Here is a 57,671-nt window from a genome sequence, read left to right on the forward strand (position 1 = left end):
TTTTGCGGACTTGTTTCATAGGCTAAAATTAAGATTATTTCTTAACTTAATGTGATGGCTAAGTTAGCATGTCCAGTACATTGATATGAAATGCTAATTTTTTTGAAAGACTAATTTCGAAAAGTTTCTCAAAGAAATTTCTGTGATACACATGCATTGCAATCAAATTAATTTTATGCAAATCGATAAAATTTAAAATAATTCCTTCTACATCTTCTCCTTTAATGGAGTGAAATGTAACTCCATTATTTTCTACTAATACCTTCCAATCTTCTCTACTGTCCTCTTTAACTTCATGATGCGGAGACTCGACACGCAGGCAATCAATATGTGCTTGAAATATTTTGGACAAAGACAGAACTCTTACAAAAGACCCTGTGTCCTCCAATTTATATTGTGTAATGAACAGTATTTTTTCAATAGGATGATATGTACAATGCTCCGGTATTGCCAAAACTAATGCTTTGACATCATTCATTACTTTTGTGGCTATCGTACCGAAAAAAGTTTCCTTTATACCAGTGGCGCCTTTAGTACCCATAACTACGAAATCAAAATTTTCATTCTCGGTTATTTTTTTAATTTCGGGAACCAAATTTCCCAAAATCAAAACATGGCTTATTTTGATATGACCTAAATTATTTGCTTCCGCAATTTTTCTTAAAAGTGGCACTTCATCTTTATAATTTTCAAAATTACTGAGTTCTGTAACCTCATAAATTTCATGTAAATACTTAGAAACATTAACATAATTGGCTTGTGAAAATTGGTACACATGCATTGTAACTATTTCAGCATTAATAGATTCTGCCAATTTCAATGCATAGATAAACGCATTTTTAGACACTTCCGAAAAGTCGGTAGGAAATAAGATTTTCTTCATACTATAGTTAATTTATTGCAAATTAATTATTTATATAAATTTACAAAACAAAAAACAAAATAGTATGATAATTATCACTTTGGCTAATTTTTAACAAAAAATAACCTTAATGGTTTACTACAAGAGACTTGTAGCCATGTCAAATTTACTTACTTTTACACCAAATTGACTTTAAATATGATACCTCACGATTCCATAGTGGCACTGGCAACTCCTTCGGGAGCGGGTGCTATAGCCGTAATTCGGATTTCCGGACAAGATGCCATTGCTATTGGAAATTCTATTTTTAAATCCATCAAAAACAAAGAATTAACAACCCAAAAAACGCATACGTTACATTTAGGGCATATAATGGATGGTTCCAAAACTTTGGATGAAGTCCTGGTCTCCATTTTTAAAGGACCAAATTCCTATACTGGCGAAAACACGATCGAAATTTCCTGTCACGGTTCTACTTATATACAACAACAAATTATTCAATTATTGCTTCGAAAAGGCTGTCGAATGGCAGATCCTGGCGAATTTACGTTGAGAGCATTTCTAAACGGAAAACTGGATTTGTCCCAAGCAGAAGCTGTTGCCGATTTAATTTCATCAGATAATGAAGCTTCACACCAAATTGCAATGCAGCAAATGCGTGGCGGTTTCTCTAATGAAATAGCAAAATTAAGAGAAGAACTCTTGAATTTTGCATCACTAATCGAACTCGAATTGGACTTTGCCGAAGAAGATGTAGAATTTGCTGACCGAACCCAATTTCATGAATTACTGAACCGAATCGAATTTGTCCTAAAACGATTAATCGATTCATTTGCCGTAGGAAATGTGATTAAAAACGGAATTCCTGTAGCTATTGTGGGCGAACCCAATGTAGGTAAATCGACACTTTTGAATGCTTTATTGAATGAAGAGCGCGCCATTGTTTCGGAAATTGCGGGAACGACACGTGATACCATTGAAGATGAGTTAGTGATTGGCGGCATTGGTTTTCGATTCATTGATACGGCTGGAATTCGGGAAACGGAAGATGTGGTAGAAAGCATCGGGATTCGTAAGACTTTTGAAAAAATTGAACAAGCGCAAGTTGTCGTTTTTCTATTTGACAGTTCCGAGTTTAAAGTTTCTGGTTTAAAGTTAAAAGTGGAACTGGAAAAAATTAAAAACCAGTTTCCGTTGAAACCTCTTGTAATCATTGGTAACAAAGCCGATAAATTAGAAGAAAGTGAAATAGGAAATTTGAAATCAGAAATTCCTGAAATCTTACTGATTTCTGCAAAAGAGAAACTAGGCGTTGAGGATTTAAAAAATCAATTACTTTCATTTGTCAATACCGGAGCATTACGAAATAATGAAACAATTGTAACGAATACCAGACATTACGATTCCTTATTAAAAGCGTTAGATGAAATACAAAAAGTAAAATTTGGTCTTGAAACGAACTTGTCCTCCGATTTGATGGCATTAGATATTAAGGAAGCTTTGTACCAATTTGGAATGATTACGGGACAAGTAACTAATGACGAATTGTTAGGGAATATTTTTGCTAATTTCTGCATCGGGAAATAAAAGCACTTTCTTTAACTTTACTTTGCTTTCTATTAGTTGACTCCCATTGATTTAGCAGTGTTTTAGTTTTCTTCTATTAAGTTTAATTCATACATTTGTTACACTTCAAAAACTACCTGTTAATCAAATTTAATGAATGCGGTGAATAAGTTGCTTATTCACCGCATTTTTGCGGAGATTACTAAAACATCCCTACCCTACTTTCCAACAACTCCAAATACTTCTCTTTCATTCTATCAGTAAGAAAAGAAATTTCAAGCAGCTCCTTCCATTCAGGAGTTGCTTTTTTCATTTGTTCGAGAATACTTGCTATAATTTTTTCGTTGAGTTGTAATCTTTCCTTGCCGTAGTAATCTATAAAATCAGTTGCTCTTAAATTACTTTTTTTTCCTTTCAAAGTTAGAGCAATTTCTTCGTCAGGATTTTTAATCGCTATTGTAGAATTTAGAAAATCATAAATAGGTGTCAGTGTTGTTTTTCCATTTTTGGTAATTAGCGAAAAATTTTTCAAATGCATGTCTTCATTTCCGGTCAGATAGCAAAAAAGAATTCTTTTAAAAAAATCAGCTTTTTCAATTGCGGGAAATGAACAATATTCATCAAGTACAGGAATCAATTTTTCCATCGTAAAACGATACTTTGTGTCTCTTGTATTCCCAGTCAATTGAGCAAAATCTTCTGTTGCGAACTTATTTCCTTTACCGTAGCGGTCAAAACGTTTAATGAAATAAGACAAACTACCATCTTTGCCATATAGCATCCCGTGAAATGGCACTTCTAAACCAAACACTTTCGCCATTCGCATAGTTACATCTTCATTTTCCGGTAATTGTGGAAATAAATCATTTTGTGGCTTAATAATGTACGTTCCAAATTGGTCCACAATTTTAAATTCTTGATCCACTATTGAAATAGCCGCACTAAGCTTTGGTTGCACTCCCTGAATGGATAGCTTTTTAGCTCTATTTGCGGCTTCCTGACGAAGTTCAACAGCTGTATAAGGTAAATCATTTAAATAAGCCAGCTTAGGAGCTATCATGCGTAATCCTTTTTTACTGTACTTATCTGTACCACACAAGTCATACGTAATAGGACATCTATTCATCTTCCATCAATTTAACCGTTACTGCTCCCACTAAATCATTTCCCGTTGCTATCAGTTGAGAGAAGTAATCTTTTTTGTCAATTTTGACAATACGTAGTAATCCCTCTAACATTACACCTTCAGGTAATAGCCCTTCAAAAAACGGTGGAAAAAATGTATAGCTATATTTTTTCTGAGTTGTAGGCATAGTCAATGAAACCGCTTCGCCATCATAATTTTCATCGTACTCAAAATGATAGTCGTTAGCAGCAATTTCCGTTAAAATTCCAGCTCTTTTTCCGTGTGCAAATACAATTGCTCTTCTCATAATTATTTATTTAAAGGACTTTTGAATTCTACTTTAATATTTAGCACTCGGAGTACTGCAAAAAGATTATTCAAACGAACTGTCTCTTTATTTTTTTCAATATCAAAAACAGTGGTCTTGCCTACTCCAGCTAAGTCGGCTAGTTCAAGCTGTGTAAGTCCTGCTTTTTTTCGATGGTCTTTAATTAAAGCACCTAAATCAAAATCATTCATTATATACTGTTTTAGCGGTAAAAATATACAATTTAATAACACGCACGGCTTAAATCATTAAAAAATTTATCATTTTACTGTTATAGCAGTAAAATCATTATTAGGACGTGACATAGCATCTAATTAAAGAAACAAAAGGACGAATTACTGTTAAGGCGGTAAAATTAACTAAAATATAAATGATAAATTTGTATCAGTGTTAGACTTGAATGAAAAGCAACTTAGCTTTGTATATAACAAAATTGAAGAAAAGTTGTCAAAAGCTAAGCGATTCATTTCAATATTTTTTCCATCACAGAAAGAACGTTTTTTATCATAAAAACAAAGTATAGAACTCAGCAGTTTTTGAATGAATAAAAAATACAAATTGTTTTTACTAACACTAAAGATAGTTACTTGATCAAAATCAGGACTCCTTTTGTACACCTCTACCCTTCTAACCCCTTATAAATATAGATAAAATATCTACCATTGAATACATTAGTATGTACATAGCTATAAATGACACCACTATCATAATCGTCAATTTTTTGTACATAGTTAAACTTGATTCTTGTGTATGCTCTTCTGTTGTGTGTTTCATTTTCATAATTTTTGATTTAAAATTAATTTATTTGTTCAATAGTAACTCCATCTCTAAAATTTGTTTTTTGAGTGATTCTACACTTTTCATTTTTTTAAATTCTGCTATAGATAAAGCTTTTTTACCTGCTTCAATTGCACTTGGATAGTCTTTTAATTCCGTTGCTATTTTTTGTCTCAAATTAGGATAATAAAAATTATCTGGATCCAATTTCGCGGCTTCTAAAAGCCAAGCCACTGCTTGTTTGTAATCTCTGTTTGTACTGTAATAATAGTTTGCTGCTTGAAATAATAAATTAGCATCAAGGGTTTTTTCTTTAATGATGTTTTTATCTATTACTGTTAAAATAGTTTCATCTGCTTTACTTTTTAATGGAATTTTAATCATCAAATTTTCCCATATTATTTTTAGAAACCCCTCTCCTTTGCTGTTAATATCATTTATTTCGATTGTAAATGTTTCATAGAAATTAGATATGCTTTCTACAGGAACTGTTAAACGAAAAACATCTTTTTTGGCATCATATCCAGTTTCGCCGTGTAATGTTGTATCTGCATTTACAATTATTGTCCACTCCTTTTTAGAAGGTATTGTGAATATTGAGTAGCTACCCATTTTTAAAGTAGTATTTCCAAATACAATATCTTCGTTAGTAGTTATTAAAGTGCAATCACTAGCGCCAGTTCGCCAAAGTTTTTCAAAAGGCACTAATTCACCAAATATTTTTCTGCCTCTTGCTAGTGGTCTGCTGTAAGAAACTTTAATCATTGTGCTACCCAATTCTTGTTCAAATGATGCAGATGGACTTGCCGAAGTTAGTTTTATTTGAACTTTTTCTTGTGCCGAAATTACTAATGCTTGTAAAATAAAGAAATGTATTAGAATTATTTTTCTCATAGTTTTTGATTTTAAATTGATTTTATGGTTTGTTTTATTATGTTAAATTATTTTTTTATTTTCTTCCAGATTATTCTAACGGTAGGCGAAGAGATATACCAAAGTAAAAAACCACTTAAAACAGTTATTAACCCTAACAATGAAAATAGTCGCAAAACAATATTATTCATATTATCTCGACCTTCATAATCCATGGTATGGGTCATCCATAAAAAGTCAAACCATCGCCAATTTCTATGTCTAATCGTCTGAAAACCTCCGTCATTGACTGAAATATAAACTTTTAAATTATCCGGTTCTTGGTATGAAATAACGTAGGCAGGTAGTAAATGCTCTCTATATTCATGGTGTTTCCCTACTTCTTTAATGAGTTGTATTTCTTTTACTTTTAAACCCGATATAATGTATTTATCTGCAATTGACAATGCTTCTTTTTTAGAGATCCCATTTTTTAATTTTCCAGTTTTCGCATTATAAAGCATCTTCTCATTCACCCAATAAAAAGGTTGATTATTTATTTTCCTTAATTCGATAGATTGAATTGCTATCGAAGGATGAAGAAGTGAAGGACTAATTAAACCTGAAAACGACTCAGCAACAATTCCTTTTTTATGAAATTGCATTCCATGAATGTCATCAATGTTTGACCAACTAAAATATAGTCCACTAATAGTCCACATTAAGAATTGAAGACCCAAAAATATCCCTAAATATCGGTGAGACTTCCTAATCCATTTTGCTTTTTTTCCTTTAATCATTTATCTTGTTATTTATTTATTTATTTTTGAAATTGTTAAATAAACTGAACCAACCTTGAAAATCGCATTAAACTTGCAATTATATAAAACAACATATATTTGAATATTTAGTGCTTAATTTTCTATTCCATTACACCAGTTTCGGACCAATAACTTATTGTAAGTAAGTCGAAAGTTTAAAAGTCGTAAAGTCAAAAGAATTAACTTTAAGTAAAACAGCTTTAAATCAGATTGTTACATAATTTTATCCTGATTTTAAAATACGACATTATACCATGGTTATTACTTATACGGTAAATTATAAAAAAAACAATGATTCTGTAAAATTAAATGCAAAAAATATCACTTTTTTATGAAACCTTTTTTTTATGGAATTTTGATTCGACTGTAGATCCGCTTTTAGATCGGATACTTTTGCCTTAAATGCAATCAAAAAAACCAAAAATTGTATATGAAAACTCTTTTAGTTGCAACTTATTCTTTAAATGATCTGCGAGATTACGATTAAAACAATCGCTATTAAAGCTAGAAAAAGTCCAGCAAAATTCATTTTAGTTAGTTTTTCCTTAAAAATAAAAATCCCAACAAGACTTCCCATTACTATTACACCCATGTTCATACCGGCAAAAACCGTTGAAGGATTTTCAGCGAAAGCCTTATGCGCTTTTAGATAGAAGAGTATGTTTCCAAAGTTGAAAATACCTACCATACCACCAAAAATAATATTTTTGAAGTTTAATGAGACTTTAGTTATCATCACGTTATAAATAACAGCGCCAATCATAATAAACAACGCAATTCCAAAAACTACAAATAATGACGTTGTATATGGTAAAGTGGTGTGAAGGGCAATTTGCTTGAAAAGGATGTCTATAATTCCAAATCCTAATAGCACCACCGCAGGATAGATCCATTTATTTTTTGTGTTTTCAGAAGGTTTAGCAAGGATTAGCAACAGCGCTGGAAATGCTGCCAAAAGCGCCGCTATTTTTAGGATAGTAAAATCCTCTTTGAAGACCAGCCAAGCCGCTAAAATAGGAATAAACAAAGATAGCCTTTGAGCAGCATCCGTTTTTACAATCCCTACTTGTTTGATTGAAGCCGCCAAAAAAAGGAAGATTGCTGGCAACAAAACCCCAAGAGAAACATAAATTCCCCAAGGTGCTAAAGTGCCAATATTGGTAAGATTTGGACTGAAGAAAAAATAACAAAGAATAAGCGCAAATACATAATTCCAAGCAACAATTTGAATAGGACTGACTTCATATCCGCGAACCATTTTAAACAACACTCCCACAGTGACACTGCAAATAATACTTAAAACAAGAAATAGCATAGCGAATTTTTAGAGGGTAAAACTACCATTTATTGTCTTTCCTTTTGCTCTTTTATGAAAGTATTGAAAGTAATATTTCCAGAACAAGAATAGTACGCATCCGGTTTCAGTAGTACAAAAGGAGAATTTAGCCATCAAATTATGGCAATCTTAAATCCTTCCTTGTTCTTTGAGTTTCCAATACCGCAATAAACCATTTACAGACATCCAGCTTGGATTAGCAAACTCATAGGTTTGAATTTCTTCCGCATCGAGTCCTTTGTCCAAAAACTGCTTTCGGGTGTATTCCATAAATTGAGGAACTATACTTTCTGGCGGAGTTTGATTGTCATAAAAAGGTTTGATAAAACTAGCCCAATCATCCAGAACTATTTCTAATCCTGATAGTAATTCATCCGGATTTTTTTGAAAATCAAAATGTGTTAAATACAAGGCTCTGGGCTTTAAATCTTTTAATTTTCTAAGGGATTGTTTCCATAATTCAATATTAATATCCGGTGGAGGACAAGGAGGAACAACGGGACCATCTCCTATTTTTACTCCGGCCACATCCCCAGTGAATATCACATCCTCAATTTGATACGAATTATGATGCACGGCATGACCCGGTGTATACCATACTTTTATTTGAATATCTCCCAAGTCTACAACATCACCGTCCGTAACCCCAATCAATTGTTGCTCTGGGATAGATTCCATTGTCCCCCAAAGAAGCTCCATCTTATCGGTATAGATCATTTTGGCCGAATTCCATAATTTTTCTGGATTAGCTAAATGTGGAATTCCAATGGGGTGTACGTATATTTTAGCGCCATTTTGTGCCAATTTCCAAGCTGCTCCGGCATGGTCAAAATGAATGTGCGTCAGGAATACATGCTGAATATCTTTGATCTCATACCCTATCTTCTGGATTCCTTTTTCAAGATACTCCCAAGTAGATTCCGGTCCGGTTTCGATAAGTATCGGACCTTTTTCGGTTTCAATTAAAAAAGCACCAATAGAATGTTTTTCGGATTGAAAGTGTAAATCAATAGTATGAATTTTATACATAGCTTGGTTTATTTATTATGGGACAAGATAGCACATATTTATTTTAAAATCTCTACTGATCAGTATAGTTTTATTTTAAGATACTTTTTCAAGTACAATAAAAAAAAGTGTAATTCACACCAAACATTTACTACTGGTCATCAAGATATCTATTGATTTCAGCTACTTTTACAGAATGGATTCTTTTACTCAAATTGCTTTAGGAATTGCCATTGCCGAAGTATGCGCAGGCAAAAAGCTCAAAAATAAAACAATTTTATATGGTTCAATTCTGGGCACAATTCCCGATTTAGATATTGTAGTGGGATTGTTTTTAAATCCTGTAGATGCCATCCTGATTCACCGCGGCATCAGTCATTCTCTTTTTCTTTTTCTATTTTTATCGCCTGTTTTGGGTTGGATTATTTCAAAAATAGAAAGAGATAAAATCAACTTTTTTCAGGCAACTCGTATGGCGTTTTGGTGTTTGTTTACCCATGTGTTATTGGACATGTTCACTTCTTGGGGTACACAAATTTTATGGCCTTTAGACTATAGATTTGCGTTAAAAACCATTTTTGTAATTGACCCGTTGTACACCATTCCACTAATTATTACATTGATTGTGACTTGGAAAACAAAAAACGCAGTACTTCGCAAAAAATATATAATTAGAGGATTATCCATCAGTAGTGCGTATCTCCTTTTGTCCTGTTTTATAAAAGTATATGCCTTGAACCAATTTGAAAAAGCATTAACAAAACAAAAAATTCAGTATTCTGAAATCATCGTAAAACCCACCGCTTTCAACCTCATTTTGTGGAATGCTAACGTAGCCACAGCAAACAATTACGCATTAGGCGACTACTCTCTTTTTGACACGCAACCCATTTTATTTACTGCTTATAGCAAAAATAAATTTCTAGAATCGCAGCTAAAAGGAAATTCAGATTTTGAAAAACTAAAAAAAGCGAGCGAAGGCTGGTATATTATTTCTAAAAAAAATCAATCTTTATATTTCAATGATTTGCGCTTTGGACTGTTAAATGACGATTCAAAAAACCCTCAATTTGCTTTCAGCTATCAATTTATTGCAAGCAAAACGGAACTAAAAGCGGTTGAAGTTCCTAAAGACAAAAGGGACGGAAAGCGATTACTTCAAAAAATAGTTACGCGGATAAAGGGAAACTGAGTATTTTTTTTTTAGAAATATTAATCACTCTTCAACCATCCCGTAATACTCATTCTGGTATTTTGGGTGACCAAAACTTCATGAACTAATTCGTCACTCTTAAAGAAAACTGTTTTACCTTGAGTTGGGGCTATTTTTTGATTGTTATTAGCTTGATGAATCAGCAACTCACCACCGTCACTTTCTTGCCAATTGCTGTTCAGATAACTGATCATAGAGTATTTTCGGCTGGGATTATTCTTGAATTGATCCAAATGTTTGAGATAAAAATCGCCCGATTCATACAACGAATAATGAAATTCATATCCCGTTATTCCAGCATAACAACTTTCATTCAAATAAATAATAAAAGCTTCTATTTGAGCAAAAAACTCATTTTCGAATGCGTTGTTGTGTTTTTTATCCAACCAATAAATGGAATCGCTTCGTATTGCACCATCATAAGAAACCTTTTCTGCGTTACCAATTCCTGCTTCCGTCAACAGACTATTTTGGTTTAAAACAATCAAATTTTGTTTTAGATTATTAGCTAAATCGGTACTCAAAAAATGTTCGGATATGCCTACCTTATTTTCAATATAAGTAGCAATCAAGGCTTCAAAGCTATTTTCCATGTCTTTCTTTTTGACTGCTTAGACGGTCAATGAGGCAAGGTAGACTAATAAAAATCAGTAACGCCGATAAAGAAATAAATAAATGGGACGCTTACTTTATTCTCTAGAAAAAAACGCCAAAAATAGATCAATTTTCAAACAAAAAAGTCATTTAAGGAACTACACAATAGTGATTCCTTAAATGACTTATAGTGTAAAAAACGTATGTTATTTACAATTTACTAATAAAGCTTCCGTAAATATCCTTGAACTGATACCCTTTAGAAAAACGGTCTTTGCTTAGTTTTTTATATTCAACCAATCCCCAAAGAATAAATTCCTTCATGAAAAATTTATCTTCTTTTTCCAGTTGCGGTTGGTGTTTTTTGATTAAAATTTCAAGAGGAACAATACTTCCTAATATTCTTTCGTATTCTTCATCAGAACAATCGTCTGATAATTCGAAACCACTTTCGGCAAAAAACCATTCGATGATATCCGTGTAGGCATTTTTGACACCTTCTTTCTCTAATTTTTCGATTTTTGGAAAATATGCAGGGAAAAAAGTATGGATCGCATCGCCCAATAAATGTTGTGCTACAGCGGCGGCTCCCTCCTGCTCTCCTTCGTAAACCAATTCGACTTTTCCGGTAATAGCAGGAATAATTCCCATAAAATCAGACAATCGCAACGTTGTTTTATCTACTCCGGATTTCAAAGCCCTTCTTTCTGCAGTACTTAATAAGTTCTCAAAAGCGGTAATACTCAATCTGGCACTCACCCCACTTTTGTTATCAATATATTCGCTTTCTCTTGCTTCAAAACTGATTTGTTCTAATAAATCTCTCGCTAACGAAGGCACGTAAACCATATTATTTTGTGTGGCGTCCAGCTTTGCTTCCTGCTCTGTAATGGTTCTGGCAATTTTAATGGTTTCCGGGTAATGTGTCAGGATTTGAGAACCTATCCTGTCTTTTAATGGGGTTACAATACTCCCACGATTCGTGTAATCTTCTGGATTTGCTGTAAATACAAATTGCAGATCAAGGGGCATTCTCAATTTGAATCCACGAATCTGGATATCGCCTTCCTGCAAAATATTAAATAGTGCTACTTGGATTCTCGCCTGTAAATCCGGTAATTCGTTGATAACGAAAATACAACGATTCGCTCTTGGAATCATCCCAAAATGGATCACACGATCATCCGCATAGGACAGTTTTAAATTTGCTGCTTTAATTGGATCGACATCTCCAATCAAATCTGCAACGGTTACATCCGGCGTAGCTAATTTTTCGAAAAAACGGTCGCTTCGGTGTAGCCAGGAAATGGGAGTTGCATCGCCTTTAGTTTCAATAATATCTTTGGCAAAACGAGAAATGGGCTGCAACGGATCGTCATTAATCTCGGAACCTGTCACAAACGGAATGTATTCGTCCAACAATTCGATCATTTTGCGCGCCAATCGGGTTTTGGCTTGACCACGAAGCCCTAATAAATTGATGTTGTGACGCGACAAAATAGCACGTTCTAGTTCCGGAATTACGGTATCTTCAAAACCGTGAACACCTTCAAAAGTTGGTTGTCCTGATTTAATTTTATTTCTTAAGTTCGTACGCAACTCATCTTTGATGTTTATACTTTTGTAACCTGATTTTTTTAATTCTCCGAGAGTTTTTATATTTTCTATTTTCATATTGCTTTTAAAATTGTTATTATTGTTAACTGTCAATTTGTTCTTGACTGCGCTCGAACTGACAACTGAGACTGTGACTAATTACTATTTTATTCTCTTTTTACGATTGGTTTCATAATCCTCAAAAATCATTTCACCCAGTCCTTTTAATCCGGTATAAAATGCTTTTCCTTGATTTGATTCGGTGAATTTATTGACGAATTTTTGCAAATACGGATCATTCGCAATCATAAATGTGGTGATTGGAATGTGTAGTTTTCGGGCTTGCTGCGCCTGATTGTAGCATTTATCCACAATATATTCGTCGAGTCCGTTACTGTTCATATAATAGGAACCGTCTTTTTCGCGGACGCAACTTGGCTTCCCATCGGTAATCATGAAAATTTGCTTGTTGGTGTTTCGTTTCCTGCGCAGGATATCCATGGCTAGTTGTAAACCGGCAACTGTATTGGTGTGGTAAGGACCCACTTTTAAATACGGTAGATCCCGAATTGCAATGGTCCAAGCGTCGTTTCCAAAAACCAGAATATCTAAAGTATCTTTTGGATAACGTGTCGTAATCAATTCAGCAAGAGCCATTGCTACTTTCTTGGCGGGAGTAATTCTATCTTCACCGTACAAAATCATACTGTGGCTGATGTCGATCATCAAAACAGTACTCATCTGTGATTTATATTGCGTTTCTTCGACAACTAAATCATTTTCGGTCAACATAAAATCTGCTACTCCGTTATTGATTTGGGCATTGCGTAAACTTTCGGTCAAGGAAATTCGTTCGAGTCCGTCACCAAAATGAAATTCCCGAAATTCCCCGGTATGTTCGTCACCGTTTCCGGAATGTTTAGTCTTGTGATTGCCGCTTCCGGAGCGTTTCAGATTACCAAAAATATTGTCCAAGGCTTGTTGCCGAATGGCACGCTCCGTCTTGGCAGTAATACCAATTCCAGCAGTTCCATCCTCTTTAAGTTCATCGCGGATGTATCCTTTTTTCTTTAAATCTTCAATAAAATCATCAATACTGTAGTGTTCATCAGTGAGTTTATATTCTTTGTCCAATTCCCGTAACCAGTCGATTGCTTCATCAAAATCTCCTGAAGTATGTGTAATTAATTCTTTGAAAATACCAAAGAGCTTATCAAACGGAGACTGAAAGGGGGCTTCGTATTGCTTGAAATAAAAACCTTTTTTAGTGTCATTTTTCATAGCCAATAAAATTACACCAATAAAAAATGTATGCTATACAAACATTTATTAATTTTTAGTTAAAAACGATAAAATCCAAAAAAAGCTACCTAAAAAAATTGTCCGTCCACATAAAACCAACATCCATTTTCAAGTTTGAAAGTAGAAAATTCATGATGAATTTGTTTATGAAGTTTGGTGTCTAAAAAATGAGCTTTGAATTCTACCGTGTTCTCTGTGGATTCTATAATTTCCAATTGCTGCCATTTATTTGAGGTGGCCCAATTTAGAATTTCAAATTTAGAATACTGCTTTCTCACCGTAATATGGGTCGTGGCTAACAAATAATCTACTTGATGCGTTGCATAAGCTGAATATCTGGAACGCATTAAAGACTCCGCAGTAGTCGCTTTTTTTACTCCATTAATAATGGGTTCACAACAATCCTGGAAATTTTTATCAAAACCGCAATAACATTTATTTTTGATCATTCTTTGATAAAATTCGTCTAAATGGATTCGGTTGCCTGTCCATTTAACCCTACTATTTTTTGATGCAACTGGTTCAACAAGACTTGATAGCGGCTTATCTCCATTAGGTCTTCATCCTCTTCGGCAAAATCCAGGAGTTCATCTAATTGCTCGCTAACTTCTGCTAATTTAGTATTGGCTTCCCGGGCATTTTTTTTAGCAATAAAATCTATTATTTGCTGAACGCCACTTTTTACTTCGCTAAATTTATTTTTTTCCATGATGTAGTTACATTATTTTTCTGAAGCCTTATCTTCATTAAATTTTTTAGTGATTTGCTTTAGTTTTTCCTTGCGCAGCATTTCAGCTTGTTTTAATTTATCCTGCGCTTTGTGCAACTTATCGTTGTGTTTTTTAATATTTCTTTCGTTATTTCTACTCATGCTCTTGCGCTCTAAATTATCAAATGTTGAATCAATTTTTCGATTCAAAAACTACTGCAAAGTTCGGTTTAATTATTGAAATTAAAATTGTTTTTAGTTTGATAGTGCTTCTTTTAATTGTCAACAGGCTACTTTACGCTTTAAATTTTCAAATGGGCTTTGAAATATCTTCTCCGTAGTGTACTTTTTTTTTGCGAAAATCATTTTTTTTGATATCAAAGATTATGAGGCAAATACTGTAAATACACTAAAAAATATATAAAACACAAAAATTGATACTGCAACTAAATCCAAAAAAAAAATATACTTTAATCTTTATTTTTTATATATTTATTTTTTTAATGATATTGCCCCAAAAACCTACTAAAAATACTACATAATGTCTAAAAAAAAACATAATAAATTCATCCGATGGTTTATAGACAAGCCCAGGACAATGGGCTTCATGACATTTCTCATTTTAAGTTGTCTCACTGGTTTCATCGTTTGGCAGCAATACCAACTAATAAAAGAAGATGAACAACGCGAAATGAATACTATTCTTCATTTTGTTCGTCAAAACATTCATCAATCGCTTAAAAACTGTTACACTTCAACGTTAACATTAGCACTGACCATCAATGACAAAGGTGTTCCTGAAAATTTTGATTCCGTAAGTAAAAAACTGATTGAAACAAATACCAACATCAGTGCAATTTTGCTGATTCCTAATGGAATAATTAAGTACATCTATCCTTTAAAAGGAAATGAAGCATCCTTAGAATTAAATGTTTTAACAGCACCCCATCAAAAAAAGGAATCTTTAAAATCTATAAAAACCCAAAAAATGTATTTTGACGGGCCTTTGAAATTAAAACAAGGCGGAATGGGAATTATAGGACGGTTTCCAGTATTTGAAAACAATAAATTTTGGGGATTTTCAGCCATTATCATTACATTAGAAACTTTTTTAGAAACTTCAGGGATAACAGATATTGATGATTCTAAATATTACTTCCAGTTTTCAAAATTTGATAATGAAAAAGAAATTTTCTATTTGCCCATTAGAACTGAATTTTCAAAAAATTATACTATTTCAACTTCTATTCCGGATGGCAACTGGAAATTATATCTGATATCAAAACACGAGAATTACCTCTATCCTCAAATTTTAATTCCTGGAATTATTGGTGTGTTTTTTGCTGCGCTTTTTGGTGTTTTACTATTTATAGTGCTGAAAATACCAAAAGAATTGCTGTCTCTTGTAAATACTCAGGCCATAAAATTATTGAATTCTGAAATAAAATTTGAAGCCATATTTGATCAGGCACCTGTAGGAATAGCGCACATAAATTCCTTAACCGGTAATTTTATTGAAATCAATAACCAATATTGCCAATTATTAGGATATTCTGAAAAGGAAATGAAACACTTAAATTTCCAATCAGTAACGCACCCCGATGATTTAGAACAAGATTTAATAAAACTTGAAAAACTCCGGAATGGTGAAATTACTGAGTATTCAGTGGAAAAACGGTATTTTACAAAATCTGGTACTATTCTTTGGGTCAATCTTACGGTATCAGCACTCTATAAAAAAAATAAAATAGCATCCACTAATATCGCTATTATAGAGGATATTTCAATAAAAAAAGAAGCGGAGCAATTAATCAAAAAAAGTGAAGACCGGTTCAAAAGCCTTTTTCTGGACTCTCCATTACCTCTTAGAGAAGAGGATTTTTTAGATGTTAAAAAATATCTGGAGGAATTAAATTTGTTTGGAGAAAACAAAGAAAAGGTAACAGAATATTTCAACAATAATCCCGCAGTTGTTGACAAATGTCATTCTTTAATTAAAGTTATCAATGTTAACAAAGCTAACTTGTTGCTTTATAAGGTTTCCTCATTAGAGGAATTAATAAGTATTAAAGGAGAATTGTTTAATATGAAGTCCAGAGAAGATTTCATAAAAAATTTGGTCTCAATTACTCAATATAACAAACAATTTATTATTGAAACCGTAATAAAAGATTCAGAAGGCAAATTACGGGACATTAACTTAAGATGGAATGTTATTCGTGGTTATGAAAAAACATTTGAACGAATCATTGTTTCCACACAAGACATTACTGATCGTAAATACTCTGAAAAAATAATTATAGATTCCCAACAAAGAATTAAATCGCTGATCAATACCATTGACGGAATTGTTTGGGAATGCGGTGTTACTGATCTTACTTTTAAATTCATTAGTCAGAAAGTTGAAAACATATTAGGTTATACCCCTGAAGAATGGCTTAAAAGCCCTACTTTTTGGAGTGACCATCTCTATTTAGAAGATAGTGAATGGGTTCAGAATTATTGTACTATACAAATAAATGACAAGGCAGACCTTGATTTTGAGTATCGGATGGTTGCCAAAAATGGGGATGTAGTTTGGCTGCGTGACATCGCAAATGTTGTCATTGAAAATGGTAAAGTAGCAAGATTACAAGGCATTATGATTGATATTACTAAAACAAAAGAAGCTGAAAAAGAGTTGAAATCATCCTTTACTCTTGTTACGGAACAAAATAAAAGATTGCTGAATTTTTCCTATATCGTTTCTCATAACTTAAGATCACATACTAGCAATATTACTTCAATTATAGGATTAATCACCTCCTCAGAATCCGAAGAAGAAAGAGCAGAAATGATGGAGCTTTTAAAAACAGTCTCTAGTTCGCTGAACGAAACCATGTTACACCTGAATGAAGTCGTAAACATAAGCACAAATATTGGTTTAGTATCCGAACCTTTGAACCTAAAACAGTACATTCAGATAACACAAAATGTACTTTCGGAACAAATTATGGCCCATGAAGTCACTATTATTTCAGCCATTTCAGATCAAATAATGATAAATTATAATCCGGCTTATCTGGAAAGCATACTTTATAATATTATTTCAAATTCTATTCGTTACAGACATCCCTCGCGAAAACCCATCATAAAAATTACTTTGGTTATAGAAAACGAGATGAAAGTCCTTCAAATTTCGGATAACGGCATTGGGATTGATCTGGTTAAAAATGCCGATAAAATTTTTGGAATGTACAAGACCTTTACCCCTAATTCTGATTCAAAAGGAATTGGATTGTTTATTACTAAAAATAAAATTGATGCTATGGGAGGAAATATCACCGTGGAAAGTGAACCCGATATTGGAACAACATTTAAAATCTATATTCAATGACAAAAAAAGCAATCTGGATAGTCGATGATGATGCCATTTACCAAATTATCGTAAATAAAATAATTCAAAGGTCCGAAATATTTTCGAGGGTTTCATCATTCAAAAATGGAAAAGAAGCAATTGACCATCTTCATATTGCTGTAGAAAATAATGCTGCACTTCCGGATATCATTTTATTGGATATTAATATGCCAATAATGGACGGCTGGGAATTTATGGAAGAAATGGGACTTATAAAACCTTTATTTGATAAACAAATCATTGTGTATATCGTGAGTTCCTCCATTGCAGTTGAAGATAAAAACAAATCTAAATCATATGAAAATATTCTGGGATACCTGTCTAAACCTATCACTACTAATGATTTATTATTGATTTCTTTATGTGATTAAAAACACGAAGCAGTCTATTAAGTAAGTCGAAAGTTTAAAAGTCGTAAAGTCAAAAGAATTAACTTTAAGTAAAACGACTTTAAATCAGATTGTTACATAATTTTATCCTGATTTTAAAACACGACATTATACCATGGTTATTACTTAAAAGGCGAAAAATCAATATTTTTCAGATGATTCCGTGGCTGGCATCAAATAAATTCTTTTTTTATTTCCTCTAACGTTTTAGTGGTAAAAATTAATTGATTGATAATTTTCTCTCTCAAAAGATCAATATCGTCGCAATCAAAATAGTTAGCCCACGAAGTCAGATTGAATAAATTCCGGATCTGCTTGATGCGTTTAGTGGTTTCAAAACTGGTTCTCAAGATCGCTTTTTTATCATACTTTGGATTATTTCTGTGTTGGTAATTGACTGTTTTCTTTAGATAATTTGCTTCTAAATAATAGAGTTCTTCTATAGCATTATCTGGATAAAAACGATCCCAAGAAGCATAACCCAATTTAATTTTAGAAATTGTTTCTGGTTCTAAAGGTTCTAATCGCCATTTGCTATTAGCTAATCGTCCCCAATGATTGGACAACCGATACATTCCCGTTTTAGTATAATAATATTTACTGCCCGATTTGCTGTCATACTGAATTTTCAATCCATTTATAGCATCAATAGAAATTTCATCAAATACGCAGAAAGTATTTTTGAAAGAATTAGGGTTGGGACGAAAAATTTTATCCATGATGCAAAGGTAATCAGAAAATCAGGGCAAACACAACAGTTATTTGATTCCTATTCCAGGTGCTTGAATGACAGGTCAAACGCATTAAAATCACAATTTTGCATTCTTTTATAGATGCTCCAATAAAAAACAATACATTAGTGAAATTAAATTTTATCAAAAAATTGTTGTTAAAAACACCTCAAACCGATCTCTTTATGAAAAAAACAGTACTATCGTTGCTCTTAGTTGGATTTTTTACGACAATGCATGCCCAACCATCAAAAACACCAGCAGCTACTCCTGCTCCAAAAGAAGAATATTCAGCTGCAAATCTTATTTTCAATCCGGATTCGCAGGTCATAACAGAACACAGCACAACTATCAAAGGTCAAAAAGTGCCTTACAAAGCCACCACTGGGACGATGCCGGTTTGGGATGAGGATGGAAAAGCAATTGCCGGATTATTTTACACGTATTATGAGCGTTCTGATGTAAAAGATCGTGCTGCCCGCCCTTTAGTCATCTCCTTTAATGGCGGTCCAGGTTCCGCTTCGGTTTGGATGCAGATTGCCTATACGGGTCCCACTTTAATTAATATTGATGATGAAGGCTATCCGTTACAGCCTTATGGAATCAAGGAAAATCCATATTCGATATTGGATGTTGCCGATATTGTTTTTGTAAATCCTGTTAATACCGCCTATTCAAGAGCGACAAGTAAAGAAATACCAACCACTAAATTCTTTGGTGTAAATGCCGACATTAAATACCTTGCTGATTGGATTAATGGATTTGTATCCCGAACCAATCGTTGGGCTTCACCCAAATATCTCATTGGTGAAAGTTATGGTACTACGCGTGTTTCCGGATTGGCACTAGAATTACAAAACAGTGAATGGATGTATTTGAACGGCGTTATTTTAGTATCGCCAACTGAATTGGGAATCACTCGTGGAGTCGCTTCTGAAGCTGCACTGAAACTGCCTTATTTTGCTGCTACGGCTTGGTTCCATAAAAAATTACCTGCTGATTTACAGAACAAAGATTTAACGGATATGCTGCCTGAAGTAGAAGAATTTACCATAAATGAACTGCTTCCCGCAATGAGCAAAGGAGGCGCATTGGACGATCAAAAAAGAAAAGAAATGGCATCCAAAATTGCGCGCTATTCCGGACTTTCGGAAAAAGTGGTTTTACAAAATAATTTAGATGTTCCCTATGATTATTTCTGGAAAGAATTGTTGCGCGATCAAGGATTTACCGTAGGAAGATTAGATTCTCGTTACAAAGGAATTGACCGTAAAACCGCTGGTGACAGTCCTGATTTTAATGCCGAACTTACTTCTTGGCTCCACTCCTTTACTCCTGCCATCAATATGTACTTGCGCAATAATTTGAATTACAAAACCGATTTCAAATACAATATGTTTGGTTCTGTGCGGCCTTGGGATGATTCCAATGATAAAACCGGAGAAAACCTGCGTCAAGCCATGGCTCAAAATCCGTATTTGCATGTAATGGTTCAGTCCGGCTATTATGACGGGGCTTGTGATTATTTCAATTCAAAATACAACATGTGGCAAATGGATCCAAGCGGAAGACTAAAAGATCGAATGTCCTGGAAAGGTTACAGAAGTGGACACATGATGTATTTGAGAAAAGTAGATTTAGAAACTGCCAACGAGGATATCAGACAATTTATAAAACAATCCTTGCCGAAAGCCGGAGAGTCGGCAAAATATTAGTGGATAAAAAATTTCTAAAAAGGCTGTTCAAAATAATTTTGAACAGCCTTTTTTATTTTTTACATATACATTGGCTAATATAAAATACGTAACGGCATTTATGGGTAAAACAAAACCTATTTTTGTGACGTGAAAAAATCAGTTTCAATTATTGGAGGAGGACCCGCAGCACTTATACTGGCTGCATTATTGGATTGTGAGAAATTCAAGGTTACAGTCTACGAAAAAAACAAAACACTGGGAAGGAAATTTTTGGTGGCCGGAAAAGGGGGATTTAACCTCACCCATTCGGAACCCATTGCTGAATTGATTGCACGCTATACACCACCTCATTTTTTAGAAAAAGCATTGCTTGATTTTGATAATGAAGACTTTAGACAGTGGATAGATACCATCGGTATCCCAACCTATATTGGCAGTAGCAAACGAGTATATCCTAAAAGTGGCATCAAACCCATAACAGTACTCAACGCAATTCTGGATGTTTTGACTAAGCAAGGTGTCGCTATTCAATACCAACACACTTGGACGGGCTGGAGGAACAAAGATGACATCGTTTTCAATACAGATACAGCAATAAAATCCGACTATACCATTTTTGCCCTGGGCGGTGGTAGCTGGAAGATCACCGGTTCTGATGGTGCCTGGCTAGATTTATTTGAAAGGAAAAATATTCCTATCGTTGCTTTTCAATCTTCGAATTGTGCGTATCGGGTGAACTGGCCGGAAGATTTCATCTTGGAACATGAAGGCAGTCCGCTTAAAAATATTGCGATTAGCTGTTTGAATAAAAGACAAAAAGGCGAAGCGGTTATCACACGTTTCGGTTTAGAAGGAAATGCTATTTATGCACTTAGTCCACACATTCGGGAAGAATTGGAAAGTCAACAAAAAGCTACAATTTTCCTAGATCTCAAACCAACCTTATGTCATGAAGATTTGCTTGAAAAAATTAAAAAATCAACTTTTAAAAAGACGAGCGAAACATTACAGAAAGAAGTAAAATTGAGTCCCGCTCAAATTGGACTTTTGAAAAAATACCTTTCAAAAGAAATCTACTTGAATCCAGAATTATTGGCTCAAAATATTAAAAAATTAAGCCTCGAAATTACCGGTGCTGCGTTATTGAACGATGCGATATCAACAACAGGCGGTATCCAACTGAATGCTGTGGACGAAAATTTTCAACTAAAAGATAAAAAAAGTAATTATTGCATTGGTGAAATGCTCGACTGGGATGCACCTACCGGAGGCTATCTCTTGCAAGCTTGTTTTAGTATGGGAATGCACCTCGCGCGCCACTTAAACAGTCTTTCTTAGATTTTATTACAACACCATTTCTTCAAACAAGCGTTGTGTTGTTTGTTCTAAATCATCACACAATCCTGGATGTGGTCTTGAGGTTTGAATGGCGGAACTGCGAAGTGCTGTCAACCAACGGAAACGCGATGGAATATCAAATTGTCCTATTGGTCCTCCTGATTTTTCGCCATGCGCTACTTTGGCAAATGCCTGTATATTTAAATGCAATTGTTCTATATCCAAATCATCCGAAAAAACTTGGAGTTTGGATTCATTTACTGCATACAAAACCTTGATGAATTTTGCTTTTTTACAAAACAGAATAATACCCACATTGAGGAATTCTTCGCGTTCTACCCTAGGCACAACCCGGATTACGGCATACTCATATAAGTGCTTTTCTTGCATTTTGTGCTTCGTTTATAAAAATTTCGGAATGGTTCAAACGCGTTATTAAAAACTGAAAATAGACTTCCCGAATTGCATCCGGAGTTTCATAGGTATCTTCCCAATGGAGCCATATTTCCGGAATCAGATTCACGATATTTTGCAATACATCGTCAGTCATTATTTTTTTGAATGCTACATCCGTTTCTATTAATAAAGAAGCCTGAGGCAACAAAACATGGTCTTTAATCAGTGCAAAAGGACTTTGTGCTTGCTTTTCCCAATTGGTCCACGAATGATGAAAATAAAGACTTGCGCCGTGATCAATAAGCCATAATTCTTTATGCCAGATCAACATATTGGTGTTTCTAAAGGTTCTGTCCACATTGGTGATAAAAGCATCTAACCAAACAATTTGGGAAGCTAGTTTTGGGTTAACCAACGTGACAACAGGATCAAAATTTATGGCTCCCGATAAATAATGCAAAGCTAAATTCAGACCCTGACTCCCTTGAAGCAAGTCCTGAATTTCTTCGTCGGCTTCACTGCGGCCAAAAGCTTCGTCGAGATTTGCAAAAACGAGTTCCGGCATTTTCAAGTTTAATACACGAGCAATTTCTCCACCGATTAATTCGGCAATTAAGGCTTTTACGCCATGTCCGGCACCTTTGAATTTCAGTACATATTTAAAATCGTCATCGGCTTCAGCGAGCGCAGGCAAAGAGCCGCCTTCCCGCAAAGGAGCGATGTATCGTGTAACATTTACGGTTCTAAGATGGGGTGTTTTTTCCATAATCAAATTGGATAAAGCAATTTTGCTTGGATACAAACTTACAAATAAGTGAGAAGAATTTCGTGTCTATTTTGTAAAATGATTGCTAACAATCTGTCCGTCTGACGAAAAATTAACCTTATCAAGAATATTTTTTATTGCTAAATTGTATCAATAATAAGTTGAATAAATTAGCTATTCATAAAAAAATTACCGGAAACTACAATGATATTCCTCCCTCGTCGGAATGACAAAAGGAAAAGAAATAAAATGAAATGGTAAAAGACAAAATACTACTCCAAGTTTTCTATACTCAAAAAAGCTTTTCCAATATTCGCAATCACATCTGAAGCGATAAAAGATTGACAACCCGTTTCCGGCAAGGCAATATCCGCGGTTAATCCGTGAAGATACACGCCAAGAATTGCGGCACTAATGGGTTCATAGGCTTGTGCCAAGAGACTTGTAATCATTCCCGTCAAAACATCACCCGTTCCAGCGGTTGCAAGCGCAGCATTTCCGGTGGTATTTTCGTAGAAAGTTTTACCATCAATGATTCGGGTGGGTGCACCTTTCATAACGATTATAATTTCGTGTTGTTTGGAGAAAGAGATTGCTTTATTCATTTTTTCTTCTTCGAAATGCCATTTTCCAATTAATCGTTCCAGTTCTTTGGGATGTGGCGTTAAGATTGTTTTGGGCGGTACTAAAGAAAACCATTCTTTGTTTTGGGATAAAATATTCAGTGCATCGGCATCGATCACTAAAGGCGTTTTATTTGTTTTTAAAAACTGATGCAGCGCATTTTGGGTTTCTACGGCCTGACCCAATCCAGGACCAATTCCGATGGCTTGTGGTGTAATGTCGAAAGTAATATTGGAAATTGATTTCTCCTGATTGTCAGTTAAAACCATGACTTCTGGGATTGAAATTTGTAAAATATCGTACCCACATTTTGGAATGAAAACGGTAACTAATCCGCAGCCGGTTTTCAAAGCCGCTTTAGAGGATAAGCTCACTGCTCCTATTTTGCCGTAACTTCCGCCAATTATTAAAGCATGTCCCTGAATACCTTTGTGGGTATGTTTGTCTGGTTGTTTGAGGCGTTTTAGAATTTCTTTTTGGTCAATATAAATAGGATTCGTCATGGAAATTTATTTGTTTAAAATTACGAATTTAATAGGATACAAATTCGTTATTTGAACCGAAATTCCCTAGCCCTGATTATAACGGAAATCCTTATTATACGCCTTTTTTGGCGAATAATAAGATTGCAGTGAAAAGCAGGAAATAGCTCCTAAAAAAACTTATGATAAATGATATGGTACGTGTTGTTCCGAAAACGTTTGAAACTTTAAACTTTGATCCGCTCTGCCTTTGTCACCCGAAATAAAATCAATAAATTAGCAAAATTAAATTTTATAGAAAAACACAATGAAAAATACTGCGCTTACGCACATACACGAGAGTTTGGGAGCAAAAATGCTACCGTTTGCCGGATACAATATGCCCATTTTATATGAAGGAGTGAATGCGGAACATGAAACGGTGCGCAATGCCGTGGGTGTTTTTGACGTTTCTCACATGGGTGAATTCCTGCTTACGGGTCCAAATGCATTGGCTTTGATTCAGAAAGTAACTACAAATGACGCTTCGACTTTGACTATCGGAAAAGCGCAATATTCTTGTTTGCCAAATAATGATGGTGGAATTGTAGATGATTTGCTTGTTTATAAAATGAAAGATGAGCAGTATTTATTAGTAGTAAATGCGTCGAATATTGAGAAAGATTGGGATTGGATTTCGGCTCAAAATGATTTGGGTGTGGAGATGAAAAACCTTTCGAATGATTATTCATTATTGGCAATTCAAGGGCCAAAAGCGGTTGAAGCAATGCAGTCGTTGACCTCAAAAGATTTATCTGCTATTCCGTATTACCATTTTGAAGTGGGTGAATTTGCGGGTATCAAAGATGTAATTATTTCGGCTACAGGATATACTGGTTCTGGAGGTTTTGAAATTTATTGCAAAAATTCAGAAGTAGAACAAATTTGGACTAAAGTTTTTGAAGCAGGTGCGGCATTTGGAATCAAGCCAATTGGTCTTGCAGCTCGTGACACGTTGCGATTGGAAATGGGTTTCTGTTTGTACGGAAATGACATTAATGACACGACTTCGCCACTGGAAGCTGGTTTGGGATGGATTACAAAGTTCACAAAAGAATTCACGAATTCAGAAAATCTGAAAAAACAAAAAGAAGCGGGTGTTTCTAAAAAACTGGTTGCTTTTGAAATGCAGGAACGTGCGGTGCCAAGACACGATTACGAAATTGTAGATGCAACAGGAAATGTGATCGGAATTGTAACTTCGGGAACGATGTCACCTTCAATGAATAAAGGAATAGGAATGGGGTATGTAACTTCAGAAAATAGTGCTTTGGAAAGCGATATCTTTATCCGAATCCGTAAAAATGACGTCCCTGCCAAAGTGGTAAAATTACCTTTTTACAAGAAATAAAATCATTGGATAAAGTTTAGAATAACTGTATTTTTGCAGTTCAAAATAAGAAATAGAAATGGGAAGAGCGTTTGAGTTTAGAAAAGGAAGAAAAATGAAACGTTGGTCAGCAATGGCCAAAGCATTTACCAGAATAGGAAAAGATATTGTAATGGCCGTAAAAGAAGGCGGACCAAATCCTGATGCCAATTCCAGATTACGAGCCGTGATCCAGAACTCTAAGGCAGTGAATATGCCAAAAGAAAATGTGGAACGCGCCATTAAAAAAGCAACCGATAAAGACACGGCCAATTATAAAGAAGTTTTATTTGAAGGATATGCACCCCATGGTATTGCCATTCTGGTTGAAACTGCTACTGATAATAATAACAGAACGGTGGCTAATGTTAGGAGTTATTTTAACAAATGCAATGGCACATTGGGAACACAAGGTTCAGTTGAATTTATGTTTGATCACACCTGTAATTTTAGAATCCCGGCAAACGGAATTGATCCTGAAGAACTAGAGTTAGAGTTAATCGATTTTGGTGCTGAAGAAGTTTTTGAAGACGAAGATGGTATTTTAATATATGCGCCCTTTGGAAGTTTTGGAACCATTCAAAAAGAATTAGAAAACAGAGGACTGGAAATTCTTTCTTCCGGATTTGAAAGAATCCCCCAAATTACTAAAAAACTATCGGAAGCTGAAATGGCCGATGTAGAAAAATTAATTGAAAAAATGGAAGAAGACGATGATGTCATGAACGTGTATCATACTATGGAAGAAGCATAAACTTAATTTCTACAATAACTAAAACTCTAGCTTCGGCTGGAGTTTTTTTGCCTGAAAATGTATGACTTTAAAATTAAGCCTCGGTCATTTATTGTTTTAAATGTCCTCTGGAGTATCCCATATCCTTTTTTATCAGGTGCTCAAATAAAAAATAAAAAATAAAAAAATACAATATTTAATTAAAAAATATAAGTTCCATTATTTAGTGAATATAAGTTTAATTCACGGTCTACAATTAACACGAAGAGATTTAGCAAACGAGTATTTTTAATATATTTTTTCCTGATATCAAGTTTCTTATATTTGCCTACTTTTTGATAAATGCGACGCCCAAAAAACAAGCGAAACAGCCAGCAAGTGAGAGCATAATTATTTAAAAATAGAGCACCATCATTGAATATTAAGAATAAAAGGGAAAATTATTTTTTGTGACAATTTTCAGCAGAATGTAGTCCCTGATTGAATGCGTGTAGTGAATTAACTAAATATTCCTAATACAGAATATCGTTCTAAGGAACGTTTTAAATTATAACATATATGACAAACAACATTCTAATTGAAAATCAATATAAAAGAACCAGTTTATTTGAAAAAGAAAATGTAAACTATTTAGTGCGTATTTTAAAAAGGTTTAATACTGTACCAAAGATAAATAACATCAATATAATCACCTCAACTAGTGAGCCTACTATTTTCAAAATTATACCCAATAAATCGATTATAATTGGCTCGTCCTTTTTGAACAAACCTATTTTAGCTCTAGTTTATTTAAGATATGGTATTGAATGGCAGTTATGGTACAAAGCGTTGAATAACGAAAAAAAAGAGGCTGTTTTATGCGATATCGCTGCACTTGAAGTGATTCGAATATTTTATAATTTACTACCTAAAGATGATAAAGAAAAATTAGAAGATCTTGATTATGTTTTAATTAATTTAATCAAAAATGATACCTATTTAAATACAGAATCTTCATTAATAAACGAAGAGCTACAATCTTTCCATGGTTTAAAAAATTTAAATACTGAACTCAAAGAATCTTGGAAACCTATTATTGAAAATCTAGCAAAACCCACCGAATACTTATTAATGTCTGGAGGAGATCTTAGATTGAATATCGACGAAATTCATTTGCTAAACAAATACGGATGTCGCCCATTCCCAAGACCTGATGCATTTACTTTTGCCTCATCTACGGCGTCCAGCGTTTCAAATTTTGCTTTTGATAAAACCGATAAAGTGAGAAGTATATTAATTAGAAACAGCTTGAAAAACAGTTTTAAAAATACTACTACCGAGTTTTCTGAATTACTAAAAAATAACCTTAGAAAAATATTTAAATTAAATGAGGAATGTGAAATAATTTTTTCTCCATCAGGTACCGATTCGTCGCTGCAAATAGCAGCTATAACACAAATTATTTCCGACAAAGAAATTACACACATTTTGGTAGCCTCTGATGAAACTGGTAGTGGCGTTGCTGCCGCATTAAAGGGATGCCACTTTGAAAACACTACTGCACTAAATTATCCAATTAAAAAAGATACTAAAATTGAAGGCTTTAGAGAGGTTGATTTAATTAAAATCCCTTTTCGAGATGAAAATGGCGCATCAAAATCTTCTGCTCAATTAGATAAGGAAGTATTTGATGCCGTTATCAAGACCAAAAATCAAGGCAGGCACATCGTGTTACATACTATGGACCAATCAAAATTAGGGTATCAATCTCCCAGTGACGAATTTATAAAAAAACTAAATACACTTGAAAATTTATCAATTCAGATTATTGTAGATGGCTCACAGCTTAGATTAGATCCAAAAGACATACAAAATTATTTAAACAAAGGGTATATTGTTACTATAACAGGAAGTAAATTTTTCACGGGCCCTCCATACTGCGGTGCATTAATTTTACCTAAAAGTGTCAACAAATTAATACATTCTGTAAAAAACACATTACCCAAAGGTTTAACCCAATATTACAATCATTCTGATTGGCCGGCTTCTTGGTTTTGTTCCAATGAATTATCCGATGGGTATAACTATGGTTCCTATATGCGCTGGAATGCGGCCGTAGTTGAAATGGACAGATACTACAAAACACCTGTTTTATATCGAAATATGGGTATTGAGATGTTTTGCAATTTTGTTGATGATTCCATAAAAGAAGCCACTTTTTTACAGCCTATTTATGGTGATGAAACAAAAACGAAGAGTTACAGTAGTAAAGAATTTGGAATACGAAATATCCGTACCATTTTTCCTTTCTTTATTTTTAAAGATAATGAAGTTTTATCTGTTGATAACGTAAAAAAATTATATACGTTATTAAATACTGATTTATCGGATCAGTTTGAAGGTTCTTCATTAGAAATCATTCGGCTTGCTGCCCAAAAATGCCATATTGGTCAAGCAGTTAATGTAAAATATACTACTGAAATTGAAAGTGCCATTTTAAGAATTAGTTTGGGAGCAAGAGTTATTTCTGAAAGTTGGGTCAACAGAGATATTAGTCTCTTTTTTAGAAACATAGAATTGCAAATGAGCCAGATCACGATCACTATTAAAAAAATCGAATTAATACTTAGTACTCCTGAATTATTGGATTAACCAAAAAAGTATTCTTCTTTATATGATCAATAAAAAAGTCCCATTTGCAAAAGCTAATGGGACTTTTTATTTATAATTTCAACTTATTTTATCATTTCTATTTTTTGAACTTCTTCTTGGTTTATACTGTCAAAGAAACCTTGTTCATGCATCCAATCATCACTAAATACTTTACTCATATAACGAGAACCGTGATCTGGAAATATGGCAATAACAACACTGTTAACATCAAACTCTCCTTCATCAGCATATTGCTTGATGGCTTGCAAAACAGCTCCTGAAGTATATCCTACAAATAAACCTTCTTTCCTTGTGATTTCTCGAGCCGCATGAGCACTTTCTTCGTCAGTTACTTTCATGAACTTATCAATAATATCAAAATCCGTTGCTGATGGAATTAAGTTCTTCCCTAAACCTTCTATTCGGTACGGATAAATTTCATCATTATCGAATTCTCCAGTTTCATGGTACTTTTTTAATACGGATCCAAAAGCATCGACTCCAAGAATTCTAATGTTTGGATTTTGTTCTTTTAAGTATTTTGCAGTACCGGAAATAGTTCCTCCTGTTCCACTACAAGCAATTAAGTGTGTGATTGCTCCATTTGTTTGCTTCCAAATTTCCGGACCGGTAGACTTATAATGCGCATCAACATTCAACTGATTGAAATATTGGTTGATATACACCGAGCCTTTCGTTTCTTCATGCAAACGTTTGGCAACATTATAATACGAACGTTTATCATCAGCAGAAACATGCGCCGGACAAACATACACTTTAGCGCCTAAGCTGCGAAGCATGTCTATTTTGTCTTTAGATGATTTAGAACTAACAGCCAAAATACAGCTATATCCTTTTATAATACTCACCATTGCTAAACTAAAACCCGTATTGCCGGATGTTGTTTCAATTATAGTATCACCAGGAGATAAAACGCCTCTCTTTTCAGCTTCTTCAATTATGTGCAATGCTATTCTGTCTTTGGAGGAATGTCCCGGATTAAAAGCTTCTACTTTTGCATAAAAAGCACCTTCTAACTCTTCAGTGACTTTATTTAACTTAATAAGAGGAGTATTACCTATAAGTTCTAAGACATTATTGTAAGCGTTTACTTTTTTTTTCATAAAAAAATAGTTAGTTGCAGCAATTTCTAATTACACCTCGAAAATTACAAATTTAACAAAAAAAAGCTATCTAGTTTTTAATTTTTTCTAAATCTAATAAAAAACTATATTCCTTTGCTAATTCCTTTAAGGCTTCAAACCGACCTGAAGCACCGCCGTGACCCGCATCCATATTCGTATTAAGATATAAAACGGTATCATTTGTTTTTTGAGTACGGAGCTTTGCAACCCACTTGGCAGGCTCCCAATATTGTACTTGTGAATCATGAAGTCCGGTAGAAACGAACATATTAGGATAGTTTTGAGCTTTTACGTTGTCATAAGGAGAGTAGGATGCCATATAATCATAATATTTTTTCTCGTTTGGATTTCCCCATTCATCATATTCTCCGGTTGTCAGCGGAATCGTGTCATCAAGCATCGTGGTGATAACATCTACAAAAGGAACCTGCGCAATTACTCCGTTGTACAATTCCGGCGCCATATTGACAACTGCTCCCATTAATAATCCACCTGCTGAACCGCCCTCAGCATATAAATGCTTTGGTGAAGTATATTTTTCCTGAATCAAAAACTTAGAACAATCAATAAAATCAGTGAAGGTGTTTTTCTTTTTCAATAATTTTCCGTCCTCATACCATTGTCTTCCTAAATCTTCACCACCGCGAATGTGTGCTATGGCAAATACAAATCCTCGATCCAAAATTGACAAACGCGTAGATGAAAAATAAGCATCCATGGTAACGCCGTATGAACCGTAGGCATAAAGCAATACCGGATTATTCCCGTCTTTTTTCAACCCCTTTTTGTACACCATAGAAATGGGTACTTTGGTACCATCTGTTGCTGTGGCCCAAACACGCTCTTCGATATAATTATTTTTATCAAATTTGCCCCCAAGAACCTGTTGCTCTTTCTTGATTTCTTTCTCTTTGGTTTTCATATTAAAGTCAATAACTGAAGATGGCGTTGCCAATGATTGGTAACTGTAACGCAAAATATCAGTATCAAAATCCACATTTGTCGTCGTATATGCGCTATACGTTTCGCTTCCAAAAGGCAAATAATATTCTCCTTCTCCACTCCAAGGCATAATACGAATGTGGTTCAAACCATTGGAACGTTCTTCTACAACTAAATAGTTTCTAAAAATTTCGATATCTTCCAGTAAAACGTCTTTTCGATGCGCAATGACATCTTTCCAATTTTCTTTTGCAGTAGCGTTTTCAGGGGTTTTCATCAACTTGAAGTTAGTTGCTTTGTCCTTATTGGTCATGATATAAAAAGAATCTCCAAAATGAGAAATACTGTATTCTAAGCCGCGAACCCTTGGTTGAAAAACCACAAACTCTCCATCTGGAGTATCTGAATTTAAAATTCTGTACTCGGTTGTTAAGGTACTTCCGGAGCCTATTACAATATATTTTTTTGATTTTTCTTTGCCTACAGAAACATTGAACGTATCGTCTTTTTCATTAAAAACTAATATATCAGTAGCTGAATCTGTGGCTAATTTATGTTTAAAAACTTTATCAGACCGCAAGGTAACTTTATCTTGTCTGGTGTAAAATATCGTTTTATTATCATTGGCCCAAACAGAACTTCCAGTAGCATTTTCAATCTTATCCGAAAGAATTTCTTCCGTCTCTAAGTTTTTGATTTGTATCGTATAAATACGTCTTCCAACGGTATCAATACCAAAACTCGCAAATTTATTGTCCGGACTCACGCTCAAACCACCCAATTGAAAGTAAGAATGGTCTTTGGCTAAGTCATTACAGTTGAATAAAATTTCCTCAGTAGCGGTAAGACTTCCTTTTTTTCTGGAATAAATGGGATAATCCTTTCCGGTTTCAAAACGCGTGATATAATAGTAACCATTGTATAAGTAAGGAACCGATTGATCGTCTTCCTTGATGCGGGCTTTCATTTCTTCGTATAATTCTTTCTGAAACCCTTTTGTATCCACAGTCATGGCTTCATAATACGTATTTTCTTGATTCAAATAATCAATCACTTCCAGGTTCTCTCTCTCGTTTAACCAGAAATAATTATCTACCCGTTTTTGGTTGTGTTTTTCTAAAGTTTTTGGAATTATTTTAGCTACGGGAGAAGGAATATTTTTTGACATTTGTTGCGCTTTTATATTAGTAATTGATGGTGCAAAAATAACACAAAGACAACTTAAGACGAGTTTATTTTTCATGAATATTTTATTGATTATAACTATGCAATATAGTAATTTTGTAAATCAAATTAATTTAAAAAATTAAAACATGGATTTAATGGGAATGATGGGCAAACTTAAAGAGACCCAACAAAAGATAGAAGACACAAAAAAACGTTTAGATACTGTTCTTATAGACGAACAAAGCACTGATGGTTTATTGAAAGTTACTTTGACTGCCAACAGAACCCTAAAATCAATTATTATTGACGACACTCTATTAGCAGATAAAGAGCAACTGGAAGATTATTTGATTTTAGTATTGAATAAAGCAATCGAAAAAGCGACAAATGTCAATCAGAGCGAACTGGATGTCGTTACTAAAATGGATATGCCAATGATTCCCGGAATGGAAGATTTGTTTAAATAAAAAAGTTTAAAGTTTAAGGTTTAACGTTTTTTGATCACGATAAAAACTTTAAACCTTAAACTTTAAACAAATTCTCCAAGAAGAACTATACTAACTTCTGCAAGGTTTCCAATACATAGGTATGCATAACTTCCTTATAATCAAGATGCGTGACTATTCGCAGTTTTCCATGCCCCATGGAACTGATTAAAATATTTTTTTGCTTTAACAATTCAATTAAATTCTTTTCGATACAATTTGGAACCAACGAGAAAATCAAAATATTAGTTTCAACCGGCTCTACTGATGCAACCCAGCTTACCTTTTTCAAAACTTCGGCAATTTCTTTCGCTCGCCTATGATCTTCAGCAAGGCGTTCTATATTATTGTCCAAGGCATATATTCCTGCTGCTGCCAAATAGCCTACCTGACGCATTCCGCCACCTAATATTTTTCGAATTCGCAATGCTCTGTGAATCGTGGCTTTATCCGCTAACAACACCGAACCAATTGGTGCTCCTAAACCTTTAGACAAACAAACCGAAATGGTATCAAATAATTCACCAAATGCTTTTGGATCTTGATTTTTGGCTACCAAAGCATTCCAGATTCGGGCGCCATCCAGGTGAAATTTCAAATTATTAGCATCACAAACCTTTTTTATTTTTTGCAAATCTTCCAGTTCATAGCAAGCGCCGCCACCTTTATTAGTGGTGTTTTCTACACAAACTAAACTTGTTAAAGGACTGTGGTAAAACTCCGGATCATTGATGGCTCCAGCCACTTGCTCTGCAGTTATCATTCCGCGGTTTCCGTCTAATAAGCAACAAGAAACGCCACTATTGAAGGAAACACCGCCGCCTTCATAATGGTATACATGTGCATATTTGTCAGCAATTAATTGTTCTCCGGGTTGGGTATGCAATTTTATCGCTGTTTGATTGGCCATCGTTCCTGAGGGAAAAAAAAGACCCGCTTCCATACCAAACATCTCAGCAACTCTGGCTTCTAGGGCTATAACTGTAGGATCTTGTTTGTAAACATCATCGCCTACTTCAGCATTTAACATATGAACCAGCATTTCACGTGAAGGTTTCGTGATTGTGTCGCTAACTAAATTTATTTCCATATTTATTTTTATTTTCAGTACGGACAATTCGCGAATTGTCCTTTCGTAAAATTTTTCTATTTTTGTGCCACAAATTTACACAATACCGTTTATTAATTCCAACTAGTTCCGTTAAAACTACACTAATTGTAGTACACGGCAGCAATTTTGATAAATTATTGAAAACAGACCAACCAAATTAATATAATTTTATGACAACTACCGAACAAATTAAAGGTATTGTAGAGCGCCTTGGTGCGTTGAGGAGGTATCTTTGACGTTGATGCCAAGCTAATTGAGATCTCAAACGAAGAAGAAAAAACCTTTGCCCCTGATTTTTGGAACAATCCAAAAGAAGCTGAGATCATTGTAAAAAATCTCCGAAATAAGAAAAAGTGGATTGAAGATTACAATAAAGCAGTCGAAATGACGGATGAATTGCAACTTGCCTATGATTTTTACAAAGAAGGTGAACTTACCGGAGAAGAATTAGACGAACATTACTACGCCACTCAAGCGCATATTGAAGCCATTGAATTCAAGAACATGCTCTCGGACGAAGGGGATACTTTGAGTGCTGTGGTACAAATTACTGCTGGTGCCGGTGGAACCGAAAGTTGTGATTGGGCCGAAATGCTCATGCGCATGTACATGATGTGGGGCGAAAAATACGGTTACAAAATCAAAGAACTGAATTTCCAGAAAGGAGAAGCTGCCGGTATCAAGACCGTAACACTCGAATTTGAAGGCGATTATTCTTTTGGATATTTAAAAGGCGAAAACGGCGTGCATCGACTGGTACGAATTTCTCCTTTTGACAGCAATGCCAAACGTCATACCTCATTTGCATCCGTTTACGTGTATCCACTGGTAGATGATAGCATCGAAATTGACATCAATCCTGCTGACATTGAGATCACGACTTCGCGATCCAGCGGAGCTGGTGGACAAAATGTAAATAAGGTGGAAACTAAAGTACAATTGTTTCATAAACCTACCGGAATTCAAATACAATGTTCCGAAACGCGATCGCAGCAAGACAACAGACAGCGTGCCATGCAGATGTTACGCTCTCAATTGTACGAAATTGAGTTAAAAAAGAAACAGGCACAACGCGCTGATATTGAAGCTGGTAAAATGAAAATAGAATGGGGTTCCCAAATCAGAAATTATGTCATGCAACCTTATAAGTTAGTCAAAGATGTTCGCACCGGTTATGAAACCAGCAACGTTGACGGCGTTATGAATGGAGAAATTGATGAGTTCCTGAAAGCTTATCTAATGATGATGGGACAAAAGGAAGAGGAATAAAATACCATTTAGTTAAAATAAAACAGATCCTACCGGCTTTAAAGTCGGTGGGATTTTTTTTATAGATAAACCCTTTTTTTAGCGGTTACATTTTATCATGTTACTTAAGGCATCATACTACTCTTTACCTTTTTTTCTAAAGCCATTAGAAAACGGTATTATTTTCTGCTTAGTAATTATTCACGACCCACAATTGCATCCCATTTTCAATGCTAATTTTTTTCTGTTTTGAAAGTAACACTATTATGAAGAAAAATTAATTTAAAAAATATCCTATTGTATTAATCTAAACCGCTATAATTACTATTTCTTGTCTTGTTTTAATTAAAAAAAGTAAAAATTAGCACCATCCATCCAAATGTAAAAAAAGGAAGACGAAAAGAAACAACATCTAAAAAGAAGGCTTTTAGATGTGTTTACTTTACGCATAAAAAAAAGTTAATGTGGGAATTATGTAAGTCTTATTCCTCATAATATTTTTATCTTTGTTATTCAATAATTGTTATTACAAACTAGAACAATTTTATTTTTTTCAAAAAAACCAATCTACTTCGTAAAAATTTCCTAACCAATTATTGAATTATACATGCTAAAACCATCTGTTTTGCATTATAAATTATTTTTGGCAGAAGCCAAAAATTAATCTTCTTTAAATATTAGAATTATGGCCATACAAACAACGAATCCCGCAACAAACAAAATTTTGAAATCATTTGATGAAATAACCGACAAGCAAGTAGATGATGCCATTGTACAAGCTGCCAATACCTTCCAAGATTGGAAAAAAACATCATATTCTGAAAGAGCGGCTGTTTTAAACAAAGTAGCTTCTTTAATGAGGAAGAAGAAAACAGCTTTGGCTACTTTGATTACACTCGAAATGGGAAAAATATTTTCACAGGCAGAAGGTGAAATTGAATTAAGTGCTAATATATTAGATTATTATGCTCAAAATGGCGAAGCCTTTTTAGCCGATAAAAAATTAGAGCCTGAACTTGGCGAAGCCATTATCAGATCAAGCCCAATAGGCGTTTTACTGGGTGTTCAACCGTGGAATTTCCCTTTTTATCAGGTAGCTCGTTTCATTGCGCCAAACATCATGGTAGGAAATACTATCTTAGTAAAACACGCTTCTATGGTTCCTCAATGTGCAATTGCAATTCAAGATTTATTTAAAGAAGCGCAAGCGCCAATTGGATTATACACTAATTTGTTAATCTCAGGAAAGAGAGCTTCAGCCATTGTTTCTGACAAAAGAATCAAAGGTGTTTCACTTACCGGTAGTGAAGCTGCTGGTGCAAGTTTAGCTGCAGAAGCTGGTAAAAACCTTAAGAAATCAGTTTTAGAATTAGGAGGTAATGATGCCTTAATCGTTTTAGAAGATGCCGATATTGATAAAACTGTAGAATGGGCCGTAGTTGGCCGAATGAACAATAATGGACAAAGTTGTATTGCTTCCAAAAGAATTATTGCTATAGAAGCTATTGCTGATGAATTTATCGAAAAGTACACAGCCAAACTAGCTAAATTAAAAGTAGGAGATCCAATGGATTCAAATACAGAATTAGGTCCATTGAGTAGTGAAGAAGCTTTATTACACTTAGTAGATCAAGTGGAAAGATCAGTTGCTGCTGGAGCTACCGTTTTACTAGGAGGAAAAAGAGTTGATGGTCCGGGAGCCTTTATGGAACCTACCATTCTAACGGATCTAAATCCTGAAATTCCAGCATATCACGAAGAATTATTCGGACCAGTTTCCTCTTTTTACAGAGTAAAAGACGAAGCTGCTGCAATTGCCTTGGCGAATGATTCTGATTTTGGTTTAGGAGGATCCATATTTACTAAAGATATTGAACGTGGAAAACGACTTGCTGATCAGATTGATTCTGGAATGGTATTTATCAATCACCCAACTTGGACACAAGCCGATTTACCTTTTGGAGGAACCAAAGGTTCTGGTTACGGTAGAGAACTCTCTGAAATTGGAATTCATGAATTTGTAAATAAAAAATTAATCCGTGTGAGTGGATTATCCGATCCTTTCTAGAATAAGACAATATCTCGATTTTTACATTTAAGAAAAGCATCTAAAAGTACAAAATATGTCAAAATTAAACGTTAGTCAAAAATTAATCCAATCGCATCTTTTACATGGTGAAATGATTGCGGGTCAAGAAATTGGAATCCGGATAGATCAGGCATTATTACAAGATGCAACTGGAACATTGGTCCAATTAGAATTAGAAGCCATGGGTCTAAAAAAAGCCAAAACAGAAGTTGCGGTTCAATATGTGGATCACAATCTTTTACAAACGGATTCTAAAAATGCCGATGACCATTTATTTTTACTTTCGGCGTCACAAAGATTTGGTCTTTGGTACAGTCGTCCCGGAAATGGCGTAAGTCATCCGGTGCACATGGAACGTTTTGGCAAACCCGGAAAAACACTCGTTGGGTCCGATAGTCATTCTTGTGCTGCAGGGTCTTTGGGCATGCTGGCCATTGGAACCGGTGGTTTAGATGTTGCAGCTGCAATTGCAGGTCAACCTTATTTTGTCAAAATGCCAAAAGTAATGGGTGTAGAACTCAGCGGTAAACTACCCGATTGGGTTAGTGCCAAAGATGTCATTCTAGAAATGCTAAGACGCTATGATGTAAAAGGCGGAGTGGGAAAAATTATAGAATATTATGGTGAAGGATTGAAAAATCTGAGCGTGATGGACCGCCATGTAATTGCCAATATGGGTGCTGAATTAGGTGCTACAACAACTGTATTCCCCAGTGATGATGAAACCAAACGGTTTTTAATTTCCCAAAATCGGGAATCTGACTGGACGGAATTAATTGCCGATTCAGGAGCAACTTATGATGAATATGCAGCAATCAATTTGGGCGATTTAGTTCCTTTGATTGCCCTGCCTACAAGTCCTGGAAATGTAGTTCCTGTGAGCGAAGTTGCCGGAAAAGAAATTGGTCAAGTCGTAATAGGCTCTTCTGCAAATCCTGGATTACGAGATTTTTGGATTGCCGGAGTGATCGTAAAAGACAAAACAATCAACAGTGCAGTTTCATTTGATGTCAATCCTACATCCAGACAGACAATTCAAAACATGCTAAAGAATTTTACTTTTGCAAATTTGATTACTGCTGGTGCTCGTTTTCATCAATCAGGTTGTATGGGTTGTATAGGAATGGGGCAAGCTCCCGCTACCGGAACAATCAGTTTAAGAACCATGCCTCGAAATTTCCCAAGTCGTTCTGGAACAGAAGATGATCAGGTTTATTTGTGTAGTCCCGAAACGGCTGCTGCATCTGCCCTGACAGGAAAAATCACAGATCCTAGAGATATGGAAAAAATCTATGGCATGAAATATCCTAAATTTGAGAATCCTGAAGTAGAAATTATCAATACTGATATGCTCGTGGCTCCCCTAAAAGATGGATCAGGAGTTGAATTACATAAAGGTCCAAATATCAAATCGATTCCTGAAATTGAAGCTTTACAACAAGACTATCGAATTCCTATTTTATTAAAAATGGGCGATAATGTATCTACAGATGAAATTTTGAAAGCTGGAGCCGATGTACTTCCCTTAAGAAGTAATATTCCTGAAATCAGTAAATATGCTTTTAGTGTGATCGATCCTAGTTTTTATGACCGAGCCATGAAATCTAAAAAAGAATTTGGTGGACATATCGTTATTGCAAAAGAAAATTATGCCCAAGGTTCCAGTCGGGAACATGCCGCTCTTGCTCCTAAATATTTGGGACAAGTGGCTGTTATTGCCCAAAGTTATGCCCGTATTGCTTGGCAAAATTTAGTCAATTTTGGAATTGTGCCTTTAGAATTTATAAACGTTTCTGATTATGACAAAATGGAACAGGGAGATTTGATCCGTTTTAAAAACCTCCGTGAAGATGTTGTCAATAGAAATAATATAAAAGTAGTGATCGAAAAAGGGGACGGAAGCACTTTAGAATTTGAAACCAAACACAGTTTAAGTGATCGTCAAATTAACGTACTTGCAAAAGGGGGAATCATAAATGATTTCAGAACCAAACTATAAATTAGTTTTAAAAAAGAAAACAGGAAACAAAACTTCATTAGCTAATGGCTAATGGAGTTTTTATTAAACAAAAAAAAATGAAAACGAAACAAATCGTATTAGCATCAAGACCTAATGGAATTCCAACATTGAATGATTTTAGATCTGAAAATATAGAATTAAACGATCTAAAAAAAGGAGAAGTCCTTTTAAAAGGATTGTATTATTCCGTAGATCCCTATATGCGCGGTCGAATGAATGAAGGAAAATCGTATGTACCTCAATTTGAATTAGACCAACCTATAGAGGGCGGAGTTTTGGCTACTGTAGTAGAATCAAAATCCGATCTTTTCAAAACAGGAGATACTGTTCTGGGCGCTTTGCCTTGGAGCGAACAAATGATTGCCTCTGAAAAAGGCCTGCAAAAAATTGAATCAACAGTAGAATCCCTAACATATTATTTAGGAATACTGGGAATGACAGGACTTACCGCTTATTTTGGTCTAATGCAAATTGGAAAACCAAAAGCGGGAGAAACCGTTGTGGTATCAGGAGCCGCAGGAGCCGTTGGGATAGTAGTAGGCCAACTTGCAAAAATCCAAGGTGCTCGTGTAATAGGAATTGCCGGTTCTGATGAAAAAGTAAAAATGCTAAAAGAAGAATTTGGCTATGACGAAGTCGTCAATTACAAAACAAATACCAATATGAAATCCACAATTGCTAAATTATGTCCAAACGGTGTGGATGTTTATTTTGACAATGTAGGTGGCAGTATTTCTGATGCGGTTATCGAAAACCTGAATTTTCATTCCAGAATTGCTTTGTGTGGACAAATTTCCCTATACAACAGCACCGAAATACCAATGGGACCCCGAATCCAACCCATGTTATTAACCCGAAGTGTATTAATGCAGGGTTTTATTATCAATAATTTTCAAAAAGACTTTCCAGAAGGAATTGCACACTTATCAAAATGGGTCAATGAAGGAAAATTGAAGTTTACAGAAACTATAGTAGAAGGTTTTGATCAATTACCTACAGCGCTACTTGGTTTATTTAAAGGAGAAAACAATGGGAAAATGATTGTGAAAAGATAATTTATCCGAGTCAAATAAATAGAAAATAGCCGGTACTTATAATTAAGTACCGGCTATTTGTTTTATAATTAACCCCAACCATTGAATCAACAAAGTCTCTACCGCTAACTGTTGTTTGCTATTTATTGTAATCAATCAGCATTTCCTCATGTCCAAAGGATAAGGAACAATTACAATATTGTATTCACAATTTATATAACCACTCCATTTATTCCTGTTAAAGAAATTAGTAAGATTAGGAATTTCAACGCTAAATTCTTTTATTTGAAAAATATTAAACAACCAAATCCAATCTACACGGAATGAAATCTTATACAATCCAAGAAATTAATGCGATTCTTAATGGCGTAATTATAGGGAATACTACCCAAAACATTACTGCTCCTGAACAATTAGAAATGGCTACCGCTTCCGAAATTTCATTCATTGGAAACAAAAAATACGAAAAATTATGGTTTACTTCCAATGCTTGTGCGGCAGTGGTCAATGAAGATATTGCTATAGAACCCGGAGAAAATAGAGCTTTCATAAAAGTTAAAAATGCTGATTTAGCGATGTCTCAGGTACTAGAACTCTTTGCTCCACCAACACCAGTATTTACTATTGACATTCATCCCAGTGCTGTGATTGATCCAACTGCCTCTATTTGCACTGGTGCCCGAATTGGTGCTGGCTGTTATATAGGACCTAATGTCATAATTGGAGACAACTCCACTGTATATCCTAATGTGACCATTCTAGATGAATGTACGATTGGTAAAAACACAGTAATCTGGTCAGGAACGGTTATCAGAGAACGATGTCACATTGGCAATGATTGTATTTTGCATCCTAATGCGACTATAGGTGCGGATGGTTTTGGTTTTCGGCCTGACCCACAAAGAGGTTTGGTCAAAATTCCGCAAATTGGAAATGTAATTATTGGTAATAGTGTCGAAATTGGCGCTAATACCTGTGTGGACAGAGGCAAATTCAGTTCAACCATTTTAGGTGACGGCTGTAAAATTGATAATCTAGTCCAAATTGGGCATAACAGCAAACTAGGTAAGTTTTGTATTATGGCTGGAAACAGTGGATTAGCAGGCTCTGTAACATTAGGAAATGGCGTAATCATTGGCGGAAGCGCTTCTATAAAGGATCACACCACCATAGGCGATGGTGCGATTGTAGGTGCCGGTTCCGGTGTAACAGGAGATATTCCTGCAGGAAAAACCATGCTAGGGTATCCGGCCGTTGAAGCTCGTGATGCACTCAAACAATGGGCAATTTTAAAAAGACTTGTAAATGAATCCAAACATAAATAACCTTTTTTTTATTAAATTCATAAAAAAGCAGGAGGTAACTTCTGTTTTTTTGTTTTTAAATCAAAAAAATATTCCGTTTTCTTTCTAAACCAATAAAATTTATTTAGTTGAATTTTGTATTTTAGCCCAAAATTATTTTTAACATTCTTTCATCATGGATTTGAACTTCAACAAAAACGAAGACCACAATAAACTTTTACTTTCCGCATTGCGACAAAAATTAAGCATAGTTAAATTAGGCGGCGGTGAAAAACGCATTCAAAAATTACATGGTGAAGGCAAAATGACCGCTCGTGAACGTATTGATTATTTATTGGATCCAAAAGCGAAATGCATTGAAATTGGAGCATTTGTTGGTGAAGGAATGTATGCAGAACACGGTGGATGCCCATCAGGTGGTGTTGTGGTAAAAATAGGATACATCAGAGGCAAACAATGTATTGTTGTAGCCAATGATGCTACCGTAAAAGCGGGAGCCTGGTTTCCTATAACGGCCAAGAAAAACTTACGGGCACAGGAAATTGCTATGGAAAACCGACTGCCAATTATTTATTTAGTAGATAGCGCCGGAGTATATTTGCCTTTGCAAGATGAAATTTTCCCGGACAAAGATCATTTTGGACGTATTTTTAGAAATAATGCCCAAATGAGCAGCATGGGAATTACCCAAATTGCTGCTGTAATGGGAAGTTGCGTCGCCGGTGGAGCTTATTTACCCATCATGAGTGACGAAGCTTTGATTGTCGAAAAAACAGGAAGTATTTTCTTGGCAGGAAGTTATCTTGTCAAAGCTGCTATTGGCGAAAGTATTGATAATGAAACTCTGGGCGGAGCAACCACCCATTGTGAAATTTCCGGTGTGACCGACTATAAAGCCAAAGACGATAAAGATGCATTGGATAAAATAAAAAATATAGTTGATAAAATAGGTGATTTTGATAAAGCTGGTTTCAGCCGAATTAAATCCCAAAAACCAGCATTAGACGAAAAAGAAATCTACGGTGTTTTGCCAAAAGCCAGAAATGAGCAGTATGACATGATGGAAATCATCAATCGTTTAGTAGACAATTCAGAATTTGAAGCTTATAAAGACGGCTATGGCCAAACTATTATCACTGGTTATGCCAGAATAGATGGTTGGGCAGTGGGAATTGTTGCCAATCAACGAAAAGTGGTAAAAACTAAAAATGGTGAAATGCAGTTTGGTGGCGTAATCTACTCCGATAGTGCAGATAAAGCCACCCGTTTTATTGCCAATTGCAACCAGAAAAAAATCCCATTGATCTTTGTTCAAGATGTTACCGGATTTATGGTAGGATCTAAATCAGAACATGGAGGAATTATAAAAGACGGTGCCAAAATGGTAAATGCGGTATCCAATTCCGTTGTACCAAAATTCACTGTAATTGTAGGAAATTCATATGGTGCTGGAAATTATGCCATGTGCGGAAAAGCGTATGATCCAAGATTAATATTCGCCTGGCCAAGTGCGGAATTAGCCGTTATGGGTGGAACCCAAGCTGCAAAAGTGCTGGCGCAAATTGAAGCCTCTTCGCTTAAAGCAAAAGGAGAACTCGTAGATGAAATAAAAGAAAAAGAATTATTTGATAAAATAAAAGCCAGATATGACGAGCAAGTTTCGCCTTATTATGCCGCATCACGATTATGGACAGATGCTATTATTGATCCCTTAGACACCCGAACTTGGATCTCTATGGGAATAGAAGCGGCTAACCACTCGCCTATTGATAAAAAATTTAACTTAGGAATTATTCAAGTTTAACTCCTAATTTACTGGCACTTATATTTATTATTTTGTACACATATAATTGCCTTTATTCAAAGTATTGGTAGTTATAGCATTAGCCCCTTTGCGATATAACGTGCTGAAAATCTAAACCAAATTCATTTTAATTATTTAATATACTTACTTACGCTGTACTTATAAATTAAGACAGCATTATTAGTGATTTATTCTCAATAGCTGACATACTATTTTTTTGAACAAAAAAACAATCAAAGTTTAGTTTTCTTTAACAATTATAATTTATTATATTAAAATTCAGTAACTTAGTACTAAATATTTAAAACTATAGTATTATGAATAGCGTAAAAAATTTAAACAAATGGGCGAATACGCACACTTATTTAACCGTGGATTTGGTACGAATAACACTTGGTGTATTTTTGTTTATGAAAGGAATCTCTTTTATAACGAACATCCAATATTTAAATGATCTAATATCTCCAATTGACAGGATTGGTGGCGGAATGTTCCTTATCCACTATATTGCTCCAGCACACATGGTAGGTGGTATAATGATTGCTTTTGGTTTACTGACAAGATGGGCTATAATAACACAACTTCCCATATTGGTAGGTGCTACTATAATAAATTTTATGGGAGCAATGCATTCCCAAAATTTACTATTGGCATTGCTAATATTAGGAGCTTGCATATTTTTCTTATTCTACGGAAGCGGGAAAAATTCAGCTGATTATTATTTTAAAATGCAGCAATAATTTAATAAAAAAACATTCCTTATTTTGATCAGAATCATTTTTTAGATAATAAAAAAACGCTTATAACAGGATTTATATAATCGGTTACAAGCGTTTTTTCTTTTTTTATGATTGATTTTTTAATGGAGGTTCAATAAACCTACTTTAGGCTTAGCTAGAGTCCTTTTAAGTAACTCTGGTAGATTGCATTTTTCTTATATTAATTTAAATATTCTTTTTAAATTGACTGTGAAAATTGTTATTTCACCTGTACAGTTTAAACCGGAATGGTTCTGGATTTATTTAAAAAACATGTTGTAACGCAAACCTTCCACTACATCAACATCCGAAACGCTACAAATTGTTTTAAGAAGCGAATACTTAAACATACGAATTGGGACTTTCTGCCATACGTCCATTATTGGTGCAGTATTTATTTAACAATTTGTCATAAATTAAGGGAAAATCTATTAAATCATTGATCTTTCTCAAAAAATTATTCTTTGGAATAATTAAATCATAGACAAAGAATGTTCACTGAAATGTGTTGATTACTGTTGTAGTAACATCTAAAAAAACTCTTATAATTAGAACTAAACATACCAAAAAAGAGGATAAATCCTAAGATTTACCCTCTTTTTATTTATCGATTTATTCGGAAAAAGACTTTTTCAGCGCCCTCGTTTAGGCGGATGTTTTTTTATTAAAAACAATTTAAATACTTTCTGTAATTTCTTTTCGCTTTATTTTTCCGTTTTGTGTTTCAGCGAATTTTGCAACAAACAAAACCTCTTTTGGTTTTTCATACTTATCCAAAACATCAAAAACAGTTTCAGCTATAATTTGTTGTTCCCCTTCAATAATCAATACTAATTTTTCTCCTAAAACAAGATCTTGTTTTGCAGTGACAAAAAATCTGGAATGAATCATAGTAGCTAATTTTTCCTCGATTTGCTCTGGAATTAATTTAATTCCTCCGCTGTTTATGATGTTGTCAATTCGACCTAAAAAAATAAATTGGTTCTCATTGATCAGTTCTACTATATCATTAGTAACAATTGCTTCGCTTGAAATTTTAGGTGCATTAATAACCAGACAATCTCTGTCGTCTTTAGCTATTTTTATATTAGGTAATACTGAAAAAGCCACCTCACCTATTTCCTTTGCCGCAATATGCGTGATGGTTTCCGTCATTCCATAAGTCTCATACACTTTGGTTTTCAATTTACAAAGTCCTTTTTCAAGAGTTTTATTCATTTTAGCTCCGCCAACAATCATTTTTTTGACATTCTTCAACATTGTCAATGAATTTTGAGCCTGTAAAGGCACCATGGCAACAAAATCATATTTAGTTTCATTGTTTAACAAAGGATGTGAACTTGGCGCAACAAAATCAATATCAAGACCCAGGATAAAACTTCTTACAAACATCATTTTTCCGGCTATATATTTAGTTGGCAAACAATGTAAAGCTTTATTACCTGGTTGCAAATCAAAAAAATCACCGGTTGCAATGGCTGAATTTACCATGGCTTGTTTTTCTATTCGAATCACTTTTGGGATTCCAGTGGTGCCTGATGTATTCAATTCTAGATAGGATTTGTTGTCAAACCAATCTAGGATAAAATCACCCACAGCTTTTTCATATTCTTCCCCTTCTTTGATAAAACTATACGCTACTCTGCATAAATCGTTTCGATTTAGATGATAACCATTCATTTTAAATAGATTATGAACATTTTGATACGTAATTGTATTGACCATGATTGCGTTTTTTTTTTATAAATTATTGAAACTGTTCTATTACTAAATTTTTCCAGTTAATTTTTCTTTCCAATTTTTCCAGTTGTATTTTCTACTAAAGATAAATAAAAGTATCGGGTAAATAAAAACAACCGGCACAATAACATCTAATCCCGCAGATGGATCCGAAATATCCTTAAAAACAGAATGTGTCTGAAAGGCAGACCAATCCGAAGTGACCAGCAATGCACCCACTAAATTATTAGCTGCGTGAAATCCCAATGCGAGTTCCATACCCTCATCCATCAAGGTAATCATTCCAAGAAACAATCCGGTTCCTATATAATATACTAAAATAATAGGACCAATCTTAGCTACTTCAGGGTTAAACCAATGCATTCCCCCAAAAATAACAGAAGTCATCAGCAACGGAAACCACTTGTTTTTAGCAAGGTTCGCAAATCCCTGCATCAAATAGCCTCTGAAAATATATTCTTCAGAACTAGTTTGTATCGGAATTAAAACAATACCGATGAGAACCAAAATAGCAAATGGAACAGGCTTAAAATTGATCACAAAATCACTTGGACTATAAAAATAAAATAACAACGTAGATACAACAGTAAATGCCGCCCAAATTAAAAAGGAAAATACGATTCTCTTCCAGTCTACTTTAACCCGTGAAGTAGTTACCGAAAGTAGCGTTTGATGATGCAAATAACGCACAACCAAAATAATACTTCCCATGAGAACCACAAATGAAATCAGGACTAAAAATAAGTTTAAATTGGGCTCAAAAAACTGCATTACGGCTTCATTATTTAAAGGATAAGGTTTTCCTTTAACTGTTGTTTCATAAATTAAAAGAATTATAAGTGGCAACTGACCCAAAGTTGAAGCAAAAATAAATATAAATGATCCCTTAATATATTTCCAAAACGTATTCTCTGATTTTAAACCCTGCGCTATAAACATCTATTTTAATTTAATTTTATACTTGATTAGTTTCACAAACGTTATTTTTGTTACCTCTAATCTAATGCTTTTAACAATTATTTAAAAACGACTAAATATGATACAAATATACCATAATTCACGTTGCGGAAAATCTAGAAATTGCCTCGCATTTGTAGAAAAATCTGAAAAAGAGTTTGAAGTAATCAATTATCTGACAAGTCCGCCCACTTTTGAGCAATTGTCTGCAATTATAAAGAAACTAAATATAGCACCAATAGCATTGGTTCGTCAAAAAGAAAAAATTTGGATTGAAAATTTCAAAGGAACAACGATGAATGAGGAACAAATCATTCAAGCTATGCTATCAAATCCAATTCTGATAGAAAGACCCCTGGTTATCATGGGAAATAAAGCAATAATAGGAAGAGATTTAGAAAAAGTAGAGGCCTTTATTTCCTAAAATTCTTATTTTTTTAATTAACATTTTTTTATGATTTGTACTATTAAACCATCTCTTACTTTTACAATCTAACGACTGTAACCAAAGTTTTTTTAAAATGAAAAAAATGAAATCTGTTTTAATTGTAGTGCTTTTCTTTACTACACTATTTAGTTTTGCCCAACAAGCTCCCACCCAAAAAATTAAAATTTCCGGTAAAGTAATAGAAAAAATCAGCAAACAACCCTTAGAATATGCTACTATAACATTCCTGAATCCTAACAATCCAAAACCGGTTGCCGGAGGAATAACAAATCCAAAAGGAGAATTTGATATAGAAGTTATTCCAGGTGTTTACGATATTAATATTGAATTTATTTCTTTCAAAGTAAATGAAATTAAGCAAAAAAACCTTCAGGTTAACACCAGTTTAGGATTGATTAGTTTAGAGGAGGATGCAAATCAATTAAATGAGGTTATTATTCGATCTGAAAAAACTACTGTCGAAATCAAATTAGATAAAAAAGTATACAACGTGGGTAATGACCTGATGGTAAAAGGTGGAACTGTAAGTGATGTGTTAGACAACATTCCTTCTGTAGCGGTAGATATTGAAGGAAATATAAGTCTTCGTGGAAACGATAATGTTCGCGTTCTTATTGATGGCAGACCCTCAAATGCCATAAATATCGCGGAAGCCTTGCGATTGATTCCTGCGGATGCCATTGAAAAAGTAGAAGTGATCACTAACCCATCAGCACGATACGATGCGGAAGGTGGAGGTGGATTATTAAATATCATTTTGAAAAAAGGAAAAAACCGCGGTTTAAACGGAACATTTATTGGCTCTGCAGGTTATCCTGAAAATAATGGTTTGAGTGGTACATTAAATTATAAATCTGACAACTTTAATCTTTTCACTACTCAAGGATACAACAAGCGGAACAGTCCAGGAAACGCTCTTACAAATACCAATTATTTAAATGCGGACAACACTATCAACAATATTGTAAATGAAACCCGAGAAAATGACCGATTTAGTAAAGGGTACAATGGAAATTTTGGAATAGAATTGTTTTTAAACGAGACCACCGCATGGACCAATACATTCAATTACCGAAAAAATAACGGAGATAATCGGGATAATGTTTTTCAGAATTATTTTGAAGCAGACAATACTTTTGATTACACTCGCAACCGAATCAATTTAGAAAACAGTGATAGTGAAAATGTAGAATTTGCAACTAATTTTACTAAAAAATTCAAAAAAGAAGGACATAAATTAACCCTTGACGGTTCCTTTTCAACTAGTAAAGACCTCGAAATAGCAGTAATTACGGATAGAGCTACCAATACCGCTAAGGTAAAATTTGACAACACCCTCAACAACCAAAGTCAAAGTCGAAATTTACTACAGATGGATTATGTGTTGCCTATTGGCGAAGGAGGTCAGTTTGAGGCTGGATATCGTGGTGATTTTTCAGAATTACTCACGGATTATCAAGTTAAAAATGACGGCCTAATCAATAAAAACTTCACCAATACATTAGAATATAAGGAGAAAGTGAATGCTGTTTACACCCAATATGGAATGAAAATAAATAAATTTTCTGTCTTAGTAGGATTGCGTTTTGAGGATTCTAATATTAATATCAATCAATTGGCAACTAATGATTTTAATACTAAAAAATACAATAACTTTTTCCCAAGCGCCTTCTTTACTTATGAAATCTCCGATAAAAGCAGCGCTTCCGTAAGCTACAGCCGAAGAATACAAAGACCAAGAGGACGAATGTTGAATCCATTCAGCAACTTGTCTAGTAATATCAATATTTTTGTGGGAAATCCAGATTTAGATCCTGCTTTTTCAGATGCTATTGATTTTGGTTATATCAAAAGATGGGATAAACTTACCTTTAATACATCCCTATATGTAAATAAAACAACAGATGTTTTTCAATTTGCAAGAAGAGAATCCGGAGATTTCGTTAACGGCATACCAATAACAATCAGTTCACCAATTAATTTAGCTACAGAATATAGAGCAGGTTTTGAATTCACGTTAAATTATTCTCCGTACAAATGGTGGAAATTAAACGGGAATTTCAATTTCTTCAGAAACGAAACACAAGGAGATTTTGTTTATACTGATTTCAACAACAAAATAATTACACAAAATTTTGACAATATCGCAACATCATGGTTCACCAGAATCACCTCAAAAGTTTCGTTGCCGTACAAAATTGACTGGCAAACGAATGCGACTTATAATGGTGCAGAAAAAAGTGCTCAAGGAAATCGTCTAGGTGTTTTTAGTGCAAACTTAGCATTCAGTAAAGATATCATGAAAGACAAAGGAACGCTTTCGTTTAATATCAGCGATGTATTCAATTCCAGAAAAAGAATGATGGAAACAAACCTTCCCGGATTTGCAAACTCCTACGGTGAGATGCAATGGAGAGTCAGACAGTTTAGTTTGTCATTCACATATCGTTTTAACAAACCAAAAAACGAAAAAGAAAAACAGCCTAAAAAATTGCAAAATGATAACGAAGGAGATTATCAAGGATAATAAAGTAAGGACTCATGAAAATGGGTCTTTTTTTTTATAAATCATCAGAGCTAATAAAATTGAAAAGTAAAAGCATAAAAAAAGGACTCCTTTTCAGAAGTCCTTTTTTTATTTAACAAACAGATTATACTGATTGTTCTTTCTTTGCTTTTCTTTCTTTATACATTTCCCATAAAGCACCGCCAATCCAATATTGAACGAAACCTACAAGAAAAAACATTAACCAAAATCCTATAGTAAGGATGGTTAAGAAAAGTAAAAAGCCTAAATACTGTGAAAATTCAAACATGTTTTCCGGAATTTTTGAATGTAGCCACAAATGTAAGTTTAATTCCTTTTCGTACCAATAAAAAACCATAAAAACTATCAATCAATTTTTATAAAAAAGGAATTATCCGTATTTTTGAACTCAGAATTTGGAGCTATTTCCCGCTGTACGCTCCAATCTTTTCTTTTTGAAAATAAAAAGAAAAGGATTTCCGTTGCCATCGGGGCTAAAAACGTAATAAACAACATAATTATTTTTAAATAACAACAAAATGAAATTCAGAATAGAAAAAGACACCATGGGTGAAGTGCAGGTTCCCGCTGACAAATACTGGGGTGCACAAACAGAACGTTCCAGGAACAACTTCAAAATAGGCCCATCAGCTTCCATGCCAAAAGAAATCGTGGAAGGTTTTGCATATCTTAAAAAAGCAGCGGCGTATGCCAATTGTGATTTAGGCGTTTTACCAGTCGAAAAAAGAGATGCCATTGCTGCGGTTTGTGATGAAATTCTAGCCGGAAAACTAGATGATGAATTCCCATTGGTAATTTGGCAAACGGGTTCTGGTACACAAAGTAATATGAACGTGAACGAAGTAGTTGCCAATCGTGCTCAAGTTCTCAAAGGATTCAACATTGGCGAAGGCGAACAATTCATCAAAGCCAATGATGATGTGAATAAATCCCAATCTTCAAATGACACCTTCCCTACCGGAATGCACATTGCAGCCTACAAAGCAGTAGTTGAAGTTACTATTCCCGGAGTTGAAAAATTAAGAGACACGCTTCATGCCAAAGCAGTTGAATTTAATACAGTAGTCAAAATAGGTCGGACACATTTAATGGATGCTACGCCACTAACATTAGGTCAGGAAATTTCAGGATATGTAGCACAATTGAACTACGGTTTGAAAGCGGTTAAAAATACATTGGCACACTTATCCGAAGTAGCTTTAGGAGGAACAGCCGTAGGAACAGGATTGAATACTCCTGATGGATACGATGTAAAAGTTGCCGAATACATCGCTGAATTTACCGGACATCCATTTGTAACTGCCGAAAATAAATTTGAAGCACTTGCCGCGCACGATGCCATTGTAGAAACGCACGGTGCCTTAAAACAACTAGCCGTTTCATTGAATAAAATTGCCAATGACGTCCGTATGCTGGCTTCTGGACCACGCTCCGGAATTGGAGAAATCCTTATTCCTGAAAATGAGCCGGGATCTTCCATCATGCCAGGAAAAGTAAACCCAACACAATGTGAAGCATTGACAATGGTTTGCGCACAAGTGATGGGTAATGATGTTGCCATCTCTGTGGGAGGAATGCAAGGTCATTATGAATTAAATGTTTTCAAACCTTTGATGGCTGCAAATTTCTTGCAATCAGCCAGATTACTTGGTGATGCTTGTATGTCTTTTGACGAACATTGTGCACAAGGAATTGCACCTAACTACAAACGTATTCAAGAATTAGTTGACAACTCATTGATGTTAGTTACGGCTTTGAATACTAAAATTGGGTATTACAAATCAGCTGAAATTGCACAAACTGCACATAAAAACGGAACAACTCTCAAAGAAGAAGCTGTTCGTCTAGGCTACGTAACTCCAGAAGATTTTGATGCTTGGGTTAAACCCGAAGATATGGTGGGAAGCCTTAAATAATTAATTATCAATGTTGAATTTTTAATTATTAAGCTGTAAATTAGAAACCCTGCAATGTAACGTTGCAGGGTTTCTTTGTATCTATTTATATTCTAAATAGCAAAATTTAAAAATTGATCTTTGCTTACATGGCTTATCTGATTAATTTTTTTTACCATATAAGTCAATTAAGTTTCTTTATGCTTTGAGAAAGAATGTCTTATAGTTTTTATTTCTTATTAATTGTATCCATAACTTCTTTCATGATTCGAATGCTTTTCAATTTGTCTTCATGATCAAAAATTGGGCTTGTAATCATCAATTCATCAATTTGCGTATATTCGATAAATTGTTTCAATTCTGTTTCTAATTTCTTTTTGCTTCCTACAAACGAACAAGCAGTCATTTGATTCACATGAAAATGTTCTTCTTCACGCATAATCCCATCTAGCGAATCAACAGGCGGTTGTAATTGTTTTCTATCATTCCGAATCAAGTTCAAAAACATTTGAGTCAAACTGGTTGATAATTTTTCCGCTTCTTCATCCGTATCAGCAGCTATGGCGTTTACACAAGCCATAGTTTTGGGTGCTTCTAAAAATTGGGAAGGTTTGAAATTTTCTCGATAAAACTCAAATGCCTGATGCATTAGTTTTGGCGCAAAATGACCGGCAAAGGCATACGGCAAACCATTGGCAGCAGCCAAAGCAGCACTATCCATACTGGAACCTAAAATCCAAATGGGAACATTCGTTCCTTCGGCAGGAAAAGCACGCACTTTGGCTATAGCATTATCTTTAGAGAAAAATTCTTGCAGTGCGGCAACATTTTGAGGAAATCGCTGCGATTGCTCAAAGAAATCTTTCCGAATCGCTTGTGCGGTTAATCCATCTGTTCCCGGCGCTCTTCCTAATCCTAAATCAATCCTGTTGGGGAACAATATTTCTAAGGTTCCAAACTGTTCCGCTATAATTAACGGAGCATGATTGGGTAACATTATACCCCCAGAACCCACTCGGATATTCTGAGTCTGGCTGGCAATATAACCAATCAGAACAACCGTTGCTGTACTGGCTACATTAGCCATATTATGATGTTCGGCTAGCCAAAAACGGTCGTACTTTAAACTGTCTGCCAGTTGCGCCAGTGCTGTTGTTTTTTTAAATGTTTCGTTTGCATCGCTATCTTGAGTAATTAATGCTAACTCTAATATGGAAATTGGAATCTTTTTAGTCATTATAAATTTCTGATTTTATACAAAAATAATCATTTTCGGTCGAGCCAAAAATTGTCTGGTGTTAATTGATTTATAATATTATAAAACCAAAAAAAAACATGTCTAAAAACTTTTAATAAAAAAAACCGGCAACGTTGTATTCAGGGCTTTTGGATTCATAAGAAAAAAGATTTATTTTCCATCAACATAATTTTGTAAATAACTAAATCGTGGAGTCAGTTTTCCTTTTTTAGTTATTTTGGCTCTTTGCAAAATTCCATCTTTATCTCCATTGAAAAATGCAGGAATTACATGTTCCATGAACATTTCTCCAAATCCTTCACTGGCATCTTTTGGCAATTCACACGGCAAATTATCAACTGCCATAACCACAATTGCCGCAGGATGAAACACATCCACTTCTTTATCTTCATTTGGCACATACCCATAGAGAGGTTCAGCAATTGTTGATGATCTGAGGGTGCAGGCTATTGGCCCATTCACATCACAAGAAACATCTGCCACTACTTTGATCTTGCAATCATTGGATTGAAGCATTTCTCGGGTCAAAATCACCGGAGCCTCATTGGCATGAAAATGTCCTGTTATATAGATATCAGACACTTTTGTAAATCTTTCGAAATCAGAAACATATTCTTTTGGATTGTGATAAAAATCAGTAAAATCTAAAACCTGCCCGTCTTTTCTTTTGTTATATTCTAAGACATCTATTTGAGTATAAACAGGCTGCGAATAGTTTTTAGTTAAATAATTCTCCACCGAAACTTCCTTTATTTTTATAGCATCCAAAATTTCTTTGGCTCCGTTTCCCACTTTTCCTGTTCCTGTAATAACAAATTTTAAAGGCGGTAATACTAATCGTTTTAAATGAGCTATTAAGGCTTCTTTACCGGATAATGTTTCTGCTTTTGGCAATTTGAACAATTCGAATTTTATTCCAAAAGCACGAATACTGTTGTATGCCCCTACTATCCCTGCATAACGACCAAAACCAATTAACCTGCGATTGTTAGCATCTACAATTGTTTCATAATCGTACAAATCGATATTTTTTTCTAAAACAGCCTGCAATAATTTTTTGTTATAGGGCTGTTCTTTTATGGTATGCGAAAAAAAGAAATAGGTTTTGTTAGGAATCAAATTTTCTACCGGTACTTCTTTTACCCCAAACAAAACATCACAATCACTGATATCATCAGTCAATTCGATGCCTTGATTTTCATATTGAGAGTCGGTAAAAACTCTAATATCAGAGTATTCTACCTTTACCATACACTCTTGATACTGTTGTTTCAGCTTTGTTAATTCATTAGGTGAGAAAACAACTCTTCTGTCCGGCGGATTTTTCCGTTCTTTTAAAATTCCAAATTTCATACGTTTTGAATGCTTTTGACTTAGTTTAATATAACTTTATATCGTTTATTTGTTACAAATATAACAATTTAAACGAATTTGAATTTATTTTAAAATTAAAATCTGCAGGCAGTACACTCCTAGTCACTGAAGTACAAAATGATACAAAAATGAGTACCCTGTCTACTGATAAAATAGTGTTAAGGTTTAGAAAAAATAACAAACAAAAAGGCTTTGATTCTATATATTTGCCTTTCCAGCACCACAGAAATGAATTTTATAAAAAAAACAAAGATACTACATATATACCTCCTCTTTTTGATTTTGAGCTCCTGCGCCAAGGAGAAAAAGAAAGTTGAATTAAGTGATGCCCAACTTCCAAAGAGTACATTGCCTAAAATGAAGCCGTTAACAAACCTAGAGCCCAAACTTACCGCGGAATATGTCGATTCAAAAAGAAAAGAAATAGACTCTTTTTACAAAAAAAATTGGCCCAATAACAGCGCAAATGGAAGTTTTCTGGTTGCTAAAAACGGTCAAATTATTTATGAAAAATATGAAGGGTATGCAAATTTCAAAGATAAAACAGTCATTACTAAATCTACGCCGCTGCACATTGCATCTGTCAGCAAGGTTATTACGGCAACGGCTATTTTAAAATTAGTAAACGCAAAAAGAATCGAATTGGATCAAAAGGTAAATACAATCCTGAAGGAATTTCCTTATCCCGAAATTACGATAAAAACATTATTGAATCACAGAAGCGGCATGCGTAATTACGCCTATTTTACAGATCGAGACAAAACGATATGGGACCGACACAACATACTTTCCAATCAAGACATACTGACGATCATGGCTACAAAAGACATTGGTTTAGAATTCAAAACCGATACCCGTTTTAGTTACTGCAATACCAATTATGCCATGTTAGCACTAATAATTGAAAAAATCACAAAACTTCCCTATAAAGAGGCTATGAAACAAATTATTTTCAAGCCACTTAATATGAAAAATACGTATGTTTTTGATTATGAAAGAGATAAAGATACTGCCGTTACATCCTACAAAGGAAACAAAGTCGAGATAGGAAAAGATTACCTGGATGCCGTTTATGGAGATAAAAATATCTATTCTACACCACGTGATTTATTAAAGTTTGACAGAGCCAGAAATAGCGCTGCTTTTTTAACACCTGAACTACAAAGTCAGGTATATAAAGGCTACAGTAATGAACGCAAAGGAACAAAAAATTATGGTTTGGGGATTCGAATGGTCAATTGGGAAACGGGACAAAATTTTTATTTCCACAACGGCTGGTGGCATGGAAATACTTCAGCCTATATTACTTTGAGAAAAGAAGGAGTTACTATTATAGCACTTTCTAATAAATTTACACGAAAAACGTATAATGTACGAAAATTAGCTGTCTTATTTGGCGACTATCCATTCAAATTAAGAGATGAATAAAAAAAAGAATGATTTTAGAATAGTGATACTAGATTTGCAATAGTAATCCCAATAAAAAGTGTAAATTTGCAAACTTAAAATTCAGGATTGGAATTTTAAACAAAAAGGGGTCGACTGGTTTTGACAGCAAGTCGAATTGATAAGTAAGCACGTCGAGCATTGAGACCTTGCTCGTAAATATAAGATCTTACCATTTTACACGGCGAAAATAACTACGCTTTAGCTGCATAATCCGAATTATAGTACGATTAAGCCACGTTCCTATCAGATAGGAAAGCTGGATTCTCCTTGAAAGCCTTGGTTTGTGGCGTTCAGTTTAGGAGAACCGTAAAAATAAACCTAGATTTCCATGAGCTTCGGGTGGATTTCAAAATTAAGAAGATAAGTATCGTGTGGCTGTTTCTGGCCTAGCACAGTATCGAAAACTCAATCAGAAAATAAACGCGTAGAAAGCTTTTTAGTTGCTTGTTTGGACCCGAGTTCGATTCTCGGCGACTCCACAGAAAGCCTTGTAATCATTTGATTTGCAAGGCTTTATTTTTTTAGTTGCCACTTTCGTTGCTTTTTACCTTGTTAATAAGTATTTTTAAGTAATAAAATTTCTCTGAACTACTCCCAGAAAAAACTTAACTTTTCTAACTTTTCTAACTAAACACAAAAAACCCTTCATTTCTGAAAGGTTCTTTCTAACACTAATATAAGTCTGACAAACTTATTTCTTTACTGAATTTATAATTCTTCTATTAAATCCAGTCTTCTTCATATTCTATTGAATTATGTTTTTTAAAATTCTCTTTTACCTTCTTTTTTTGTTGGTCGTTGTTTGGAACATTTTCCAAAGTCGATTGGCTTTTAATCCATATTTTCAATGCTATAATATTTGCTTTTTTCATTTATTAAATTTTAATTTTATTAATCAAAGACAGTAAAGCCAAAATCCTTTATACTGATTTCATCGTTAGGAACGTCTAAAAATAGCGGTCTATCTTGCACGTTTGGATATTTATAATAAAAGTCTTCAATAATATTTACCAATTCCGTTTTGTTGTACTCTTTACATATCCAAACTTTTAAAGTTGCTCTGAGAATTTCGTTAATATCGTTTTTACTCAATTCATTGTTAAGTATAAAATCCTTTAGTTCTTGTATGTTTGCTATTGTCATTTTAATACTTTGCTTCAAGTTCAGGATTAATACTAGCACCCAGATTTATTATTATTGGATTAAATTCGCTTTCGTTTCCAATGGTTAATTCTGTCGCCTTCAAAGTAGGAACTACAAATTTTGCTAATTCTAAAAGTATCTTTATCCTGTCTTTAGGTTCTAATAAATCAATGTCACTTTGAATTTTATCAAAATTATTTTCTAATAACAAAGAGAATTTTTCTCTTACTTCTGCGGTGTTCTGGTTGGGCGTTCCAGTGGTTCGCCCTCCATATTTAGTTCTTTTCATCATATCTACTATTAACTACTTTAGTTTAAAATTTGCTTCTTAAAATTTGTTTATTTGTCATTATTCTATAAGTTCCAAGTACTGGATGAACACCGATTGTGAGCAAATCCCAAACATTTGAAATTTGTTTCCTTCCGTACTCGTTCAAAAACCCAAATTCTTCTGCTTCATTAAATAAAGAAACAAGTCCTTCTGCTATTAGTAAACTTTTATTTTGTTTTTCATTTTCAGTATAATAAGAAAACATTTCATTTGCCTTTTCAATTTCTTCTTCTGGCACTTCATAAAATCCTTTGTCATTTAATTTGAAATTATTATATAACCATTTGCCAGAATTTACATTGTAAGATTGATATGAATTTTCAATTTCTCCCATTCCCATTGCATCCAGATTAAACTTTTCATCCGCTTCTTTAAATGGATATTTCTTTTTTAAGGTTTCTTTGATAAATCCAATTCCGTTAACTTTTAATTGTTCTTTTTGTTCATTGTTAAATTTTGTTCTCATTATTCTTTCAGTTGAAAGTATAAATAAATTTAATGCTTCTTTGCCCTCTTCCATTTGTTTAATGGTAGCGTTTATTCCTTCTTCATTTTTGTATAAAAATACTTTTTGAAATTCTTTTACTTTTGTCATTGTTTTGTAAATTATATGTTTGTTATTTTAAATTTTTCTTGTAAATAGTAATCGGCTAAATCTCCTTTGTCTTGTATTTCTGGATTGTCTTCTGTAATTCGTGAAACAATTATTTTAAATTCCTTCCATTCATTTGCGTACTGA

52 protein-coding genes, 1 other RNA gene and 1 pseudogene (1 of these 54 running past the window's edge) are annotated in these 57,671 nt (G+C 34.3%); 22 read left to right on the top strand and 32 right to left on the bottom strand.

Annotated features, from left to right (window positions below):
• Positions 1-58: 58 nt before the first annotated feature.
• Positions 59-883, bottom strand: a complete 825-nt coding sequence (locus EKM03_RS13615; protein ID WP_126740607.1) for a universal stress protein — start codon at positions 881-883, stop codon at positions 59-61.
• A 177-nt stretch (positions 884-1,060) separates the two neighbouring features.
• Here EKM03_RS13615 and mnmE point away from each other — a divergent pair, with 177 nt between their 5' ends.
• A complete protein-coding gene (mnmE, locus tag EKM03_RS13620) occupies positions 1,061-2,449 on the top strand; it encodes a tRNA uridine-5-carboxymethylaminomethyl(34) synthesis GTPase MnmE (protein ID WP_126740608.1) in 1,389 nt (462 codons plus the stop codon).
• A 181-nt stretch (positions 2,450-2,630) separates the two neighbouring features.
• Here the strand turns inward: mnmE and EKM03_RS13625 are convergent, their stop codons facing one another.
• From EKM03_RS13625 to EKM03_RS13655, 7 genes are all read right to left on the bottom strand, one after another.
• A complete protein-coding gene (locus EKM03_RS13625; RefSeq protein ID WP_126740609.1) occupies positions 2,631-3,554 on the bottom strand; it encodes a HipA domain-containing protein in 924 nt (307 codons plus the stop codon).
• Positions 3,547-3,861, bottom strand: coding sequence for a HipA N-terminal domain-containing protein (locus EKM03_RS13630; protein ID WP_126463299.1), 315 nt, complete (start codon positions 3,859-3,861; stop codon positions 3,547-3,549). Before EKM03_RS13630 ends, EKM03_RS13625 begins: the two co-directional genes overlap by 8 nt.
• 2 nt (positions 3,862-3,863) lie before the next feature.
• Positions 3,864-4,073 (bottom strand): helix-turn-helix transcriptional regulator, encoded by a 210-nt coding sequence (locus EKM03_RS13635; RefSeq protein ID WP_126463301.1) that lies wholly within the window; start codon positions 4,071-4,073, stop codon positions 3,864-3,866.
• Between the two features lie 610 nt (positions 4,074-4,683).
• The gene (locus EKM03_RS13640; RefSeq protein WP_126463303.1) at positions 4,684-5,553 is read right to left on the bottom strand and encodes a DUF2911 domain-containing protein; all 870 of its coding nucleotides are present in this window, start codon (positions 5,551-5,553) and stop codon (positions 4,684-4,686) included.
• 47 nt (positions 5,554-5,600) lie between these two features.
• Complete coding sequence (locus EKM03_RS13645; RefSeq protein ID WP_126463305.1) at positions 5,601-6,311, bottom strand: PepSY domain-containing protein; 711 nt, start codon at positions 6,309-6,311, stop codon at positions 5,601-5,603.
• 481 nt (positions 6,312-6,792) lie between these two features.
• Positions 6,793-7,647 (bottom strand): EamA family transporter, encoded by an 855-nt coding sequence (locus tag EKM03_RS13650; protein WP_126562025.1) that lies wholly within the window; start codon positions 7,645-7,647, stop codon positions 6,793-6,795.
• Positions 7,648-7,797: 150 nt separating this feature from the next.
• Complete coding sequence (locus EKM03_RS13655; RefSeq protein WP_126553507.1) at positions 7,798-8,697, bottom strand: MBL fold metallo-hydrolase; 900 nt, start codon at positions 8,695-8,697, stop codon at positions 7,798-7,800.
• A 175-nt stretch (positions 8,698-8,872) separates the two neighbouring features.
• Here EKM03_RS13655 and EKM03_RS13660 point away from each other — a divergent pair, with 175 nt between their 5' ends.
• Positions 8,873-9,868 carry a metal-dependent hydrolase gene (locus EKM03_RS13660; RefSeq protein WP_126563669.1) on the top strand — a complete coding sequence of 332 codons (996 nt, stop codon included), beginning with the start codon at positions 8,873-8,875 and terminating at the stop codon, positions 9,866-9,868.
• A 20-nt stretch (positions 9,869-9,888) separates the two neighbouring features.
• On the opposite strand, the gene EKM03_RS13665 is transcribed toward EKM03_RS13660, so the two are convergent.
• From EKM03_RS13665 to EKM03_RS15010, 6 genes are all read right to left on the bottom strand, one after another.
• Positions 9,889-10,482: a 2OG-Fe(II) oxygenase family protein gene (locus tag EKM03_RS13665; RefSeq protein WP_126463313.1), complete on the bottom strand. Its 594-nt coding sequence runs from the start codon at positions 10,480-10,482 to the stop codon at positions 9,889-9,891.
• Positions 10,483-10,693: 211 nt separating this feature from the next.
• Positions 10,694-12,157, bottom strand: a complete 1,464-nt coding sequence (locus tag EKM03_RS13670; protein ID WP_126568674.1) for a magnesium chelatase — start codon at positions 12,155-12,157, stop codon at positions 10,694-10,696.
• A gap of 84 nt (positions 12,158-12,241) precedes the next feature.
• Entirely contained in the window at positions 12,242-13,360 is a 1,119-nt protein-coding gene (locus tag EKM03_RS13675; RefSeq protein WP_126463317.1) for a VWA domain-containing protein, read from the bottom strand.
• 89 nt (positions 13,361-13,449) lie between these two features.
• The gene (locus EKM03_RS13680) at positions 13,450-13,830 is read right to left on the bottom strand and encodes a YchJ family protein (RefSeq protein ID WP_126562029.1); all 381 of its coding nucleotides are present in this window, start codon (positions 13,828-13,830) and stop codon (positions 13,450-13,452) included.
• Between the two features lie 17 nt (positions 13,831-13,847).
• Entirely contained in the window at positions 13,848-14,090 is a 243-nt protein-coding gene (locus tag EKM03_RS13685) for a hypothetical protein (RefSeq protein WP_126463444.1), read from the bottom strand.
• Positions 14,091-14,102: 12 nt separating this feature from the next.
• Positions 14,103-14,300 carry a hypothetical protein gene (locus tag EKM03_RS15010; RefSeq protein WP_126562030.1) on the bottom strand — a complete coding sequence of 66 codons (198 nt, stop codon included), beginning with the start codon at positions 14,298-14,300 and terminating at the stop codon, positions 14,103-14,105.
• Between the two features lie 331 nt (positions 14,301-14,631).
• Between EKM03_RS15010 and EKM03_RS13690 the strand changes: the two genes are divergently transcribed.
• Both EKM03_RS13690 and EKM03_RS13695 read left to right on the top strand, forming a co-directional pair.
• Entirely contained in the window at positions 14,632-17,466 is a 2,835-nt protein-coding gene (locus EKM03_RS13690; RefSeq protein ID WP_126562031.1) for a PAS domain S-box protein, read from the top strand.
• A complete protein-coding gene (locus tag EKM03_RS13695; RefSeq protein WP_126555538.1) occupies positions 17,463-17,858 on the top strand; it encodes a response regulator in 396 nt (131 codons plus the stop codon). The genes EKM03_RS13690 and EKM03_RS13695 overlap by 4 nt, the downstream gene beginning before the upstream one ends.
• Positions 17,859-18,049: 191 nt before the next feature.
• Here the strand turns inward: EKM03_RS13695 and EKM03_RS13700 are convergent, their stop codons facing one another.
• Positions 18,050-18,595, bottom strand: coding sequence for a hypothetical protein (locus EKM03_RS13700; protein WP_126463326.1), 546 nt, complete (start codon positions 18,593-18,595; stop codon positions 18,050-18,052).
• Positions 18,596-18,792: 197 nt separating this feature from the next.
• Between EKM03_RS13700 and EKM03_RS13705 the strand changes: the two genes are divergently transcribed.
• Both EKM03_RS13705 and EKM03_RS13710 read left to right on the top strand, forming a co-directional pair.
• Entirely contained in the window at positions 18,793-20,322 is a 1,530-nt protein-coding gene (locus EKM03_RS13705; RefSeq protein WP_126577142.1) for a S10 family peptidase, read from the top strand.
• Positions 20,323-20,451: 129 nt separating this feature from the next.
• Entirely contained in the window at positions 20,452-21,642 is a 1,191-nt protein-coding gene (locus tag EKM03_RS13710; protein WP_126740610.1) for a TIGR03862 family flavoprotein, read from the top strand.
• A gap of 6 nt (positions 21,643-21,648) precedes the next feature.
• Here EKM03_RS13710 and EKM03_RS13715 read toward each other — a convergent pair whose 3' ends face one another.
• The 3 genes from EKM03_RS13715 to EKM03_RS13725 all read right to left on the bottom strand — a co-directional run bounded on the left by EKM03_RS13715 (position 21,649) and on the right by EKM03_RS13725 (position 23,931).
• Positions 21,649-22,032, bottom strand: coding sequence for a DUF3037 domain-containing protein (locus EKM03_RS13715; protein WP_126555527.1), 384 nt, complete (start codon positions 22,030-22,032; stop codon positions 21,649-21,651).
• Complete coding sequence (locus tag EKM03_RS13720; protein ID WP_126555523.1) at positions 22,010-22,804, bottom strand: HipA family kinase; 795 nt, start codon at positions 22,802-22,804, stop codon at positions 22,010-22,012. Before EKM03_RS13720 ends, EKM03_RS13715 begins: the two co-directional genes overlap by 23 nt.
• Positions 22,805-23,076: 272 nt before the next feature.
• Positions 23,077-23,931, bottom strand: a complete 855-nt coding sequence (locus EKM03_RS13725; RefSeq protein WP_126740611.1) for an NAD(P)H-hydrate dehydratase — start codon at positions 23,929-23,931, stop codon at positions 23,077-23,079.
• 286 nt (positions 23,932-24,217) lie between these two features.
• Between EKM03_RS13725 and gcvT the strand changes: the two genes are divergently transcribed.
• The 3 genes from gcvT (at position 24,218) to EKM03_RS13740 (ending at position 28,682) form a co-directional block, all read left to right on the top strand.
• Positions 24,218-25,300, top strand: coding sequence for a glycine cleavage system aminomethyltransferase GcvT (gene gcvT / locus EKM03_RS13730; protein WP_126740612.1), 1,083 nt, complete (start codon positions 24,218-24,220; stop codon positions 25,298-25,300).
• 58 nt (positions 25,301-25,358) lie between these two features.
• Positions 25,359-26,072, top strand: a complete 714-nt coding sequence (locus EKM03_RS13735; RefSeq protein WP_126454832.1) for a YebC/PmpR family DNA-binding transcriptional regulator — start codon at positions 25,359-25,361, stop codon at positions 26,070-26,072.
• Positions 26,073-26,609: 537 nt separating this feature from the next.
• Complete coding sequence (locus tag EKM03_RS13740) at positions 26,610-28,682, top strand: hypothetical protein (protein WP_126555511.1); 2,073 nt, start codon at positions 26,610-26,612, stop codon at positions 28,680-28,682.
• An 83-nt stretch (positions 28,683-28,765) separates the two neighbouring features.
• On the opposite strand, the gene EKM03_RS13745 is transcribed toward EKM03_RS13740, so the two are convergent.
• Positions 28,766-29,806, bottom strand: coding sequence for a PLP-dependent cysteine synthase family protein (locus tag EKM03_RS13745; RefSeq protein WP_126463342.1), 1,041 nt, complete (start codon positions 29,804-29,806; stop codon positions 28,766-28,768).
• Positions 29,807-29,876: 70 nt separating this feature from the next.
• Positions 29,877-32,012 (bottom strand): S9 family peptidase, encoded by a 2,136-nt coding sequence (locus tag EKM03_RS13750; protein ID WP_199740690.1) that lies wholly within the window; start codon positions 32,010-32,012, stop codon positions 29,877-29,879.
• Positions 32,013-32,082: 70 nt separating this feature from the next.
• On the opposite strand from EKM03_RS13750, the gene EKM03_RS13755 reads away from it, so the two are divergent.
• Positions 32,083-32,403 carry a YbaB/EbfC family nucleoid-associated protein gene (locus EKM03_RS13755; RefSeq protein WP_126454841.1) on the top strand — a complete coding sequence of 107 codons (321 nt, stop codon included), beginning with the start codon at positions 32,083-32,085 and terminating at the stop codon, positions 32,401-32,403.
• 85 nt (positions 32,404-32,488) lie between these two features.
• On the opposite strand, the gene EKM03_RS13760 is transcribed toward EKM03_RS13755, so the two are convergent.
• Positions 32,489-33,511 (bottom strand): low specificity L-threonine aldolase, encoded by a 1,023-nt coding sequence (locus EKM03_RS13760; RefSeq protein WP_126456163.1) that lies wholly within the window; start codon positions 33,509-33,511, stop codon positions 32,489-32,491.
• A 191-nt stretch (positions 33,512-33,702) separates the two neighbouring features.
• Here EKM03_RS13760 and prfB point away from each other — a divergent pair.
• From prfB to EKM03_RS13795, 7 genes are all read left to right on the top strand, one after another.
• Positions 33,703-34,801 (top strand): peptide chain release factor 2 gene (prfB, locus tag EKM03_RS13765; protein ID WP_126456165.1). Its coding sequence is split into 2 segments (ribosomal slippage): positions 33,703-33,765 and positions 33,767-34,801, totalling 1,098 coding nucleotides; the frame shifts between segments, so codons are not numbered across the junction.
• Positions 34,802-35,465: 664 nt separating this feature from the next.
• Entirely contained in the window at positions 35,466-36,848 is a 1,383-nt protein-coding gene (locus EKM03_RS13770; protein ID WP_126740613.1) for an NAD-dependent succinate-semialdehyde dehydrogenase, read from the top strand.
• 55 nt (positions 36,849-36,903) lie between these two features.
• A complete protein-coding gene (locus EKM03_RS13775; RefSeq protein WP_126568663.1) occupies positions 36,904-38,868 on the top strand; it encodes an aconitate hydratase in 1,965 nt (654 codons plus the stop codon).
• A gap of 77 nt (positions 38,869-38,945) precedes the next feature.
• Positions 38,946-39,944 carry an NADP-dependent oxidoreductase gene (locus EKM03_RS13780; protein WP_126463350.1) on the top strand — a complete coding sequence of 333 codons (999 nt, stop codon included), beginning with the start codon at positions 38,946-38,948 and terminating at the stop codon, positions 39,942-39,944.
• A 302-nt stretch (positions 39,945-40,246) separates the two neighbouring features.
• Complete coding sequence (gene lpxD / locus EKM03_RS13785) at positions 40,247-41,248, top strand: UDP-3-O-(3-hydroxymyristoyl)glucosamine N-acyltransferase (RefSeq protein WP_126463352.1); 1,002 nt, start codon at positions 40,247-40,249, stop codon at positions 41,246-41,248.
• A 154-nt stretch (positions 41,249-41,402) separates the two neighbouring features.
• The gene (locus tag EKM03_RS13790; RefSeq protein ID WP_126740614.1) at positions 41,403-43,031 is read left to right on the top strand and encodes an acyl-CoA carboxylase subunit beta; all 1,629 of its coding nucleotides are present in this window, start codon (positions 41,403-41,405) and stop codon (positions 43,029-43,031) included.
• 317 nt (positions 43,032-43,348) lie between these two features.
• Positions 43,349-43,771, top strand: coding sequence for a DoxX family protein (locus tag EKM03_RS13795; protein WP_126463356.1), 423 nt, complete (start codon positions 43,349-43,351; stop codon positions 43,769-43,771).
• 281 nt (positions 43,772-44,052) lie between these two features.
• On the opposite strand, the pseudogene EKM03_RS13800 reads toward EKM03_RS13795, so the two are convergent.
• The 3 genes and pseudogenes from EKM03_RS13800 to EKM03_RS13810 form a co-directional block, all read right to left on the bottom strand.
• Positions 44,053-44,263: pseudogene (locus EKM03_RS13800) on the bottom strand (IS5/IS1182 family transposase); the annotation flags it as partial.
• 201 nt (positions 44,264-44,464) lie between these two features.
• Positions 44,465-45,514, bottom strand: a complete 1,050-nt coding sequence (locus tag EKM03_RS13805; RefSeq protein ID WP_126740615.1) for an AMP-binding protein — start codon at positions 45,512-45,514, stop codon at positions 44,465-44,467.
• Between the two features lie 42 nt (positions 45,515-45,556).
• Complete coding sequence (locus tag EKM03_RS13810; RefSeq protein ID WP_126740616.1) at positions 45,557-46,468, bottom strand: CPBP family intramembrane glutamic endopeptidase; 912 nt, start codon at positions 46,466-46,468, stop codon at positions 45,557-45,559.
• Between the two features lie 97 nt (positions 46,469-46,565).
• Here EKM03_RS13810 and EKM03_RS13815 point away from each other — a divergent pair, with 97 nt between their 5' ends.
• Positions 46,566-46,910 (top strand): ArsC/Spx/MgsR family protein, encoded by a 345-nt coding sequence (locus tag EKM03_RS13815; RefSeq protein WP_126740617.1) that lies wholly within the window; start codon positions 46,566-46,568, stop codon positions 46,908-46,910.
• Positions 46,911-47,007: 97 nt separating this feature from the next.
• Positions 47,008-49,461 (top strand): outer membrane beta-barrel family protein, encoded by a 2,454-nt coding sequence (locus tag EKM03_RS13820; protein WP_126740618.1) that lies wholly within the window; start codon positions 47,008-47,010, stop codon positions 49,459-49,461.
• Positions 49,462-49,585: 124 nt separating this feature from the next.
• Here the strand turns inward: EKM03_RS13820 and EKM03_RS13825 are convergent, their stop codons facing one another.
• Positions 49,586-49,750: a hypothetical protein gene (locus tag EKM03_RS13825; protein ID WP_091170588.1), complete on the bottom strand. Its 165-nt coding sequence runs from the start codon at positions 49,748-49,750 to the stop codon at positions 49,586-49,588.
• 250 nt (positions 49,751-50,000) lie between these two features.
• On the opposite strand from EKM03_RS13825, the gene fumC reads away from it, so the two are divergent.
• Entirely contained in the window at positions 50,001-51,398 is a 1,398-nt protein-coding gene (fumC, locus tag EKM03_RS13830; protein ID WP_126463367.1) for a class II fumarate hydratase, read from the top strand.
• A 208-nt stretch (positions 51,399-51,606) separates the two neighbouring features.
• Here the strand turns inward: fumC and EKM03_RS13835 are convergent, their stop codons facing one another.
• A complete protein-coding gene (locus EKM03_RS13835; RefSeq protein WP_126740619.1) occupies positions 51,607-52,614 on the bottom strand; it encodes an LLM class flavin-dependent oxidoreductase in 1,008 nt (335 codons plus the stop codon).
• Between the two features lie 171 nt (positions 52,615-52,785).
• The gene (locus EKM03_RS13840; RefSeq protein ID WP_126568657.1) at positions 52,786-53,988 is read right to left on the bottom strand and encodes an NAD(P)-dependent oxidoreductase; all 1,203 of its coding nucleotides are present in this window, start codon (positions 53,986-53,988) and stop codon (positions 52,786-52,788) included.
• A 249-nt stretch (positions 53,989-54,237) separates the two neighbouring features.
• On the opposite strand from EKM03_RS13840, the gene EKM03_RS13845 reads away from it, so the two are divergent.
• Both EKM03_RS13845 and ssrA read left to right on the top strand, forming a co-directional pair.
• On the top strand, positions 54,238-55,437 hold the full coding sequence (locus EKM03_RS13845) for a serine hydrolase (protein WP_126555487.1): 1,200 nt from the start codon (positions 54,238-54,240) through the stop codon (positions 55,435-55,437).
• Between the two features lie 106 nt (positions 55,438-55,543).
• Positions 55,544-55,940: a transfer-messenger RNA gene (ssrA, locus tag EKM03_RS13850) on the top strand.
• 240 nt (positions 55,941-56,180) lie between these two features.
• On the opposite strand, the gene EKM03_RS15015 is transcribed toward ssrA, so the two are convergent.
• The 5 genes in view from EKM03_RS15015 to EKM03_RS13870 are tightly spaced (at most 25 nt apart) and all read right to left on the bottom strand, a layout consistent with a single transcriptional unit that may run on beyond the window.
• Positions 56,181-56,330 carry a hypothetical protein gene (locus EKM03_RS15015; RefSeq protein WP_158614867.1) on the bottom strand — a complete coding sequence of 50 codons (150 nt, stop codon included), beginning with the start codon at positions 56,328-56,330 and terminating at the stop codon, positions 56,181-56,183.
• A gap of 19 nt (positions 56,331-56,349) precedes the next feature.
• Complete coding sequence (locus EKM03_RS13855) at positions 56,350-56,601, bottom strand: hypothetical protein (RefSeq protein WP_126564459.1); 252 nt, start codon at positions 56,599-56,601, stop codon at positions 56,350-56,352.
• Position 56,602: 1 nt separating this feature from the next.
• Positions 56,603-56,890, bottom strand: coding sequence for a hypothetical protein (locus EKM03_RS13860; protein WP_126740620.1), 288 nt, complete (start codon positions 56,888-56,890; stop codon positions 56,603-56,605).
• A 25-nt stretch (positions 56,891-56,915) separates the two neighbouring features.
• Positions 56,916-57,527, bottom strand: a complete 612-nt coding sequence (locus tag EKM03_RS13865; RefSeq protein WP_126564457.1) for a hypothetical protein — start codon at positions 57,525-57,527, stop codon at positions 56,916-56,918.
• Positions 57,528-57,538: 11 nt separating this feature from the next.
• A protein-coding gene (locus EKM03_RS13870) for a DUF6371 domain-containing protein (RefSeq protein ID WP_126564456.1) crosses the window boundary here: on the bottom strand, positions 57,539-57,671 show its 3' end. It continues 791 nt past the right edge of the window; the window shows 133 of its 924 coding nt (coding positions 792-924); the start codon falls outside the window, past its right edge — the gene reads right to left on this strand; its stop codon occupies positions 57,539-57,541.

It is taken from the genome of Flavobacterium sp. GSP6, from assembly GCF_003984855.1.
GTDB lineage: Bacteria > Bacteroidota > Bacteroidia > Flavobacteriales > Flavobacteriaceae > Flavobacterium.

Coding starts and splice junctions, on each gene's coding strand:
- EKM03_RS13780 (WP_126463350.1), top strand. CDS start 38,946: ATGAAAACGAAACAAATCGTATTAGCATCAAGACCTAATGGAATTCCA.
- EKM03_RS13865 (WP_126564457.1), bottom strand. CDS start 57,527: ATGACAAAAGTAAAAGAATTTCAAAAAGTATTTTTATACAAAAATGAA.
- EKM03_RS13820 (WP_126740618.1), top strand. CDS start 47,008: ATGAAAAAAATGAAATCTGTTTTAATTGTAGTGCTTTTCTTTACTACA.
- EKM03_RS13685 (WP_126463444.1), bottom strand. CDS start 14,090: ATGGAAAAAAATAAATTTAGCGAAGTAAAAAGTGGCGTTCAGCAAATA.
- EKM03_RS13725 (WP_126740611.1), bottom strand. CDS start 23,931: ATGACGAATCCTATTTATATTGACCAAAAAGAAATTCTAAAACGCCTC.
- EKM03_RS13670 (WP_126568674.1), bottom strand. CDS start 12,157: ATGAAAATAGAAAATATAAAAACTCTCGGAGAATTAAAAAAATCAGGT.
- EKM03_RS13855 (WP_126564459.1), bottom strand. CDS start 56,601: ATGACAATAGCAAACATACAAGAACTAAAGGATTTTATACTTAACAAT.
- fumC (WP_126463367.1), top strand. CDS start 50,001: ATGAAATTCAGAATAGAAAAAGACACCATGGGTGAAGTGCAGGTTCCC.
- EKM03_RS13695 (WP_126555538.1), top strand. CDS start 17,463: ATGACAAAAAAAGCAATCTGGATAGTCGATGATGATGCCATTTACCAA.
- EKM03_RS13640 (WP_126463303.1), bottom strand. CDS start 5,553: ATGAGAAAAATAATTCTAATACATTTCTTTATTTTACAAGCATTAGTA.
- EKM03_RS13625 (WP_126740609.1), bottom strand. CDS start 3,554: ATGAATAGATGTCCTATTACGTATGACTTGTGTGGTACAGATAAGTAC.
- EKM03_RS13660 (WP_126563669.1), top strand. CDS start 8,873: ATGGATTCTTTTACTCAAATTGCTTTAGGAATTGCCATTGCCGAAGTA.
- EKM03_RS13775 (WP_126568663.1), top strand. CDS start 36,904: ATGTCAAAATTAAACGTTAGTCAAAAATTAATCCAATCGCATCTTTTA.
- mnmE (WP_126740608.1), top strand. CDS start 1,061: ATGATACCTCACGATTCCATAGTGGCACTGGCAACTCCTTCGGGAGCG.
- EKM03_RS13840 (WP_126568657.1), bottom strand. CDS start 53,988: ATGAAATTTGGAATTTTAAAAGAACGGAAAAATCCGCCGGACAGAAGA.
- EKM03_RS13655 (WP_126553507.1), bottom strand. CDS start 8,697: ATGTATAAAATTCATACTATTGATTTACACTTTCAATCCGAAAAACAT.
- EKM03_RS13835 (WP_126740619.1), bottom strand. CDS start 52,614: ATGACTAAAAAGATTCCAATTTCCATATTAGAGTTAGCATTAATTACT.
- EKM03_RS13615 (WP_126740607.1), bottom strand. CDS start 883: ATGAAGAAAATCTTATTTCCTACCGACTTTTCGGAAGTGTCTAAAAAT.
- EKM03_RS13635 (WP_126463301.1), bottom strand. CDS start 4,073: ATGAATGATTTTGATTTAGGTGCTTTAATTAAAGACCATCGAAAAAAA.
- EKM03_RS13665 (WP_126463313.1), bottom strand. CDS start 10,482: ATGGAAAATAGCTTTGAAGCCTTGATTGCTACTTATATTGAAAATAAG.
- EKM03_RS15015 (WP_158614867.1), bottom strand. CDS start 56,330: ATGAAAAAAGCAAATATTATAGCATTGAAAATATGGATTAAAAGCCAA.
- EKM03_RS13700 (WP_126463326.1), bottom strand. CDS start 18,595: ATGGATAAAATTTTTCGTCCCAACCCTAATTCTTTCAAAAATACTTTC.
- EKM03_RS13750 (WP_199740690.1), bottom strand. CDS start 32,012: ATGAAAAATAAACTCGTCTTAAGTTGTCTTTGTGTTATTTTTGCACCA.
- gcvT (WP_126740612.1), top strand. CDS start 24,218: ATGAAAAATACTGCGCTTACGCACATACACGAGAGTTTGGGAGCAAAA.
- EKM03_RS13825 (WP_091170588.1), bottom strand. CDS start 49,750: ATGTTTGAATTTTCACAGTATTTAGGCTTTTTACTTTTCTTAACCATC.
- EKM03_RS13740 (WP_126555511.1), top strand. CDS start 26,610: ATGACAAACAACATTCTAATTGAAAATCAATATAAAAGAACCAGTTTA.
- EKM03_RS13715 (WP_126555527.1), bottom strand. CDS start 22,032: ATGCAAGAAAAGCACTTATATGAGTATGCCGTAATCCGGGTTGTGCCT.
- EKM03_RS13630 (WP_126463299.1), bottom strand. CDS start 3,861: ATGAGAAGAGCAATTGTATTTGCACACGGAAAAAGAGCTGGAATTTTA.
- EKM03_RS13745 (WP_126463342.1), bottom strand. CDS start 29,806: ATGAAAAAAAAAGTAAACGCTTACAATAATGTCTTAGAACTTATAGGT.
- EKM03_RS13760 (WP_126456163.1), bottom strand. CDS start 33,511: ATGGAAATAAATTTAGTTAGCGACACAATCACGAAACCTTCACGTGAA.
- EKM03_RS13845 (WP_126555487.1), top strand. CDS start 54,238: ATGAATTTTATAAAAAAAACAAAGATACTACATATATACCTCCTCTTT.
- EKM03_RS13755 (WP_126454841.1), top strand. CDS start 32,083: ATGGATTTAATGGGAATGATGGGCAAACTTAAAGAGACCCAACAAAAG.
- lpxD (WP_126463352.1), top strand. CDS start 40,247: ATGAAATCTTATACAATCCAAGAAATTAATGCGATTCTTAATGGCGTA.
- EKM03_RS13690 (WP_126562031.1), top strand. CDS start 14,632: ATGTCTAAAAAAAAACATAATAAATTCATCCGATGGTTTATAGACAAG.
- EKM03_RS13650 (WP_126562025.1), bottom strand. CDS start 7,647: ATGCTATTTCTTGTTTTAAGTATTATTTGCAGTGTCACTGTGGGAGTG.
- EKM03_RS13805 (WP_126740615.1), bottom strand. CDS start 45,514: ATGGTCAATACAATTACGTATCAAAATGTTCATAATCTATTTAAAATG.
- EKM03_RS13735 (WP_126454832.1), top strand. CDS start 25,359: ATGGGAAGAGCGTTTGAGTTTAGAAAAGGAAGAAAAATGAAACGTTGG.
- EKM03_RS13790 (WP_126740614.1), top strand. CDS start 41,403: ATGGATTTGAACTTCAACAAAAACGAAGACCACAATAAACTTTTACTT.
- EKM03_RS13645 (WP_126463305.1), bottom strand. CDS start 6,311: ATGATTAAAGGAAAAAAAGCAAAATGGATTAGGAAGTCTCACCGATAT.
- EKM03_RS13770 (WP_126740613.1), top strand. CDS start 35,466: ATGGCCATACAAACAACGAATCCCGCAACAAACAAAATTTTGAAATCA.
- EKM03_RS13810 (WP_126740616.1), bottom strand. CDS start 46,468: ATGTTTATAGCGCAGGGTTTAAAATCAGAGAATACGTTTTGGAAATAT.
- EKM03_RS13675 (WP_126463317.1), bottom strand. CDS start 13,360: ATGAAAAATGACACTAAAAAAGGTTTTTATTTCAAGCAATACGAAGCC.
- EKM03_RS13705 (WP_126577142.1), top strand. CDS start 18,793: ATGAAAAAAACAGTACTATCGTTGCTCTTAGTTGGATTTTTTACGACA.
- EKM03_RS13860 (WP_126740620.1), bottom strand. CDS start 56,890: ATGAAAAGAACTAAATATGGAGGGCGAACCACTGGAACGCCCAACCAG.
- EKM03_RS13720 (WP_126555523.1), bottom strand. CDS start 22,804: ATGGAAAAAACACCCCATCTTAGAACCGTAAATGTTACACGATACATC.
- EKM03_RS13795 (WP_126463356.1), top strand. CDS start 43,349: ATGAATAGCGTAAAAAATTTAAACAAATGGGCGAATACGCACACTTAT.
- EKM03_RS13815 (WP_126740617.1), top strand. CDS start 46,566: ATGATACAAATATACCATAATTCACGTTGCGGAAAATCTAGAAATTGC.
- EKM03_RS13680 (WP_126562029.1), bottom strand. CDS start 13,830: ATGATCAAAAATAAATGTTATTGCGGTTTTGATAAAAATTTCCAGGAT.